Source organism: Paenibacillus sp. (assembly GCF_031177825.1).
In the GTDB taxonomy this organism is placed as follows: Bacteria; Bacillota; Bacilli; order Paenibacillales; family YIM-B00363; genus Paenibacillus_AE.
In genome coordinates this window covers 56,344-114,014 of record NZ_JAPSKE010000017.1, presented here as the reverse complement: position 1 = coordinate 114,014, position 57,671 = coordinate 56,344, and the positions used below count along the sequence as shown (strand labels likewise).

The window sequence follows — 57,671 nt, the reverse complement described above, 5'->3', positions numbered from 1 at the left end:
ACGATGCGACCGTCTTCTCCGCGATGCGCGCGGGCGCCCGCGGATACTTGCTTAAGGGGGCTCGGGGGCGGGAGATCGTCCGGGCGATCTATGCCGCGGCGGACGGCGAATCGATCTTCGGCGCGGCGCTGGCGAGCCGGATGATGTATTATTTCGAGTCGTTCCGTCCGCCCGAGGCGGAGTCCGATGCGTTCCCGCAGCTGACGGCCCGCGAGAAGGAGGTTCTCGCTCTCGTCGCGCAAGGCCGCGGCAACGCCGAGATCGGAGGTCTGCTCGGCCTCGCGCCGAAGACGGTGCGCAATCACGTCTCCAACGTCTTGAACAAGCTGCAGGTGGCCGACCGGTCGCGGGCGATCGTCGTCGCGCGCGAGTCGGGCCTCGGCGGCGCGGGCCGAACGTAGAGCGGCGAAGCCGGCGGGATGATATAATAGCGGAACTTAGCATCCGAAAGGGGAACGCCAGCCGTGCGCGGCTTCTTGACGCTGTCTTGGATCATAATTCTATTGATGACGATGGCCGGACCCGCGGGCGCGCCGTCTCCTCGGACGACGACGCCCGAGGCGGACGACGTCTATATCGTACGGGTCGCGCCGCGCGCGACCGACGCCGTATTGAACAATCCGTTCATGGGGCTCGTGCCCGGAGCGGCGTACGACGACTTCCCGGTGCCGCATAGCATGGTGTACAAGGTGCTTACGTGGCGCGAGTTGGAGCCGGAGAAGGGGGCGTTCGCCTTCGAGGCGATCGAGCGAGAGTACGGCATGGACGCCTACGCGGCGCGGGGGATCCGGTTCGTGCTGCGCGTCGTGCTCGATTACGGCACGGACGAACGGCATATGGACATTCCGGATTGGCTCTACGACGAGATCGACGGGGACGGGATCTGGTACGACGAAGACGTAGGGAAGGGCTTCAGTCCGAACTATGCGAACGCGACGCTGCAACGATATCACGCACGGCTCATTCAGGCGCTTGGGGACCGGTACGACGCCGATCCCAGAGTCGCTTTCATCGCCTTGGGCAGCCTCGGCCATTGGGGCGAGTGGCATACCTACAGCGACGACGCGGTGCGCATCCCGTTCCCGCCGATGGCGGAATCGGACAAGTACGTCACGCATTATCTCGAGGCGTTCCCGACCAAGAAGCTGCTGATGCGCAGACCTTATCCGATCGCCGAGCGGAACGGCATCGGCTTGTACAACGACGTGTTCGGAGGCGTCCGGCAGACGTACGATTTCATCGACTGGTTCGAAAACGGCTACGCCTCCGCGCTTGCCGACGCCTTCATTCCCGCGACCCCGGACTTCTGGAAGCGAGGGCCGAGCGGCGGCGAATTCGGCAACGCCGGCATCGACGGCATGTACTTCGATCCGTCGCGCTTCGCGCAGACGCTCGACATGGCGCGGCGCAGCCATCTCAGCTGGGTCGGGCCGAGCACCGACATCGAGGAGCTGGACGAGGCGGAGCGCCGCAATCTGGATCGATTCCTCAATACGCTCGGATATCGGTTCGCGGTGCGCACGGCATCGTACCCGGTGGAGTGGCGGCCCGGCAAGGACGTCGCCGTCGGTCTCGAGGTGCGGAACCTCGGCGTCGCGCCGTTCTATTACGACTGGCCGCTCGAGCTGGCGCTCGTGGACGCCGAAGGCCGCGTCGTCTTTCGCGACGAGGCGGACGAAGCGGATATTCGCGACTGGATGCCGGGAGAGACCGTCTTCGAGGCGCGGCTGCGGCCGCCCGCTTCCTTGCCCGAGGGCGTCTATACGCTGACGATCGCGATCGTGGACCCGGCGACCGGCGCGCCCGGCGTCGCCTGGGCGATGGAAGGGCGCCGGCCGGACGGCCGATATGCGCTCGGTCCGGTGGCGGTCGCCGCGGCGGACGAGTAACGAGAGAGGATCGAACGAAACCATGGTGTTATTGGGAAGTATCGTGAACGCGGCGGCGATCGTCGTCGGCGGATTGATCGGCGCCCTGCTGCCGAATTTGAACGAGCGGGTGCAGAGGACGGTCGTGCAAGGCATGGCGATCGCACTATGCGTTCTAGGGATATCGATGGCGATGAAGACGACGCATTACGTCTGGATGGTCGTCAGCCTCGTGGCCGGCGGCGTCATCGGCGAATGGCTGCAAATCGAACGCCGCTTCGAGCAGGTCGGCGCCTGGCTGGAGCGACGCATGCCGTCGGGGGCCGGCGCGTCGCCGGTCGGGAAGGCGTTCGTCACGGCGTCGCTCGTTTATTGCATCGGGGCGATGGCGATTCTCGGATCGATCGACAGCGGCGTTCGGCTCAACCACGACGTCCTGTACGCGAAGTCGATCATGGACGGCTTTCTCTCGATCGTGTTCGCGTCGGCGCTCGGTTTCGGGGTGTTGTTTTCGGCGGTGCCCGTCCTGTTGTATCAAGGCGGCATCGCGCTCGCGGCGATGGCGTTCGCGGGCTGGTTCGCGCCGGATGCGATCGAAGCGGTCACCGCGGAGGTGTCGGCCGTCGGCGGCGTGCTGATCGTCGGCATCGGCATCAACCTGCTCGAGCTAACGAAGATCCGCGTCGCCAATCTGCTGCCGGCGGTCGTTCTCATGGGGGTCGCCATGGCGTTGCTGCGGACGCTCGGCGGAGGCGCATAAATCGGCCGTCCTCCATCCATATTAACGTTGGAAAATGCGGAAGGAGGCGGAAGCATGACCAAGCATTCGGAGGAAGCGGAAGCGGAGGTTACCCCTAAGTTTCTGCTAGAAAATTTATTGTCGGCGGTCGACGAACAATCGATCGAATCCGTCGCCTACGTGGCCCGAACGAAGGACGGTCTCATTACGTCCGGGTGGACGGACATGCTGTACACGGAGGCGATCGGCCTGTTCGAGGTCGGCAAGCTGCAAGCCGTGAAGGAAATGTAATTTGAACGTGAAGAAGGCCGTCTCCCGGATCCCTCGGGGACGGCCTTCCTTCATGACGATCGAACCTGCGTCGCGAAGAGAAGCTCTACGGTTTCGGCGTCGATCCGCTCCATGGCGGCGGCCGCTTCGGGGAGGCTCATGACGACGGGGCCGAGGCGGTCGACGGCCGGTTGGTCGGCGTATCGGATCACTTCCGCCCATGTGCCGCTCGACGCGTCCCGAAAGACGTCGCGCCCCAGGAAGCCGTCCATCGCGGACAACGCCGCGCCGAACGCGTCCAGCGTGCGCCGATAGTCGGCGTCTTCGATCCCCGGCTTCAAGCGGTACGCGATGACCTCGTACACCGGGGCGTCGCCGGCGCCGGCCGTCTTGCCGCAGACGGCGAGTTCGGGCAGGCGGGACAGGCGAAGCATCGTCGCGTCGACGAGCCGACTCGCGAGCGGCTGCAGCGCTTCGACATGGCCGAACGCGTCCATCGCGGCCTCAGCCGCGTCGGGGGACGCCCAGCGGACGAGATCGATCCATCGATCGGACGACGCCGAGTACAGCAGCTCCCGCCCTTCGAAGCCGGCGCAGCCCGCGAGGAAGTCGTCGGCCGCGCGCAGCGCCTTGCGGAAGTCGGCGTCCGGCAGGTCGGGGGCGGGTCGGCAGATGCATAGCTCCAGCGTGGAAAAACGTAGGGAGGTAGTCATTCGAACATCGAGCTCCTTTTTCGAAATAGATGTAGTGGATTCAGACCTAAGCGTAAGGCATAATAGTGCCAACAACTGGCATGATTCTCGGTCATCTATAAAAAAGAGGAGGTCCCCCGCATGCACAAGGCGCAACGGCTGATCCAGCTCATGATGCTGGTCAACGAGAAGCGGCGCTTCACCATTCGGGAGCTGGCGGACGAGCTCGGCGTTTCTCGCCGCACGATCGTCCGCGATCTCGGGGAGCTCGGGGAGCTTGGCGTACCGCTGTACTCGGAGGTCGGGGCGGCCGGCGGCTACCGCGTTCTGCACGATAAGATGCTGCCGCCGATTCATTTCACCGAACACGAGGCGGTGGCGATCTTCTTCGCGAGCCAAGCGCTGGAGCGATACTCGGCGCTGCCGTTCGAGCTCGAGACGTCGTCGGCGCTGCGGAAATTTTATGCGAAGCTGCCCGGCGACGTGCGCGCCAAGATCGACCGCCTGAAGCGCCGGCTAACCTTCTGGGTGCCGCCTCGGCGCGTCGAGGCCCCTCATCTGCGGACGCTGCTCGCCGCGGCGCTCGAGCGGGCGGAGGCGGATATCGAATACGACGGCTCGCCCGGCCGTTCGACGCGCCGCATCCGGCCGACGGGCGTCTATGCGATGAACGGGCTTTGGTACGTGCAGGCGTACTGCTATCGAAACGAGGCCGACCGCGTGTTCCGCGCCGATCGGGTGCTGTCCGCAACGATCGTCCCGGACGTCGCCGGAGCCGACGACGAACCCGAGGGGCCGTTCCTGCCTTGGGCGCCCCCGGCGGCGGAAGATCCTGCGGCGCTGCCGCTCGAGATCGAGCTGACGCGGGAGGGCGCGCGCCGCGCCGCCGCGGATCCGTGGCTGGCCGAGGGGCTCGCGGCGCGTCCCGACGGGACGGGCACGGTGCGGGCGACGATGCCCGCATCGTACGTGCCGTGGGCGACGGCGTTCTTCCTCGGCTTCGGGACGGACGTCCGCATCGTACAGCCGCCTGAGCTGCGGCGTGCGGTGACGCATATGGCGGACGAAGTGCGCCGCATGTACGAATGATATTCGTCGCATCAAAAACCGTGCTTGAACGAGAAGGAAGGGGACCGCCGCCGATGAAAAAGGGCCATGCGAAGGCGGTCGGGGACGCGCTCGACACGAACCGCGGCATGCCGTTCCTCGGCCGGGCGAAGGTCTGAAGAACATGATTCGGTCGATCTCCCTATATCGAAAATGACACCGTGTCATATCTGCATGACAACCGCCTCTCCTACAATGAATGGAGTTCCTATTCCATTCGCGAGGAGAGGCGGTTTTTTACGATGAAAACCCAATACGACGTAATCGTCGTCGGCGCCCGCGTCGCCGGATCGGCGCTGGCGTACGAGCTCTCGAAAGCCGGCTTCGAGGTGCTGCTGCTCGACCGAAGCACGTTCCCGAGCGACATCTTGTCCACGCATAACTTCTTTAATAACTCGATCGGCCTGCTCCGGGAGATGGGCGTGCTCGACAAGCTGCTCGCCACCGGCACGCCGGTTTATCGGCGGGCGAAGCTGCAGATCGGCGGCGCGGTCGTCGACGGCGACTTCCCGGAGGCGAACGGCGAGACGTTCTGCATGTCTATCCGGCGGATGTACCTGGATCACATCTTATTCGAGCACGCCGCCGCCCAACCGGGCGTCCATACGATGCAAGGCTTCCGCGTGACGGAGCTGCTGAAGGACGGCGACGCCGTCCGCGGGGTCGTCGGCGTGCGCCGCGACGGCGGCGTCGAGCGGTTCGAGGCGCGGTTCGTCGTCGGCGCCGACGGCCGCCGTTCGGCCGTTCGCGACCTCGCGGGCAGCCGCTGCGACATTCGCGTGCCGACGGATTACGCTTCGTATGTCGGGTACTTCTCCGGTTTTACGCAATCGGGCGAGCGGCACGTAGAGATGTATAAGACGGACGATACGATGGTCATCGCCTTCCCGACGAGCGATTCGCTGTACGTCGTCGGCGTCATGTTCCCGTTGGCGCGCAAGGCTTGGATCGATCGGATGCGGGAGGCGCCGGAGGAGAGCTTCCGCGCCGCCGTCGACGTCGGGCTTCCCGCGACCGACTTCCCGTCGCGGCTGCGCGAAGCGGCGTTGGCGGAGCCGATCAAAGGGCTGCTCGGCTACGACAACGACTGGTATGCGGGGATGGGCGACGGGTGGGCGCTCGTCGGCGACGCCCTGATGTTCAAGGATCCGGCCGTCGGGCAAGGGCTGCACGACGCGTTGTACGGCGCGCGGGCGCTCGCCGCGACGCTGTCGAGCGTCGAGAAAGCCGAATGGGGCCCGCGCTGGGGCGAGATGGCGGCGCGCTACGAGGGGGCGATGAAATCGAAGCTGTCCGGGTTGTTCTATTTGGGATGCAAGTTTTCCCAGGCGTCGCCCGTCGCGCCGGAGGAAGAAGCGGTCCACGGTTTAATCGGCTCCGACCCGGAAGCGACGCGGACGTTCTTGGGAATATACAACTATACTTCCGGTCCCGAGGACGTCGAACGAGAGGTCGGGCGGCTGATGGCGACCCGGTCGATTTCTTGATTTTGGGGGCCGAATATGGTAATCTAATTCCATAACAGACTACCCAATAAACGTGATTCACATATCGCGATACGTCCTTCAATGCAATTCCGAACGGCGTTCCGGTATGTGATTTTTGTTTCTACGGAGACGAATCGCGTTCTTACAAGGAGGAGCCTATGTATTCGCGCAAACCGCAAGCCGTTGAGATCCCGGAGGAAATGACGGACGTCTGGACGTGCTCGAACGAGGGCTGCAATTGTTGGATGAGAGACAACTTCGCGTTCGACGCCGAGCCGGAATGCCCGTCGTGCCGCGTTCCTATGGCGCGCGGGACGAAGATGCTGCCCCAACTGTCGAATTACACGCTCGATAACAAATACGCGAAGAAAAGCGTCACGTGAATGTCGTTGCATGAAGCGACGCCCCGAGGGGCGTCTTTTTTTCTGCCAATCGCCGTCTGCGGGTTCGGAGCAACTCCGACGATACGGCTTCGAGCGGCGCGCTTTTCTTCTGGCGGGTTCGGCGATCCTCCGTTATAATGAACGATGCGTCGCGGAAGCGGCGCCGCGGTTCGAGACCATCCCGCGTAACCAAAACTAGGGAGGGACTTAGGCATGTTTAATTTGTTATGGGGCGCGGCGTTCGCCGTCGTCAACTTCGCGTTGTTCCTAGCCTGCTACCGGCTGTTCGGGCGAGGCGGACTGTACGCATGGGTCGGCGTCGCCACGGTGCTCGCCAACATTCAGGTCGTCAAGACGATCGAGCTGGCGGGACTTGTGATGACGCTCGGCAACACGATTTACGCGACGATCTTCCTCGCGACCGACCTGCTGAACGAGAAGCATGGAGAGAAGGCCGCCAAGAAGGCGGTATACGTGGGCTTCTTCGCCTTGATCGCGTCGACGGTCATGATGCAGATGGCGCTCGTCTTCGAGCCGACGGACACCGATGTCGCGCAGGACTCGCTCGAGACGATCTTCGGCTTGCTCCCGCGGCTCGCGCTCGGCAGCTTGACGGCCTACTTCGTCAGCCAATGGGTCGACGTCAAGATCTTTACATTGTTGAAAAAGGCGTTCCCGAAGCCCGGTCAGCTTTGGATTCGGAATAACGGAAGCACGGCGCTCAGTCAGCTGCTGGATACGTTCATTTTTTGCTCGATCGCCTTCCTCGGCGCGCCGGGGTTTCCGTTCGACGTGTGGGTGCAGGTCGCGTTGACGACGTACCTGATCAAGCTGGTCGTCTCGGTCGCTTCGACGCCGATTATCTATTGGGCGCGCGGCATGCGAACGGCGGACGATGAATACGCATCATAATCATACGATACGGTCACTTGCGATGCAGACGGCGGTACTCTCTAGGAGAGTGCCCCGTCTTTTTTTTAAACAACCTTTGGAAAAATTTCGCGTCCTGATACCCGACCCGTCCGGCGATGTCCTGCACCGGCCAGCGGGTGTCGGCCAGCCATTCGCAGGCGCGTTCGATGCGGCGGAGCTGCACGTAGTCGGTGAACGACCGCCCGGTCGCGCCTCGGAACAGCCGGTGGAAGTGGCGGACGCTGACGTTCAGCCGCTCCGCCAAGGCGACGGCCGTCAGCGGCTCCGCGAACGACGCGTCCGCGACGCGAATCGCCTCCAGGATCGGCTCGTCGTCCCGTTCCCGCAGAAGCGCCGGCCGCGTCGCATCCGGCTCGGAGTGCCGTTCGAGCTGCACCGCGAGCTCCGCGAAGAGCGCGTACAGCCGCGCGACGTGCCCGACGCGGCGCTGGACGAACTCGAGATGCATCGCGCGCAGCAGCTCGCCGAATACGCCGCTCCGGTCGCGGAGGTAGCGGGGGGCGTCTTCCGAATCGTCGATAGGCGGGGTCAGCTGCAGCAGGCGCGAAGCGCGAGCGAGCGTGCCGAAGCCGGGCATCGACGCGAGCTCGGCGGCGACTTGCTCCTGTTTGTAAATACAGTTGTATACGACGAGCGGCTGTTCGGGCCGAAGGCTCTTCGGGCGGAACACGTGCGAGACGCCGATCGGGAGCAGGAACAGGTCGCCCTTCGACACGGGCATTCGCTCTTCGTTCACGTAATGAAAGCCGGCCCCCTCGTCGATGTACGCGATCTCCATGAAATCGTGCGCGTGAAACTCCAGCTCGAACGATTCCGCGACGCGGTTCATGTAGAAGGGCAAAGCCGTCTTGAAAAAGAGCGTTCCCGGCGTAATCGTCACGGGCTTCGACATGGCGCATTCCTCCTGATTCAATGTCATTATAGACCCCCATTCATGGCGCGGACAACCCATAATCGTTCGGATGGAACCGCTTAAAATAGGATTCATACGAAGTAATGACTCAAGGAGGAGCGTACATGAGCGAGCAAGCGTGGAAGGCGGCGTGGATTTGGGGCGGCGGCGAGGAGAGTCCGCGGAACGAGTGGAGGTGCTTTCGCGCGTCGTTCGAAACGCCGGAGGAACTGGCCGCCGCGGCGGAGCTGCGCATCAGCGCGGATTCCCGGTACGTCGCGTACGTGAATGGCGAACGGGTCGGACGCGGTCCCGTCCGGTCTTGGCCGGAGGAGCAGTTCTACGACACCCATCGGATCGGCCATCTGCTGAAGCCCGGCGCGCGGAATACGATCGCGGTGTTGGTGCTTCACTTCGGCGTGACGAACTTTTATTACTTGCGGGGAAGAGGCGGACTGCTCGCCGAGGTGACGGCGAACGGAACGACGCTCGCGGCGACGGACGCCTCGTGGCGAACGGAGAAGCTTGCCGCGCAGCAGCCGACGTCCCCGCGGATGTCTTGCCAGCAAGGTTTCGCCGAGGTGTACGACGCGAGGATTTGGGACGCCGCATGGGCGGAGCCGGGCTTCGACGACGCCTCGTGGGGCGCCGCGCGCATCGTCGCTCCGGTCGGCTCTGGACCTTGGAAGTCGCTCGTCCCGCGAGACATCCCGTTCCTGACGGAAGAGAAGCTGTACCCGTCCCGGATCGAGTCGCTGCAGCGCGTGAAGGCGCCGGCGTGGACCGCGGCGATCGATTTGCGGAACGCGATGATGCCGAGCACGGCGGACCACGCCAACCCCGTCACGTTCGTCGGGTATCTCGCGACGACGCTCGTCCTGCAGCAGGCGGGCCGCGTGACGCTCGGCTTCCCGAGCGGGGCGCGCAAGGGGCGCGTCTGGATCGACGGGCGGCCCGTCGAGGGCTGGTCCGGCGAGCAGCCGGAGCGGTACGCCGACGTCGAATTGGACGCCGGAGAACACTTCGCGCTCCTCGACGTAACGTCGTCGGATCACGGGAACACGTTCCACATCGCGGCGAACGCGGACATCTCCTTCTCCTTCCGGTGCCCCGTGGAAGGAGGCGACACGCCGTTCGCGCTCGTCGGTCCGTTCGACGAGGCGGTGCATATCGACACCGAGCCGCAGCGCGCCGTCGATCTCGACGAGCCGGGCTACGTCCGGGCCGCCGGCGCGGCGTCGATGCGCGAGCTGGAGCCCGTCCGTGACCGGATTCGGCCGCTGCCTTCCGCGTACTACACCGAGCAAGACGTCTTCGGCTCGAACGTCTGGCGGCCGGTCGCGGAAGCGTACGCGATTCCGCAAGGGCTCGAGCGAGCCCTCCTTCCGACGCCGGAGCCGGCCGAGCTGCCGCGCTTCGCGGACGGAGACGTCGAGCTGCTCGTCGATTTCGGCAAGCAGCGCTCCGGCTTCCACGGCTTCGAGATCGAAGCGCCGGAGGGCGCCGTCATCGACTTCTACGGCATGGAGTACTTGAAGGCCGACTATCGGCAGCACACGTACGGACTCGACAATACGTTCCGGTATATCAGCCGCGGGGGACGGCAGCGGTACGAATCGCCGGTGCGCCGGGGCTGCCGGTATGCGGCGGTTACGGTGCGCGGCGCGGCCGGACCGGTGCGGCTGCATGAAGTATACGTCGTGCAGAGCGCGTACCCCGTCGTCGACGCCGGCGCGTTCCAGTGCTCCGATCCGCTGCTGAACGACATCTGGGACATCAGCCGCCATACGACGCGGCTATGCATGGAGGACACGTTCGTCGATTGCCCGGCGTACGAGCAGGTGTTTTGGGTCGGCGACAGCCGCAACGAAGCGCTCGTCAACTACTACGTCTTCGGCGCGCTCGACATCGTGAAGCGATGCCTGCGCCTCGTACCGGGCTCGAAGGACGCGTCCCCGCTGTACCTCGATCAAGTGCCGAGCGGTTGGAAGAGCGTCATCCCGAACTGGACGTTCTTCTGGGCGATCGCTTGCATGGAGTACGTCGAGCATTCGGGCGACCGGGCGTTCGCGGCGGAGATGTGGCCGCACGTTCGCTTCACGCTGGAGCATTACTTGAAGCAGATCAACGCCGAGGGCTTGCTGGAGATGCGGGGTTGGAATCTGCTCGACTGGGCGCCGATCGATCAGCCGAGAGAAGGCGTCGTGACGCATCAGAACTTGTTCCTCGTCCAGACGCTGCGCAAGGCGGCGTCGCTCGCCGCCGCGGCCGGACGTCCGGCCGGCGAAGCCGATCCGTTCGTGCGGGCGTCGGCATCGCTCGCGTCCGCCGTCAACGAGAAGCTCTGGGACGAGGAGCGAGGGGCGTATCTCGACTGCATCCATGCGGACGGCCGCCGCTCGAGCGTCTACAGCATGCAGACGCAAGTCGTCGCTCTGCTTTGCGGCGTCGCCGAGGGCGAGCGGAAGGAGCGGCTCGAGCAGTATTTAGTCGAGCCGCCGGTCAAGTTCGTGCAGATCGGCAGTCCGTTCATGTCGTTCTTCTATTATGAGGCGCTGGAGGCGACGGGGCGCGAAGCGCTCATGCTCGACGACATCCGCCGCAACTTCGGCCAGATGATCGACAACGGCGCGACCACCTGCTGGGAGATGTACCCGAATTTCGCGGAAAATCGCGCGAATCCGGACCAGCTGACGCGAAGCCACTGTCATGCGTGGTCCGCGGGCCCCGCTTACTTCCTAGGCCGGAGCGTGCTTGGGGTAAGGCGGGAAGAGCTAGGCTGGAAGAAGGTTCGCATCGAACCGACTCCATGCGGCTTGACGTGGGCGCGGGGCGCGGTGCCGCTGCCGAACGGGGGCGCCGTCGAGGTGCAGTGGCGGATCGACGGGAACGAGATGACGCTGCGCGTCTCGGCGCCGGAGGGAATCGAGCTCGACGTGCGGCTGCCGGAAGGCGTGACGGGAAGCGTGACGACGGTGACGACGAAGCCGCTTCCGGAATAAACCCGGATGCGAATCCTACCCTTGCCGCGACGCGGCAAGGGTGGATGCGTTGGAGGCGAAGAACGCGCGCAGGCGTTTCGATAGACGGCGTTCGGCGGCTGGAGGGCGGCGGCAATGTCGGATTTTTTGTGAACAGTGTTGACGAAACGGGGGGGTTGCGCTTACCTTGGGAGTATCATGAAATCGTTGCCAAGAAGGAGGGGGCGGAGCTGAAGTCGATTACGGTCAAAGAACTGGTGGATCGATTCTCTCTGGAGGTGCTGGCCGGCGGCGAGCAGCTGCACCGCACGATCACCAAAACCCGGGTTCACCGGCCCGGCTTGGAATTCGTCGGGTACTTCGATTATTTCCCGCAAGCCGAGGTGCAGCTGCTCGGGCGGCGCGAAATTACATACCTGCACCGATTGTCCGAAGACGAGCGGAATCATCATATCGGCAATATCGTCAAGTATCATCCGCCTTGCTTCATCGTCAGCCGAAACCAAGAGGGACTGAAATATTTAATCAAATATTGCGAGGAAGAGAACATTCCGCTTCTCCGGACGCCGCTCGCGACGACGAAGTTTTTGGATTTGGTCAACGGCTACTTGTCGAAGACGCTCGCCGAGGAGATCGCCATTCACGGCGTCTGCGTGAACGTCTCGGGCATCGGGGTGCTGCTGCGCGGCAAGTCCGGCGTTGGCAAGAGCGAAACCGCGCATACGCTCATTCGTCGCGGCCACCGGCTCGTCGCGGACGATCTGGTCGTGCTCAAGCGCATCAACCCGGAGACGCTGCTCGGCACGCATAACGGAAAGACGAAGGAATTCCTCGCGCTGCGCAGCATCGGCCTGATCAACGTCTCGCGGCTGTACGGCCGCAGCGCCTTCCAGGACGAAACCCGCATCGTGCTTGACATCGAGCTGAAGAAGTGGGAGCAGGACGCGCTGAACAACGAGCTGGAGCTGGAGCCGAAGTTCACGGAATATCTGGACGTGAAGATCCCGCATATCGAAATTCAGCTGCAGCCGGGACGCGACGTGGCGGGACTCGTAGAGGCGGCGGCCAACAGCTGGTACTTGCGCCAGCAAGGATACAGCGCCGCGGAGGAGTTCATGAAGCGGCTCGAGAACGGGTAAAGTGGGCCAAGAAGCCGCTTACAAAACATGGTTGCAATTCGTTCGCCGTTATGATACATTGAAAATGTCAAACATGAGACCTTAATACACATTCTGTAAGGGGATCATTTTTGCTGCACTCGTCCCTTTTCGGAATGTGTTTTTTTCTTTCTGATAAGGAATGGAGTATTAAGGGTAAACCAATTTTGGAGGTACGTTACATGCAAACAGGTACAGTTAAGTGGTTCAACGCAGAGAAGGGCTACGGTTTCATCGAAGTTGAAGGCGGAAACGACGTATTCGTTCACTTCAGCGCAATCGTCGGCGACGGCTACAAGTCTTTGGACGAAGGCCAACGCGTTGAGTTCAACGTCGTTCAAGGCAACCGCGGTCCGCAAGCTGAGAACGTTGTAAAATTGTAATTATCGAAGACCGCTCCTAACGAACGTTGGGGGCGGTTTTTTTTGTGCCCGGAATGCCATATGCAACTTGTCTGCCCTATTGTAAAATAAGAAAAACCCCCTTTCCGAGGGTTAGGCTTGGAGGCGAAGACTACATGACAGGAATACGAAGCATTTCGCTGACAAGTAAACTGACCGTCCCTGCGGGAGCGCATATTTTGTATTTCCACAGCGATCAGGAAAGTTACGTGAATAATGCGACATCGTTCATACGCAAAGGGATCGAGTTGGAGCAGGTCGTACTCTTCATCGAGACGGCCGAGAATTATGAACGAATCCGTTCGCGGCTTGCTCGGGAATGGAACGAACGGCTGCTGAACGCGTACGTGCATCATATCGATCGGGACGAATTTTATCGAACGTACGAGGACTTCGAGTATGATCGCGTGCTCGACAATCTGGGCGATATCGTAAACCCTCATTTCTTGCAAAACCAAGATGTTCGGTTATGGGGACATGTCGACTGGAAGGACGGCCGCGATATCGTGAGGAAGCTGCACGAATACGAATGCAAGGCCGACTTGGCGCTCGACGAGCTCGGGTATTTGACGGTGTGCGCGTACGACGCGATGAAGGTACCCGCCGCCATTCAGAACGAGCTGCTGAAATCCCACGAGTATTTGATGACCGACGAATCGCTCGTTCATTCGAGCTTGTACCGCCACAAGCGCAATGCCGGACTGATCTTCCCGACGTTGTCCATGCAGGCCGAGTTGGAGACCGAGATGGATCTGTATCGGCAGAAGCTCGACTTCGCCCACGTCGTGTCGCATGAGGTCCGCAATCCGCTGACGGTGATCAAGGCGTACGCGAGGCTGGTGGGGGATCGCGCGGCGGAGGCTCGCGACCGCGAGCGGCTGCAGGCGATCGTCGACTACGTCGATCTCATCGACAACGAAATTTCGCATATCATCAATACGGAAGAGATGTTGTCCACGGAGACGTTATGGCATCGGCGGCTCATCTCGCCCGCGGCGCTCATTCGGGAGACGATCGGCATGATGGAGATCAAGGCGCGCACGCAAAACATCGGCTTCGCCTCCGTCGTGGAGCTGACGGGGAACGAGACGATGCTGGCGAACGCGATCGGCTTCAAGCTGATCGTCTCCAACTTGGCGAGCAACGCGATCAAGTACAGCGACGAGGGCGGGAAGGTCGAATGCCGGGTTGGCCGCGACAAGGATCGCTTGGTGGTCTGCGTTCGCGACGAGGGCGTCGGGATGACGGAGGAGCAGGTGTCGAGACTGTTTCGCAAATACGAGAAGATGAACGACGAGCGCGGCGGACAAGGCATCGGCTTGTTCATGGTCAAGAAGCTCGCGGATCACTTCGAAGCGGAGATCGAGGTCGTCAGCGAACCGGGCGTCGGAACGTCCGTCACCGTGTCGTTCCCGCTGCGGAGCTATTAATTAAGAAGGCGAGCCGCCGATGGCTCGTCTTTTTTCGTTGTAGACGATTTTATCCCCCTATGATACAAATGTGAACCTGCCGGGCCCATGAGGACGGATTCTATAATGAAGGTGCAGCGCGAAGTTGCGATATGTTATGGGGAGGTCAGGAACGAATGACGAAGCAGCTGAAATCAGTAGGCGTTCTTGTGCTCGGCATTGCGATGGTGCTTGCGGGATGCGCGGGAGGGAACGGAACGACGCCGGCCGGGGAGACGCCGGCGGCGCCGGAACCGGCCCCGGAGCAATCGGCGGCGGAGACGCCGGCCGAAGAGCCGAAGGAAGAGACGGTCGAACCGTTCGCGGTGTCGCTCCGGCACATTCAGATCGGCGAAGCGCAGAAGTTCCGCAAGGCGATTCTCGACGACGTCGTCGCCGCGACCGAAGCGGAAATTCCGGGGCTGACGTTCGAGCTCGACGGCGTCGAGGACCAGGTCAATCGGTTCACGAAGCTGCCCGCGGAGATGGCGGCGGGCAATCCGCCGAAAATCTTCGACTTGTTCGGCGGGACGGGCGATGCGTTGAAGTACGCTGCAGCGGGACGGCTCCTCGATCTGACGCCGATTCTCGCGGAGCTCGGCATCGGGGATAAGTTCTTGAACCTGAGCCAATTTACGCTGGACGGCAAGGTGTACGGCCTGCCGATCGGCGGTAACACGGAAGGCTTCTACTATAACCAAGCGATGTTCGAGCAATACGGCATCGCGCCGCCGAAGACGTGGGAGGAGCTCGAGGCGGCCGCGGAGACGCTGAAGTCGAACGGCGTCACGCCGTTCGCGATGGGCTCGAAGGGCGCCTGGGTGCCGCTCATGATGGTCAACACGATGATCGGTCGATACGCGGGTCCGGAATCCATCAACGGCTTCCTGTCCGGTTCGGCGAAGTGGAACTCGCCGGAGGTCGTGGCGGCGTTCGCGAAATACAAGGAATGGGTGGATAAGGGATATTTCACGAAAGGCGAGCTCGGTCTCGAGTACGCGGACATGTTGAACCAGTTCGTCACGGGCAAGGCGGGCATGATGTTCGACGGCAGCTGGCGCTCTTCCGTATTCAAGGATCCGGAGCAAGCGTTCGATCTGACCGGCAAGGTCGGGTACTTCAATATGCCGGCCGTGCCGAACGGCGTCGGCGACCAAAGCTTCGTGAACGGCAACTACGGCAACGGCTACGGCTTCTCGGCGGATCTTACCGAGAACGAGCTGAAAGCGGTGAAGGCGTTCATCAAAAACCTATACAACGACGAAATGCAGCTGCGCGGCTTGCTCGAGGACGGCGTATTGCCTTCGATGAAGCTGTCCGACGATGCGCTGGCCAAGGTCGAGGACCCGATCGTGAAAGAAGTCATGAATCTCATGAAGACGGCCGGCGGCGCGTTCTCGCACTTCGACTCCGTCGTGCAATCCGACGTCTATAAAGAATCCGAAGCGCAGATCCAGAAGCTGATCGCGGGTCAAGCGTCGCCGGAGGACGTCGGCGAAGCGATGCAGAAGGTGCAGGATACGGCGAACGCCAGCCAGCAATAAATAACGAGGAACGGTAACGGAGGCGCCGCCCGAACGGAAGAGACGGGCGGCGCCTTCGCATCGAGAGAGGGGAATCGCGCCAATGAAGGACACGATGCGGCATCCGGGCGTTTATTCGCTGTTCGTCGTTCCGACGTTGTTTTTGTACGTGTTGTTTTTCGTCTATCCGATGATCACGTCGCTCGTCTACGGCTTCACGGATTGGAACGGGCTGAACGACCCGAGGTATATCGGCTTCGGCAATTTCGAGGAGGCGTTCGGCGACGACGACTTCATCAATGCGATCTATAACAATATCGTCTTCATCTTGTTCGCGGCGTTCGTGCAGGTGCCGTTGATCGTCTTTTTCGCGATATTGATCAGCGGGGTCAAGAGGTTCCAAGGCTTCTACAAGACGACGGTATTCGTGCCTTCGATCTTGTCGACCTCGGTCATCGGCATTTTGTGGGGCTTTATCTACCAACCCGAGGTCGGTCCGCTCAATCGGGCGCTCGGCTGGTTCGGCATCGAACCGATCTACTGGCTGGCCGATATGAAGTGGGCGATGTTCGCCGTGCTCGCGACGAACGCTTGGCAGTGGATGGGCTTCTTCATCGTGCTAGTGCTCGCGGCCATCCTCGCCATTCCGAAGGAGCTGAACGAAGCGGCCGACATCGACGGCGCCTCCGGATGGCATAAGGCGATTCACATTACGGTGCCGCTCATTCACCCGATCATCTCGGTCGTGATCATGCTGTCGATCGCCGGCGCCATGAAGGTCGTCGATATCGTGCTCGTCATGACGAACGGGGGGCCGGTCGGCTCGACGGAGGTCATGGCGTCCTACATGGTGACGAAGGCGATCAATTACGGGGAGTACGGGTACGGCACGGCGCTGTCGATCGTCATCTTCGTCTTCGCGCTGCTGCTCACCGCGATGTATCAGCTGCTGATCGTCAGACGACAGGGAAGGGTGGAATTGTAATGGCGATCGTATGGAAGCGTGCCCTTCCGCATGTCGTGTTGATGGGTTACGTGGTCGCGGTGTTGTTCCCGTTCGTCTTCGTCGTGTTCTCGTCGTTCAAGGACAATCTGCAGATCGCGGAGCATCCGTTCGGGCTGCCGACCCGCTGGATGTTCGAGAATTATGTCGAAGCGTGGGTGAAAGCGAAGATCAACGTGTACTTCTTCAACAGCTTATATTTATCGTTCGCCTCCTCCCTCTCGGGGGTGCTGCTGGCGGCGGCGACGGCGTTCGCGCTCGCAAGGATGAAGCTGGCGCGGACGAGTCGGTGGATATACCAATTCGTCTTGATCGGCATGCTCATTCCGGGCAATGTGCTGTTCATCGCGCAGTACATTCTCGTGAAAGATTTAGGTATCCTGAACACGCATTGGTCGCTATACTTGCCTTATACGGCCGGCGCGCTGCCGATCAGCGTGCTGCTGATCGCGGCGTTCATGCGGTCGATCCCGAGCGAGCTGGAGGAAGCGGCGATCGTGGACGGCCTCGGGACGATCCGGTTGTTTGCGCTGATCATTCTGCCGGTGACGGTGCCGGCGCTCGTGACGGTGTTCATCGTCAACTTCCTCGGCGTCTGGAACGAGTACCTGCTGGCGAACTTCTTCATCAGCAAAGATGCGCTGCGCACGCTGCCGACCGGCATGGTCGGGTTTCGAGACGCGTACCAGACCGATTACGCTTTGATCTGCACAGGCATCGTGTATAGCGTACTGCCGGTGCTGGCGTTATACGGATTCCTGCAGGAGAAAATTATCGAAGGCATCACGGCGGGCAGCGTGAAGGGCTGAAGCCGCCGGGAGAGAGGAGCGGGAGGGAGAACGTATGTCGCTGCGGGTGAAGCTGTTTACGGCGTTCTTCGCTTTCATTATCGTCCCGCTCGTCCTGCTCGGCATTCTGGCGTATTATTTCGTCGCCGATACGATCGAGAAGAAATATTCGCAGCAGGCGGAGATTACGCTTCGGGCGCTCGGCCAGAACATCGACTTCGTCTTCCGCGAGATGGATAAAGCGACGGACAGCACGATCGCGAGCACCGCGGTGCAGGACGTCTTGAGCAGCCCCGTCTATTCGTCCGAGGACGTGGACGCGATCAAGTACTTGGAGCTGAACGAGACGCAGCGGAACTTCCGGGAGCTGCTCGTGAACCATCCGTCCGTCAGCTACGCCTTCATGTACAACCTCGATAACGGCAGGATCGTGAGAATCTACTCCAAGGAGAGCTTCTCCGCGCTGCCGTTCGAGGAGTTTCGGCAGCAGCCGATCTACGAAGCGGTCGTCGAACGGGGCGGCTTGCCGAAGTGGGTCGGTCCTTACGAGCATCCGCAGCTAACTGGCTACGAGCCCGTGTTCACCCAAATCCGCGTCGTCAAGGATATCGGTACGCTGCGGAACGAGGGCATGCTGCTCGTTCAAATTAAAAATTCCGCCATCGAAGGCGTGTTCCGATATTTCAGCTTTAACGAAGACGTATATGATACCCGGTATTACCTGGTCAACGCCGACGGTCTCGTGTTGTACGACAGCTCGGGCGCGCGGAACGGGAGCACGCTGGCGGCGTTCGCCGACGGTCGACAAGGCGGCGGAAGCGCGTATCGAAGCGACCGTCTGGACTTCGAGGACGTCGATAGCGTCGTCTCCTCCATCCGGCTGAAGGACGAGGATTGGCGGCTGCTCTCGGTGACGCCCTGGAAATCGCTGTCGAGCGAAATTACGATGTACCTGCGCTGGATCGCGTGCATCATGGCGGTGTCGCTCGTGTCGGCGCTGCTGTTCCTCGCCGTCTTCATCAATCGCATCGCGAAGACGATCGTGCGGATCGTCCGGTTCATGCGCTTCGTGGAGCGCGGCGATCTGGCGCTGCGCGTCGACGAAGACGGAGACGATGAGCTGGCGTTGTTGTCCCGCGGGCTCAACAGCTTGATCGCCCGCGTGAACGAGCTGCTCGGGCGCGTCAAGCGAGAGCAGGAACGCAAGACGAAGGCCGAGATGAGGGTGCTGCAGGCGCAAATCAAACCGCATTTTTTGTTTAATACGCTCGAATCGATCAATGCGCTCGCGGTCCAGAACGAAGGCCGCAAGGTGAGCCAGATGGTGCTGCGGCTCGCGAATATGCTGCGCATCAGCTTCCAAGACAGCGAAGAAATTCCGATTCGGCGGGAGATCGAGCATCTGAAAAGTTATTTGGACATTCAGCGATACCGGTTCGCCGATCGGTTCGAATACGACATCGAAGCGCCGGAAGAGCTAATGGAGTACTTCATCCAGAAGCTGACGCTTCAGCCGCTCGTCGAGAACTGCATCCAGCATGCGTTCGACGGGTTGGACCGCGAGGGTCGGATCCGTGTGGCGATCGCCGCGGAGAACGACCGGATCGCGATTACGGTCGAGGACGACGGCGTCGGCATGACGAACGAGACGTTGGCGCGGTTCGCTTACATGGCGGCGGAAGAAGCGGAGGCGGCCGCCGCATCGACCGAAGATCGTGTCCTCAATCCGGAGCGGCGCGGCCTCGGCCTGCGCAGCGTCGCCGACCGGATCCGCATCCAATACGGGCGCAGGTACGGGTTGTTCATCTGCTCCGGCGTCGGGCAAGGCGCCGTCATCAAGTGTTATATTCCCAAATACGGGCCGGGCGAGGGGAGAGCATGAGACTCAAGGTCATGCTGGTGGACGACGAGCTGCCGATTTTGCAAAATTTGCGGATGGTACTGCCGTGGGACGAGATGCGGCTCGACATCGTCGCGACGGCGCGGAACGGGGCGGAAGCGCTCGAAGCGTTGAAGACGCACCGGCCCGACATCGCGCTCTGCGACATTCGCATGCCCGTCCTGGACGGAATGGCGTTCCTCGCGGAGGCGCGCGCGCTCCCCGAGGGGGCGGCCTGCGACGTGTTGATGCTGACCGGTTATCAGGAGTTCGAATACGCGCGCGCGGCGCTGAAGCACGGCGTGAAGGACTATATTCTGAAGCCGATCGATTACGAGCTGCTCGAGCGAACCGTCCGGAACGTCGCGAACGGCATTCGGGCCGAACGGGCCGAACACTCGAAGCGGGAAAAGCAATGGGACCGCGTGGCGCAGCTCGCGTACGAGAAAGTATTATACGACGTCTTGATGGGTTTCCCGCCGGAAGGCGCGCTTCGCGTCCTGGCGGACGAGGACGGGTGGGCGGAGCATACGGCGTATGTCGTCATGCTCGTCGACGTCGACCACTACTCCCGATTGTCGGTACAATGGGACGAGAAAGAACGGAAGCTGTGGAACTTCGCGGTCGGGAACGTGCTGCAGGAGGCGCTGCAGCCGTTCGCGATCAAATACGTCTCGCTGCATGCCCGCGAAGGCGAGTGGTGCGTGCTCGTCGAGCGCGGTCCCGACGCCTACGACGCGGCGGAGGCGATCCGCTGGATGGAGGCGGCGCAGTCGGCCGTCATGGCGAACGTCAAGCTGAGCGTCAGCGTCGGCGTCTTTCCCCGCCCGGTGGAAGTGGCGGAGGTCGCCGAGACGTATAAGCAGCTGCAGCGAAGCTTCCTGCAGCATGCGGGCACGAGCCGGCTGCTCGCCGTCTCGGAGACGCTGGCTGAGCGGCCCGAGACGGAAGGCGCTTGGTGGACGATGCTCGATTGTCTCGTCTCCGGCGTGCGCCAGCAGGACCGCGCCCGGATCGATCAGGCGCTCGGCCGTCTGCAGCGGGCGGCGTTGCCGGAATCGGTGCTGCATTACGTCGTCATTCATCTGCTGCGGGAGATGCGGGAGATGGACGTCATGTCGCAGACCGAGGAAGAGGCCGTCTGGAAGAAGCTGCAGCATACGGTGAGCTTGAAGGACGTTATGGAGTCGATCGTGCAGCTGGTCGATCACGCGATGGAGCGGGCGCTCAACAAGAAGTCGAGCGAGCTGCTCATGATGTCGGCGAAGGACTATATCGACCGGCGGTTGGCGTCCGATCTCGGCGTCGAGGAGGTCGCGGACCATCTCGGCATCAGCTGCAGCTACTTCAGCTTGCTGTTTAAAAACCATTTCGGCGAGACGTTCGTCGAATACGTTACCAAGCAGCGCATGGAGCTCGCCAAGTCGCTGCTGCTCATGACCGACAAGAGCGTCGCGAAGATCGGGGCGTTAAGCGGCTATGCCGAGCGGCGGTATTTCACGAAAGTGTTCCAGCGGCACACGGGCATGACGCCTTCCGAATTCCGCGAGTCGAAGTCCGGCCATGGGTGGCGGAACAACTTGTTTTGACGGCCGACGACCTCCACTAACATTAGGGATTCAATACATTGGGGCGCAACTCCGCAACAATTAGGTCATGCCAAGCCGCACAACACGAGTTTCGTCTCGGTAGGAGCCATGAATTGGGGTGCATCTCCGCAACAATTAGGTCTTGCCACCCCGAAAATTGAGGAACCCCTCCCCAATCGGCCGCGCAACACGAGTTTCGTCTCGGTAGGAGCAATGAATTGGGGCGCATCTCCGCAACAATTAGGTCTCGCCACCCCGAAAATAGAGGAACCCCTCCCCAATTGGCCGCACAACACGAGTGTTTTCGGCAGGTCGGGAGCGGGTTGCCCCATATAAGGGCGAACCTAGCGTCGGAGGACGCTTCATCCATGCGAATCCCGGCGTTATTGGGCGCTGCGGGTGAGCCAAGGAAAATCGAGGGGAAGGGAGCGCGGAGAGAGAGCAAGTCTTCTCCGGACGATCAGTCCTGCTCGAGGATGAGCGTCAGTCCGCAGGACGGGCATTCGCGGGTGTCCGGGCGCACCGGCGTTTCGCAGGCGGGGCATGCTTCGAGCGGAACGTCTTCCCAGACTTCGCTAGACGTCGGCGTCGGCGCGGCGGAAGCGGTAGGCTCGAGCATATAACGGTACCGTTCGATCGGCCGCCCGTCGTACTCGAGCACCTTCAGCTCCTCCGCCGGCAGCCAGTGCATCGCCCCGTCGGCGTCGCAAACCGCGGCGAGTCCCGGGGTCGAGGCGCCGACCAAGAGAAACTTCCGGCTCGTCGGCAAGTGAACGACAAGGATCGTCGTCATGGAAGCTTCCACCTCCTTTTCCCTATATTTTACTACGATTGCGTCCTTCGGTGGGAAATGTTTCATACGTATCGGTTTTCGGGTACACTGTTATGTATACTCTTAATCGAAGGAATCGAGGAATTTACGTGACGAATCGTTTTGAAGCGTTAGGCGTACGCAGCCTTATAGCGGAAGTATTGCAAAAGCAAGGCATCGTAACGCCGACCCCGGTACAGGAGCAGGCGATCCCCGCGCTGCTGTCGGGACACGACGCGATCGTGCAGGCGCAGACGGGAACGGGCAAGACGCTCGCTTTCGTGCTTCCGATCTTGGAAGTGATCGATCCGCGCCGGGCGTCGGTTCAAGCGCTGATCTTGACCCCGACGCGGGAGCTGGCGATCCAAATTACGGCGGAAGCGAAGAAGCTGGCGTCCGCGATGGGCGCGGGCGTATTGGCCGTCTACGGCGGTCAAGACGTCGCCGCGCAGGTGCACAAGCTCGGAGGCGACAGCCATATCGTCGTGGCGACGCCGGGCCGGCTGCTCGATCATCTGCGCCGGGAGACGCTGCATCTCGGGCACATCTCGATGTTGGTGCTCGACGAAGCGGATCAGATGCTGACGATGGGCTTCCTGAACGAGGTGGAAGACATTATTCGGCAGTGCGCCACGAAGCGGCAGATGATGCTGTTTTCGGCGACGATGCCGGGGCCGGTAAAGCAGCTGGCGGCGAATTACATGAAGAAGCCGGTCGATATCCGGATCAAGACGGCGCACGTGACGCTCGACGATATCCGGCAAATCGCGGTCGAGACGACGGACCGGGCGCGGCAAGCGACGTTGTTCCGGCTGATCGAGACGTACCGCCCGTACCTCGCGGTCGTCTTCTGCCGCACGAAGATTCGCGCGAAGAAGCTGAACGAAGCGCTCGTCGCGCACGGCTTCGAGTCCGACGAGCTGCATGGGGACCTGACGCAGGCGAAGCGGGAAGCGGTCATGAAACGATTCCGCGAAGCGAAGCTGCAGGTGCTCGTGGCGACGGACGTCGCCGCGCGGGGGCTGGACGTGGAGGGCGTGACGCACGTCTTCAACTATGACGTTCCGATCGACACGGAGACGTACATCCACCGCATCGGCCGCACGGGCCGGGCGGGGCAGTCCGGCGTCGCGGTCACGCTGCTCGCGGCGAAGGACCGGGGCTCGGTCGCTCGCATCGAGCAGTCGATCGGGCAGCGGCTGGAGCGACGCCGCATGGAGGAGTTCGGCGTCGGGGCGGAGGCGCTGCCGGGCTTCGATGTCGAGCCGGAGGACGATGAGGATGAGCGCCCGGATCGAGCCGAGAAGACGTACGGCTATACGGGCAGCCGCCCGGCGCGGACGGCGGGACGGCCGGCCGGCCGGACCGCAGGAGGGCGGCCGGGGGCGAGACCTGGCGCGGGCCGTCCCGGCGATCGGCGCGGCAAGACGATCGTGAAGGCGGGGCCGGGCACGCGGGCGAAGGCGCCGGCGTCGCTCCGCGAAGGCGCGGCCGCCGGCGAAGCGGCGGGAGCGGCCGGGGCGAGACGGCCGGGGGCCGGAGCCGCGGGCGGCAAGAAGCCGTTCAAGCGGGCCGAAGGCGGACCCGGCGGCGCGGGCGGCAAGAAGCCGTTCGGCAAGCCGAAGGGCAACCCGTTCGGTAAGCCGGATCGTCGCAGCGATTGGGGCCGCGGCGGCAAAGGACCCGGCGGAGGTCCAGCAGGCAAGAAGCGGGCGGCCGGGCGCGGCAGATAAGCGGGAGCGCGAGACGAGAAAACGCCGAGAGGCGTTTTCTTTTCTCTGCAATGACTTAACGGTCGGGGTGTTGAATATCGATGCATGAATTCAATGAGGCATTCATTCAAATCTTGATATTGCTGGCGGTGTCCGTCGCCGTCGTCGCCGCGGCGAAGAAGCTGAATCTGGCGTATTCGATCGCGCTCGTCGTCGTCGGCCTCGCGCTGGGCGTCGCCCAGGTGCCCTTCCTCGAGGATGCGGAAGCGTTCATCACGCAGTCCAATGTGTTTCAGGCGATCATTATTTCTCTATTTCTGCCGATTCTGCTCGGCGACGCGACGTTGAAGCTTCCGTTCAAACACTTGATGGATCAGCGGGGGCCCGTGCTCGCGCTCGCCTTCGGAGGAACGCTCTTGTCGTTCGCCTTGATCGGAGCGGGGGCATATTACGTTTTAGGCTTGCCGCTCGTCGTTGCGTTTACGTTCGCCGCGCTCATGAGCGCGACCGATCCGATCAGCGTCATCTCGATATTTAAATCCGTCGGGGTGCCGAAGCGCATCGTAACGATCATCGAGGGCGAGTCGTTGTTCAACGACGGCATCGCGGTCGTCTTGTTTCAGATCGCCTCGGTATATCTCCTATCTTATCTCGAGATGGGATGGGCGGGGCTCGGCAGCGGGCTGCTGTTGTTTCTAAAGTTCAGTTTGGGCGGGATCGCGATCGGCGCCGCGCTGGGGTACGTCTTTTCTCAATTGGTTCGCTTATACGACGATTACCCGCTCGAGATCGCGTTCTCCATCCTGCTGTTTTTCGGTTGCTTCTTTATCGCCGAACACTTCCATGTGTCCGGCGTCGTGGCGGTCGTCGTCGGGGGATTGATCTTCGGCAACTACGGCGCCCGCATCGGCATGTCCGAGACGACGAAGACGAACATCAATTCGTTCTGGGACGTGGTGACGTTGATCGCGAACTCGTTCATCTTCCTGATGGTCGGGCTGGAAATACGTCATATCGACTTCGGGGAGCGGTGGGGGACGATCGCCTTGGCGATCTTGCTCGTGCTCGCGGCGCGAACGGCCGCGCTCTATGCGAGCACGGCGTTCGTTCGGGGGCTGCCGGGCTCTTGGAAGGTACTGCTCAATTGGGGCGGACTCAAGGGAAGTCTCTCCATCGCGCTTGCGCTCAGCCTGCCGCCGACGTTCGAAGGGCGGGCGGACGTGCTGCTGTTTACGTTCAGCGTCGTTGTGTTCTCGCTCATCGTTCAAGGTTTGACGATCGTGCCGCTGATCCGCAAGCTGCGCATCGGCGAACCTTCGCCGGAGGCCTAAGAAAAGCCCGCGATTCCGAATCCGGAAATCGCGGCCTTCTTTCGTGCGTTAGCCGAATGCGATGCGGCTCGTCGTCCAGCGCTCGATCGCGTACTCGTCGGGCGTGACGACGAGGGCCGCGCCGCCGCGGGCGGCGAACGACGCGACATGCGCGAGCAGGCGGTCCGTCGCCGCATAGTCGAGTCCGGCGGTCGGCTCGTCCAGCACGACGAGGGCTGGCTCCATGAAGCTCGCTCGTCCGCGCGTCCCGCAGCGCCGCCTCGAGCCCGACCGCCGCGAGGGCCGCGTCGATGCGCGCGTCGAGCTCGTGCGCAGGCACGCACCGGTTTTCCGGACCGAAGGCGATCTCGTCCTCGACGATGTCCATCGCGAGCCCGGTCTCCGGGTCCTGCGTCACCGAACCGATGCGGCCGGCCGGTGTAATATGAATGCCAGATCCATAATGCCGCGGTCGCCGCCAAGCTGCCCGGCGACAAGGCGAGTCCGGAGCGAGGCAGTCGGGCGTGCGGCGGTATTCGATTCGAGCGAAGCCCGAGGCGCATGATATACTGGATTTATTTCACAAAGGGGCTGGGACGCATGCAAGAGCAAACGGAGCATTGGCGTTACCCGATCGGGACATACGAACGAAGAACGGTCGTCTCGACGGCCGAACGCGAGGCGTGGATCGGGGACATCGCCGCCCTGCCGGAGCGGCTGCGCGAGGCGGTGCGGGGACTGACGCCGGAGCGGCTCGATACGCCGTATCGCCCCGGCGGATGGACGGTACGGCAGGTCGTCCATCACGTCGCGGACAGCCACATGAACAGCTTCGTGCGGCTGAAGCTCGCGCTGACCGAGGACGCGCCGACGATCAAGCCGTATCGCGAAGACTTGTGGGCGGAGCTGGACGATGCCCGCGCGATGGACGTCGAACCGTCGTTGCAGCTGTTGACGGCGCTTCACGCCCGATGGACGACGCTGCTGCGGGGGTTCGGCGAAGACGCTTGGGCGCGGACATTCCGGCATCCCGAATCCGGCGCGACCGATCTGGCGAACCATGCAGGCTTGTACGCTTGGCACGGCAATCATCACGTCGCGCACATTACGAATTTGCGGCGCGCTCGGAATTGGTGAATGGGAGGTCATGCGGGGCGCGGGCGACCGCCTTTGACACCGAACTCCAACTTATGGAAAAATAATAGGCGGGAGGTGGACCGCATGAAGCCGGGCCGCATTCGCCATATGGCGATATTTACGTTGAAGCATGCCGAGGACGCCCCGGAAACGAAGCGATTCCTTGAGGACGGACGCGTCATCCTGAGCGCGATCCCGTCGGTGGAGAATTTCGAAGTGCTGCGTCAGGTCAGTCCGAAAACGTCGTTCCGCTTCGGCTTCTCGATGGAGTTCGCCGACCAAGCGGGGTACGATGCATACAATGCGCATCCCGCGCATACGGATTTCGTGGAGCGTCGATGGAAGGTCGAGGTCGAGTCGTTCCAGGAGATCGACTTCGTCGAGGCCGGAGCGGCCGAGTAACGAACGAGCAAAGAGAGAGCAACGAGAGAGCAACGAACGAGCAACGAACCTTGTATGGGAGGCGAATTCAGGATGGCATTCACTTTGCCGCTGGGGGCGCAGGCGCCCGACTTCTCGCTGCCGGCGACGGACGGGAAGACGTACGGTTTGAGCGACTTCGCGGATGCGAAGGTGCTCGTCGTCTTTTTCACCTGCAATCATTGTCCGTACGTGGTCGGCTCCGACGAGGTCACGCGGGCGACGGCGGAGAAGTTCGGGCCGCGGGGCGTTCGATTCGCGGGCATCAACTCGAACAGCGTCGGGACGAAGCCGCTCGATTCGTTCGAGCATATGGTCGAGCGCATGAACGAGCACCGGTTCCCGTGGACGTACTTGCGCGACGAGTCGCAGGACGTCGCGAAGGCGTACGGCGCGCTGCGCACGCCGCACTTCTATGTATTCGACGGCGAGCGGAAGCTCGTCTATACCGGTCGCGGGGTCGATCAGCCGCGCGACACGAGCAAGATGACGGTCAACGATCTCGAGAACGCGCTGACGGACCTGCTGGCCGGCCGCCCGGTCGCGACGCCGCTGACGAACCCGATCGGGTGCAACGTGAAGTGGGACGGGCAGGACGCGCATTGGATGCCGGTCGAGGCGTGCGATTTGGTGTGAATAGGGAAGAGGCCCTCCACGGGGGCCTCTTTTATTTTAGGCGGAAAAGCTCCGTCTCATTCGACTATGACGATGCGGAGCCGATTAGAGGGAGGTTTTCCCGTCCGGCCCACCGAAGATGCCTCGCTCGGGGCAATGAACCGGGGCCTTTCCTGTCCAGCCGATCAAAGAAGGCATGTTCCGAAACGATGGACGGCCGCCGTCGACTTCGCGCTCAGCGCCGCTTCGCGACCGTGAAGTTATCTTCGAGCAGCAGCCAGTTTTGCGGGAAAGAGAGACCCAGCTTCCAATAGCTGATCCCGCGCAGGCCGAGCTCCTTGATCAGATCGAACTTCGCCTGAATGGACCGCGCGTCCTCGAACCAGACTTCGTGCTCGCGGCCCTGGGCGTCCCAGTAATTGAAGTGCGGCGCCTGCGCGGTGTAGTCGTACTGAATCGAAGAATTCGTGCTGCGCGCCAGATCGATGGCGGCTTGCGGGCTGAGCGCTTTGGCGTATTCGCCGCCGGCGACGTACGGCAACGTCCAATCGTAACCGTACAGATTTTGCCCCATCATGATTTTGTTCCCCGGCATCTCCGTCAGCGCGTACTCTAACACGCGCCGCACCGGACCGATCGGCGACACGGCCATCGCCGGACCGCCGCTGTATCCCCACTCGTACGTCATGATGACGACGAAGTCGGCGTAACGTCCGTGCGCGGCGTAATCGTGCGCCTCGTACCAAGCCCCTTGCTGCGTCGCGCTCGTCTTCGGCGCGAGCGCCGTCGACATGAGGAAGCCCTCGGCATGAAGCCGCTCCGACGCGCGCGCCAGGAAGCGGTTATAGGCCTCGCGATCCTCCGGCCGCAGAAACTCCAAGTCGAAATGAATGTCCTGGAACCCGTTCGCGCGGGCCGTTCTTACGATGTTATCGAGCAGCGCCGTCTGTACCGTCCGGTCGTTCATGATGATTCGGCCAAGCTCCGCGCTGAACTGGTCGTTCTCGAGGTTCGTGACGACCATCATGAGGGTGACGCGCTGCGCCGCGGCGATGCCGCCGAAGTCGTCCAGCGGCGGGGCGACCAGCGAGCCGTCCCGCTGGATGCGGAAGCTGAACGGCGCGAGGTACGTCAGATGCGGCGCCGCTTCGCGGGCGGACGCGGTCAATGCCGGGGCGACCGTCTCGCCGCGCGGTTCGACGTAAGCGTTGGATTCGACGCTGCGCTTCGACCGCGGCGGAATGTAGAGGCGGAGCCCGACCGGCAGTGTCTGCGAAGGCGACAGCCGGTTCGCGGACGCGAGCGTCGCGATCGGCACGCCGTAGCGGCGAGACAAAGAATACAGGCTTTCGCCGGGCTGGAGCCAGTGATAAGAGCCGACGATCGGAATGACGACGGCTTGGCCGACGACCAGCGACCGGTCGACCTGCAGCTCGTTCGCGTCGGCTATGGTCTGAACCGGGATGCCGTACGCTTGAGACAAGCCGTACAGCGATTGTCCCGGTTGAATGACATGAATTTGCATAATGCGATGGATCCTCCCGTGACGTGACTTTCTTGCCATCCTATTCGGGAGCGGGGAGATAGGTGTTCGCGGAGAGAAGAAAAAAGGAGCCGCAAGGACCCCGCGCGCGCTCCTCGAACGATAGAGAGGCGAAAGCGCTTCAGGACGGCGTTATTTTCATGAATATGCTTGTTGCGAAAAACGCAGATCCGTGGGATTCTTCAGTAAGAACATAATTTCCGTACTTCGTGTACAGATAGAAGGAACCTCACGTGAAGCCTGCCTTCCTCACGCAATCGCAGCCTCGCTTCGGCCTGCGGCTCGACCCGGACGCATCGAACAATTTCCGCTGGGACTTCGGCGCGGCCGTCCTCTTCAGCGCGTTCAACGTCGTCTTCAACCAGTTTTACCTTCCTATGGCGATTCAACAGGGGGCGAGCAACGTCCAAGTCGGGCTGCTGTCGGCGGCGCCGGCGATCGGCTTGCTGCTGTCGCCGCTGTGGGCGGGCTGGATCGAACGGATGAATCCGAAGCCGTTCGTCATCTGGCCGAATCTGATCGGCCGCGCGCTCATTCTGCTCCCGGCGTTCTTCGGGGTGCCTTGGGTGTACGTCGCCACCGCGCTCGCGTTCCACCTGCTGATGGGCATTCAAGCGCCCGCTTACGCGGCCCTAATGACTCGCATCTACCCGGCGCAGCAACGCGGGCGACTCATGGGGTACGTTCGGGTGGCGATGGGCGTGATGATGATCCCGATCGCGTATTTCATCGGGCTGTGGACCGATATCGGAGGCCCTTCGGGTCCGCTCGTCTTGGCTTCGCTCACCGGCCTCGTCTCCATCTCGATGTTCTTCGGCGTTCGCACGTCGAATCCGGCGCCGACCCGTTCCCCCGCCGCGAAGCGCGCGTCGCTCAAGGAGCAGTGGACCGTCGTTAAGGAAAACCGGCCGCTGGCCGTATTTATGGTCGCGACGACGTTTTCCGGTTTCGGCAACATTCTCGTGCAGCCGCTGTACCAAATCACGCAGGTCGAACTGCTCCAACTGACGAACGTAGAGATCGGATACGCCCGGATGGCTTACTATGTATGCCTCATCGGCGCGCTGCTCGCCGTCGGCTGGGCCGTCGACCGGTACCCGCCCGAGCGTACGCTGACCTACGGCATCGCCGCGTTCGGCGTCGCTCCGCTCTTGTACGGCTTATTCGGCAATTACCCGGCGGTGCTCGTCGCGAGCGGCGTGCAAGGCATCGGCGACGCGATCTGGGACATCGGCATTCTGGCGTACGTGTTCCGCATCGCGCCCGGACGGGAGGCGGTCGTATTCGGACTTCATCTGCTCCTGTTCGGCATCCGCGGATCGATCGGACCGATTCTCAGCACGGCGCTCGTCGACGTCGTTCCGATCTCCGCGCTGCTGCTGTTCGCCGCCGTCTGCAGCTTTATCGGCACGGCCCTGTTTTGGAGCGATATCCGCAAACGGCTGAAGACCGAATGAAGGCCGCATAAAGGCCGCCTAAATTGGACGACCCCCGTTCCGAAGCGGAACGGGGGTCTGTTTATGTGTCGCGCAACCGCGTATGTCGATTCCGAAATTCAATACTTCACGAAAACAACGATAGCCCTGCCTCTCGATCGTCCTTGCGGTTCCTAGACCGCGCCAGTATGGATTCGTGTTCCTTCCAGCAGCCGTAGATTAAAAGGAAGTGAAAACGAGGATTGGGTTAGATCCACACAGAGGAATGTTCATAAGGGGTTACACTTAAACACTTACAATATTTAATATTACCACAAGTGAATGCAGGTATACAAGGAAAACTTTTTCAGCTTCCGAAAGTCGCCACGAGCCTCCGCGCTTCCTCGAGCTCTTTCTCCGCTGTCCCGCCGCGGCACATCCGCTCGAGCAGCGTTAGCAAGCCTTCAAGCACGACGCGCCGCGGCTTCGGCTTCGACGCTTCCTCCTTCATAACGTCGGCCGCTTGTCTGGCGGTCGTCGCGCCTTCGTCGGCGTCGTCTTCCGCGCCGATCCGCGCGAGCAGCGCGTCGATCGCACGGGAAAGCTGGCGGGAGGCGTCGGATCCTTCCCGGATGTCGAGGGTCGGCAGGATCGTCTTCATGAAGGCCGTCGTTAGCATCGGCGGCTCTTGCGAGCGGATGACGCCTCGGGCGGCGTCATCCACGCGAGCGACGATCGCCTCCGCGAGGCGCCGGACGGGCAACGCCGCGCCGTTGACGAGGATGAAGCTCATGTATTCCCGGACGAGCGACGTCAGCAGCGCGGACAGGTCGAACGCGTACGGTTCGATCCGCGGTCCGTAGACGACGATGATTTGGTCCCGGAACCAGACGAGGAACTTCCCGCGCATCGCGAGCAGCACCGACCGGACGTCGGCGTTCACGTCGATCTGTCCCCTCGTTAACAAGGCGATCATATTCGAGTGGGAGCCCGCGTCCTGGAAGTGATTCATGACCTGCTGCACGAGACCTTCCTTCGGCGCATGGACGTATCGGTTCGCCGCCTCGACGGCTTGATCGAACATTCGGTCGTAAAAGTCGGAGACGACCGACAGCAACAGCTCTTCCTTGGACTTGAAATAAAAATAAATGCCTCCCTTGGCGATGCCGGCCTCGTCGGCGATATCCTGAATCGTCGTCTGGTGGTACCCTCTCTGGGCGAACAAGGAGACGGCGCTATTCAAGATGAGCGTCTTCTTATCCATATCGCACCTCCTCGAGAAATAATTGACCAAGCAGTCAAATGAACATATAGTCAATCCGTGCGACCGATCTCTGGTTATGCGGTTTCCATATCTCCTATTGTATCATAAAATTTGACTTCCAGGTCAAAGAGAATCGAAGGGGAAGCGGCTGCGCCTCGAGCACTAGTTCGAAGCGCGCGGTTCCTTCCGATAGGTTTATGGTGTTAATATATACATAATTGGGAGGAGGACGAGCCGGATGCTGAAAGAGTTTAAAGAATTCGCCGTGAAGGGCAACGTCGTCGACTTGGCCGTCGGCGTCATTATCGGGGGAGCCTTCGGCAAGATCGTGACTTCGCTCGTGAACGACGTGGTCATGCCGCCGATCGCCCTGCTGCTCGGCGGCGCGCGATACAACGACTTGTTCTTCGCCTTGGACGGCGGCAAGTACGCGACGCTGGAGGAAGCCAAAGCCGTCGGCGCGCCGACGCTGAATTACGGGTTGTTCCTGAATACCGTCTTGGATTTCTTGATCGTCGCGTTCACGATCTTCATCGTCGTTCGTCAGATCAACAAGATGCGCAAACGGCGGGAGAAGGCCGCTCCGACCCCGGAGCCGAGCGAGAAGACATGTCCCGAATGCTTGTCCGTCGTGCCGATTCTGGCGAAGCGGTGCAAGCATTGCACGAGCGAATTGAGGGGATAGAAGCCTCTGCGGAAAATGAAAGAAGGCACGTCGGCGCGAGGCGCGCGGCGTGCCTTCTTGGCGTTCGTTCGGAGTTCGGATTGCGGAGCCCGATTAGAACGACATCAAGATGATTACAAGCAAAATGTACAATACGAGAATCGCCGCCGTCGAAGTTCCCCAGCCTGCAACTTCCGTCATGGAGTCACCTCCCCGCCTCAACGCTCTACCATAACATATGCGAACGACGCGTACGCTCTTGGGCGGACGTCCACGGCTCCCGCCCATTCCGTCGTCCATCCGAGGCTTCCTGACTTTTGTCACCCCGAACATCTGACAGGCGCTACTAAGCCCGAGGCTTCTCGATCGGTAAGATGGACATATCGAATTCGACGAAGAAGAGGGTGCGGGGAAGTGGCAAGGGATCGGATGGATGAGACGATATCGTTCCGAGGGCTGGAGAAGCGGTTCGGGGAGAAGCATGCGGTGAAGCCGCTCACGGCGGAATGGAAGCGCGGGGAAGTGACGGCGCTGCTCGGACCGAACGGCGCGGGGAAGTCGACGCTCGTGTCGATGATGCTCGGCCTGCGGCGGCCGACGGCGGGGTCGGTGCGCGCCTTCGGCATGGAGCCGGGATCGCGGCTGTTCCGCGAGCGGGTCGGCGCGCTGCTGCAGGAAGCGAAGCCCGCCGACGGGCTGCGCGTCGGGGAGACGCTGGAGCTGTTCCGCGCGTTGTATCCGCGGCCGCTGCCGCTCGCGCGGCTGCTGTCGATCGCTGGGCTGGAGCGGGAAGCGTCGCGAACGGCGACGTCGCTCTCCGGCGGCCAGCGCCGCCGCCTCGCCTTCGCGCTCAGCATGGCCGGCGACCCCGACCTGCTCGTCCTGGACGAGCCGACGGTCGGCATGGACATCGAATCGAGGGATCGGTTCTGGGATACGATTCGGGCGCTGTCCGCGTCGGGCAAGACGGTGCTGCTCACGACGCATCATCTGGAGGAGGCGGACGCCGTCGCCGACCGGGTCGTCGTCATCGCCGACGGACAGGTGCTGGCGGACGACGCGCCCGAGGCGCTCAAGGCGTCGGCGTCGCTGCGTTCGGTCGTGTTCGACGCCCCGAAGGGCGCGCAGGCCGCCGACTGGTCGTCGCTGCCGGGCGTGGAGCGCGTGGAACGGCAGGGCGATCGAGTGCGGTTGTACGCCTCGGATACGGACGCGGTGCTGCTGGCGCTCGTCCGGGGAGGCCGCGGGGAGCGGAATATCGAGGTGAGGGAGCCGAGCTTGGAAGAAGCGTTTCGCGCCTTGACGGCGAAAGGGGGAGAAGGGGCATGAGCATGCGGGAAGAACGAACGATGTTTCTGGCGGTATGGAAGGCGGAATGCTTGCGGCTGCTGCGCAGCCCCTTCTTCCTGTTGTTTTCGCTGGCGATGCCGATGGGCTTCTACTTTCTGTTCGCAGGTCTCAACGGCCCGGACGCGAGCATCGGCGGCACGACATGGGGAGCGTATTCGCTCATGTCCATGACGGCGTTCAGCTTGATCGGCACGGCGGTGAGCCAGTTCGGCATTCGACTCGCGTACGAGCGCCGGGACGGCTGGATGCGGCTGATGCGGATGACGCCGCTGCCGACGGGCGTCTACGTCGCGGGGAAGATCGCGTCGACGCTTCTCGTCAACCTCGCCGTCGTGGCGATCTTGTTTCCGGCGGCGGCGTTCGCGTACGATCTTACGCTGACGGCTTCGCAATGGGCGCTGTGCGCGGTGTGGCTCTGGCTCGGCAGCGCGCCGTTTTTGGCGCTTGGAGCGCTGCTAGGCGCGCTGAAGAACGCGGACGCGGCGATCGGCGTCGGCAACGCGCTGCTTATGGGCATGGCCATCTTCGGCGGACTGTGGATGCCGATGGAGTCGCTCCCGTCGTGGATGCAGACGGTCGGCGCGCTGCTTCCGGCGCATCATTACGCGTCCGGCGCGTGGAGCGTGCTGGCGGGCGGTGTTCCGGGCGCGAAGGAATGGCTCGTCCTGCTCGGATACGGCGCCGGATTTGTGGTATTATCGGCTTATGTTTATAGAAGACAGGAAGCGATGTAAGCGATGAAATCCGAGGAACGCAGCGCGCCCGGGGGGAAGTGGAACTATTTATTCCTACTGAATTTCGCTTTCCCGGTCGTCTTTCTGCTACAGGAGCCGCCGCGCGCGGCCGCGTTCGGCGGCGCCTTGACGGCCGTCGTCTTGGCGCTGTATCTCGGCGTGCTGCGGCGTAACGCGCGAGAATACGCGTACGCGCTAGGCATGCTGGGCGGCATCGCCGTGTTGGCGTTCGCGCTGAATCCGATGTATTTATACCTTGCGTTCTTGTGCGCGGATACGTTCGGCAGGGAGCCGCTCCGTCGGCTCGCCCCGCCGGCGGCCGCCTTCGGGGCCTTGGTCGTCGCCGTCGCCGGGACGGCCGGTTGGTTCGCGACGCCGACGCTACTCGTCGCGTTGCTGCCGCCGGCGTTCGGCGTCTGCGTGCTGCCGTTCCTCATTCGCGCCTCCTCGCGCTACCGCGACATGGCGATCCGCCTCGAGGCGGCGCAATCTCAGCTCGAGCGGCTCGCGTCGGATGCGGAACGGCGCCGGATCGCCGGGGAGCTGCACGACACGCTCGGCCATACGCTCACCTTTATCGCCCTAAAGGCCGAACTCGCCGCGAAGCTCGCGGCGAAGGACGCGCGCCGCGCCGCCGAGGAGATGGAGGAAGTGCGCGGCACGGCGCGGACCGCGCTGAAGCAGATGCGCGAGCTCGTCTCCGGCATGCGTTACGTCCGGCTCGCCGACGAAGTCGAGCATGCGAGGTCGCTGTTCGCCGCGGCCGGCGTCGAGCTGACGCTCGAAGGGGACTTCGCCGCTCCGCCCGCGCCTTCGCTGCACGAGACGATTCTGGCGATGGGGCTGCGGGAAGCGGCGACGAACGTCGTCCGACACAGCGCCGCTACCGCTTGCCGCATCGCGTTGGCCGCGGACGAAGGGCGCCTGAGGCTGACGATCGCCGACGACGGCGTCGGCTTCGGCGGCAAGGCCGCGGACGGTCTGCCGTCGGCGGGCGCCGGGACGGGCTGGGTCGCCATGAAGGAGCGGCTGCAGCTGATCGAAGGAACGGTCTTCGCCGAACGTTCCGCGACCGGCGGCGCCGCGGTTACGTTCGAGGTGCCGATCGTCGTTCGAGACGCCGGGAAGGAGGAAGCGGGGGCATGATTCGAGTCGTGTTGGCGGAAGACCAACGGATGCTTCGCGGCGCGTTGGCCGCTTTATTGAATATGGAGGACGATTTGTCGATCGTCGGGGAAGGCGAAGACGGCAAGAAGGCGCTCTCGCTCGTGCGCGAGCTTCGGCCGGACGTTTGCGTTCTGGACGTGGAGATGCCGCTGCTCAGCGGGCTCGAGGTCGCCGAAGCGATCCGGGACGAAGGGCTGCCGAGCCGCGTGCTCATGCTGACGACATTCGCCCGTCCGGGGTATTTGCAGCGCGCCCTCGCTGCGGGCGTCGCCGGTTACGTGCTGAAGGACGGCTCGAGCGAAGAGCTGGCGGACGCCATCCGGAAGGTGCATGGAGGCGGCCGGGCGCTCAGTCCCGAGCTGACGTTCGCCGCATGGGAGGCGCCGAATCCGCTTACTCCGCGGGAACGGGACATTCTGCTGCTCGCCGAACAAGGCTTGTCCTCGTCGGCGATCGCGAAGCGGCTGTTTCTGTCGCATGGGACGGTGCGCAACTACATGTCGGAGCTGATCGGCAAGCTGGGCGTCGACAATCGCGTCGAAGCGGCGGCGAAAGCGCGAAAACAGGGATGGATTTGAGAAAAGGGAAGAAAGGAAGAGAATGTTGCGGTTTTGTCATGAAAAATTCATGCAATTTTAAGCTTCATCGTGTATCATTATCTTCATAGCGTTGTGAATTGGGAGATGATGGAATGCGCACATTTATAGAAGTCCAAGAGAGGATCGTACCGGTGTATTCCGACGAGGTGCAGGGCACGAAGAAAATCAAGCTTCTCTCCCACGCCCTGAAAGCCAAGTCCGTGAACGGCCGCAAAGCGATCAAGCAATCGCTCGATTCCTTAATCAGCATCGAAATCGTCGATTCCGACGCGATCTTGCATACGTTCGACGAACAAGATTCGATCGCGTTATCGTTATATTGATTCGCTAACCGCATGATTCGCATCACATAAGGCTTCCCGTTGTCGAGACAGGGGAGTTTTTTTGCGTTCGTCGACATGTTCGGGGGAGAAGGGGAGAAGCCGTCGCCGGTCTAGGACCGGGACGGCTTTTTTGGCATTCCATTTCGCACGCGTCTATTAAAGACAGCATTCGACGATATTTGACGCGCGTCAACATAAATTGACGACTTTCGACCTAGGGATATATTCTTAATTTCAAGTTAGTGACCGTTTACTAACATTGGGTTCGGAGGTGGGGCAATGCTAGGTTCGCCTCGCAAAAAAAGCATAACGCTGAAGGCGATCGACATCGTACACGAGATGGGATTTCAAGGACTGACGACACGGGAAATCGCGAAGCGGGAGGGCATTTCGGAGGCGGCGATTTACCGCCACTTCAAAAATCGGGACGAGGTCGTCGCCGCCGTCGTCGCGTATTACGCGAAGTTCGACCACAGCTTCGTGAAGTCGATCGGCGACCTCGAGCTGAGCCCGTTCGAATCGATCGTTTCGCTCCTGGGGCGGATGGCGGCCTATTATGAAGAGTACCCGGCGATCTCCTCCATTATGAACGCGTTCGATTCGATGCAGTACGACGCTGCAATGGCGGAGACGACCGCCGGAATATATTCGTTTCGGAAGACGACGGTGGAAGGATTGCTGCGCCGAGCGCGGGAGGAAGGGGCGTTGCGACGGGACATAGATCCGGACCTGTTCAGCTCCATCCTCTGGAGCGCCTTCTTCTCTCAAGTGTACGAATGGAGAGGATGCGGGTGCGCCTTCTCCTTGCAAGAGCGAACCGCGGCGGCCATTGGGATGCTGCTGCGACTCGCAACAGAAAAGACGGGGTGAACCGAAACCGATGATGGAACAAGGCAAACGCGAGCCGATGTTCGAGATGTTCCTATACGAATCTAATCAATTAATCGAACAGCTCGAGCAGACGATTCTCGACGTCGAACGCTGCGGCGCGATGACGCTCGAGCAAATCAACCAAATTTTCCGCGTCATGCACACGATCAAAGGCTCCTCGGCCATGATGATGTATAACCATATTTCGGAGCTGACCCATTACGCGGAGGATCTGTTTCATTATTTGCGGGAGCATCCGTCTGCGATCGACGACCCGACGTCGCTGACCGATCTCGTCCTGTCGGTGTCCGACGCGATGAAGAGCGAGCTGCGGAAGATCGACCGCGGGGAAGAGACGAAGGACCACTTCTCGGAGCTCGTCGCCGACGTGAAGGCGTACATACACCATTTGAAAGAACAGGGAAGCGGCGGCAAGGTCGCGCCGTCGGATGCGCCTCGCGAAACCGGCGAGCGGCAACCGCAGGCGGAATCGGCTCGACCGGACCGCGCGGAGCCGGGGACGACGGTGTACGAAGCGGTTCTCCGGTTCGACGAGGATTGCGGCATGGAAAATATCCGCTGCTTCACGGTCGTTCACAACTTGAAGGACAACGCGGACATTTTCGGCTACGAGCCCGAGGACATCATGACGAACCACGAAGGCAGCTCCGAGCGGATTCGTCGGGACGGGTTCCGCATCGAGTTCTCATCCCCGCAGGGATACGACGAACTGATCGAGTTTTTCGCGGGCTCCAGCTATATCAGCAAAGTGGACCTGACGACGGTCGCCGCCGCGTCGGAGACGATCGAGGCTGAACCGCAACAGGGCGCGAAGCCGTCTGCGGAAATCAAGACGCCGGCGCCTACGCCCGCCATGCAAGCGGCGCAGGAGTCGATCCAGAGCTCGCAGAGTCACTTCCTCAGCGTCAACGTCGAGAAGATGGACAAGCTGATGGATTTGGTCGGCGAGCTCGTGATTTCCGAGGCGATGGTCACGGAACATCCGGAGCTGCAAGGGCTGCAGCTGGATCAGTTCCTGAAGGCGGCGAGACAGCTGAGGAAAATTACCGGAGAGCTGCAGGACGTCGTCATGTCGATCCGGATGGTGCCGCTGACGGCGACGTTCCAGAAAATGAACCGCATCGTGCGCGACATGTCGAAGAAGCTGAATAAGGATGTAGCCTTACATATTGCAGGACAGGAAACCGAGGTCGACAAGAGCATTATCGAGCATCTGTCCGATCCGCTCATGCATATGATCCGCAATTGCGTCGACCACGGCTTGGAGGCGGCGGAAGAGCGAGCGGCGGCGGGGAAGCCGGCGCAGGGCGCGGTGTGGCTCGAAGCGAGGAACGCCGGCGGCGAAGTGTGGATCACGATTCGCGACGACGGAAGAGGTCTTAATAAAGACAACATTTTGGCGAAGGCGAAAGCGAACGGCTTGCTGCATAAGGCCGAGGAGGAGTACAGCGAACGGGAAATCTACTCCATGATTTTCCTGCCGGGCTTCTCGACGAAGGAAGCGGTCACCGAATATTCCGGACGGGGCGTCGGGATGGACGTCGCGAACAAGAACATTCAGGCGCTCGGCGGCACGATTCACGTCGAGAGCGCTCTCGGCAAGGGAACCTCGGTCGTCGTGAAAATTCCGCTGACGCTCGCCATCATCGACGGCATGACGATCAAAGTCGGCGAATCCCGGTTTACGGTGCCGACCGGCTCGATCCGGGAATCGTTCCGGGTGAACGACGAAGAGATCATTCGCGATCCGGACGGCAACGAGATGCTGCTCATTCGCGGCAGATGCCATCAGGTGCTTCGCTTGTACGAACGTTATGCGCTGCACACCGACGTGAAGGCGCTCGACCGAGGCGTCATGCTCATGGTGGAGTATGAGGATGAAGCCGTCTGTATCTTCGCCGACGAGCTGCTCGGCAAGCAGCAGGTCGTAGTGAAGTCGCTGCCGCCGATCTTGAAGAAGATCAACGGCGTATCGGGGTGCACCTTGCTCGGCGACGGGAGCATCAGCTTGATTTTGGACATATCCGGATTGCTGCAGCCTGCAGCCTAGAGAGGAGACGACGACATGTCGGACATCATTTTGGATCAAGCGTCTATGGAAGAGGATACCCAAAAGGGGAAGTTTCTGACCTTCGTCTTGGGGACGGAAGAGTACGGCATCGAAATCAAGTACGTAACGGAAATCATCAACCTGCAGCCGATCACGGTCGTGCCGGAAGTGCCTGTCTATATGAAAGGGATCATCAACCTCCGAGGCACGATCATTCCCGTCATGGACGTGCGGCTCCGGTTCCAGAAGCCGGTGCGGGAATACAATGATCGGACTTGCATCATCGTGATTCACTTCGAAGACGTCACGATCGGCCTGATCGTGGACAGCGTCGCCGAGGTACTGAACATCGCGGACGGCGACATCGTCGACCCGCCGAACATGAACCAGACGAGCCAGCGGTACATCCGCGGCATCGGCAAGGTGAACGGCAGCGTGAAGCTGCTGCTGGATTGCTCGAAGCTGATCGGCGACGACGATCTGCAGCAGATCAAGTCGAACGGGTAATATTTCGAACGCAGGAGGTATTCGGATGAGGCGCTGGTTCTTGAACATGAAGCTTCGACATAAGTTGGTTTCCGCTTTCGTCGTCGTCGCCGTCATCGCCGGTGTGGTCGGCGTGTTCGCGATTGTAAATTTGAAGGATATCACGACGCGGGATAAAGAAATGTATGAAGTGAATACGAGACCGGTGGTTTTGCTCGGTCAGTGGTCCGGACTCTATCAAAACACTCGGGTGGCGGTACGAGATGTCCTCCTGTCGGACGATCCGGCGTACAAACAGGAACGGGCGGACAGGGTCGTGGAACTGTTCGAAGATATGGAACCGTTGTTGGCGGAATTCGAAGCGTCGATCCGCAGTGACGAGGTTCGTAACCATTATCGAACGCTCAACGGAGCGTTCGATCAGTATTACGAGGGTACGCTGGAAGCTGCTCGGTTAGGCTTGGCGGGACAAAGCGAACAAGGCTGGGATCAGTTATATCAGATGCTTGAGCTAACGTCGACGGTGACGCGTGCAACGGAAGATTTAATGGAGGTCAAATCGCGACAGGCCGACGAGAAGCTGTCTGTAAACCTCGATACCGGAAATCGGGCGACGTGGGTTATGCTCGTCTTGATCGTCGTCGCTATGGCGCTCGCGATCGCGCTGGGTCTCCTAATCGCCCGCATGATCGCCCGCCCGGTGCAGACGCTCGTCGAGGCGTCGCGGAAGGTAACCGACGGAGACCTGAACGTGACGATCGACATCCGAACGAAAGACGAGATCGGCATGCTCGCGCAGTCGTTCGCCGCGATGACGGACAGCATGAACGAGGTGCTTCATAATATCTCGAATGCGTCGGAGCAGGTCGCTTCGGGCTCCCGCCAAGTGTCGGAAGCGAGTCAGGGGCTGTCGCAGGGCTCGACCGAGCAGGCGTCATCCATTCAGCAACTGACGGCGTCGATGGAGCAGATCGCTTCGCAGACGAAACGAAACGCTGTAAGCGCGGAGCAGGCGAACGAGTTGGCGCTGTCGGCAAGCGAGGACGCATTGCAGGGCAATCGGCAAATGAAAGAGATGCTGTCCGCGATGGAGCAAATCAACGAGTCGTCGGGCAATATCTCGAAGATTATTAAGGTCATCGACGAAATCGCGTTCCAAACGAACATCCTCGCGTTGAACGCGGCGGTCGAGGCGGCGCGGGCCGGACAGCACGGCAAGGGCTTCGCGGTCGTCGCCGAAGAAGTGCGGAATCTCGCGGCGCGCAGCGCGGACGCGGCCAAGGAGACGACGGTGCTGATCGAAGGTTCGATCAAGAAGGTAGAAGTCGGTACGCGAATTGCGAACGACACGGCGGTCGCGCTCGAGAAGATCGTGGGCGGCGTCAGCCATGCGGCCCAGCTCGTCGGATCGATCGCGAGCGCCTCGAACGAACAAGCGTCAGGCATCGAGCAGGCGAACCAGGGCATCGCGCAGGTGTCGGCGGTGATCCAAGCGAACTCCGCGACGAGCGAGCAGTGCGCGGCGGCGAGCGAGGAGCTGTCCGGCCAGTCGGAGCAGCTGAAGGAGATGGTCGGCAAGTTCCGCTTGAAGCGCAACGCGTCTTCGGCGGGCTTCGGCGGGTTCGATGCTTATGCGGGCGTAGGCGCAACGGGGCGCGCGCGGGTTATGCCGGCGCTCGCTCGAGCGGAGGTCGCCGCATCCTTATCCGGGAAGCCGAAGATCCGCTGGGAAGACGACGATTTCGGGAAGTACGAATAACATTCGATCCACATCAAACTCAAGAGGAGCGTCCATCCCATGCAATGGTTCCGCAACCTACGAATCAGCAAAAAGTTACTTGCTTCATTCGGCGTTATCGCCGTCCTGGCGGGCGTCATCGGCGCGATCGGGTCCATCAGTTTGGCAAACTTATCCAACAGGTTGTCTGACACATATGAGTATAATACGAAGCCGACCGCGTATATAGGGAACTGGTTGGAGCAGTACGCCAGTATGAAGGTCGTTTTGCGCGATGCCCTCATTCTGGACGACCCCCAGGTACATATCAGCCGCAAAGAGCGGTTCGACGAACTGAAACGACAGATGGACGCCTCTTTGGCGGAATACGCCAAGGGGATCGCGAACGAAGAGGAGCGGGAGCTCTACAATAAGTTGTTCGACACTTTCAATACCTACTTCGTACACTTGGAAAACACGTTCCAGGCCGTGTTGGACGGGGACAAAGCCCGTGCGATTCAATTGTATCAGGAAGGCAACGATCTAAATATAACCGTCAACGAGATCGGCCGGGGCATTATGCAAATGAATATGGCTCTTGCCGAACAGGATGTGGCCGAAAACACGGCATCCTCGAGTAAACTCATAATGCTCATGGTATTCCTAAGCGTTCTAGGCGTTATCGTCGCCATGCTGCTCGGCGTCGCCATCTCCCGTATGATCAGCCGTCCGATTCAGACGCTCGTCGACGCGTCGCGGAAGGTGGCCGACGGGGATATGAACGTCGACATCGACATCCGGACGAAGGACGAAATCGGAATTCTGGCGCAGGCGTTCGGCGCGATGACGGACAGCATGAACGAGGTGCTGCATAACATCGCGAACGCGTCGGAGCAGGTCGCTTCGGGCTCCCGCCAGGTGTCGGAAGCGAGTCAGGAGCTGTCGCAGGGCTCGACGGAGCAGGCGTCCTCGATCCAGCAGCTGACGGCGTCCATGGAGCAGATCGCGTCGCAGACGAAGCAGAACGCGGCGAACGCGGAACAGGCGAATATGCTGGCGATGTCGGCTAGCGCGGACGCCGACCAGGGGAACAGCCAGATGAAAGAGATGCTGGCGGCGATGGAGCAAATCAACGAATCGTCGGGCAACATCTCGAAGATTATTAAGGTCATCGACGAAATCGCATTCCAGACGAACATCCTCGCGCTCAACGCGGCGGTCGAGGCGGCACGGGCGGGCCAGCACGGCAAGGGCTTCGCCGTCGTCGCCGAGGAAGTGCGGAACCTCGCGGCGCGCAGCGCGAACGCGGCGAAGGAGACGACGGTGCTGATCGAAGGCTCGATCAAGAAGGTCGAGGCCGGCACGAGAATCGCGAACGATACGGCGGCCGCGCTCGAGAAGATCGTGGGCGGCGTCGGCAAGGCGGCCGACCTCGTCGGGTCGATCGCGAACGCCTCGAACGAACAAGCCGCGGGCATTCTGCAAGCGAACCAGGGCATCGCGCAGGTGTCGGAGGTCATACAGGCGAACTCCGCGACGAGCGAGGAGTGCGCCGCGGCGAGCGAGGAGTTGTCCGGCCAGTCCGAACAGCTGAAGGAGATGGTCGGCAAGTTCCGGTTGAAGCGAAATACGTCTTCGATGGGCTTCGGCGGCTACGAAGCTTACGCGGGACTCGATTCGAATCGGGCCCGGCTCGCGCCGGCGTTCGCCCGGGCGGAGGTCGCCGCGGCATCCGCGCCTGCGACAGGCAAACCGAGAATTCGGTTGGACGACGACGATTTCGGCAAATACGAGTGAGGCGGACTGCCTTTTCAATTCGTCCGATTTCGAGCATGAGTCAAGGACGTGAATTCATCTTTAGGAGGTCATCCTCTTGAACCATTGGTTGTTGAATCTTAGGCTTCGCCTCAAGCTCGTCTTCGGGTACGCGATCGTTGCGTGCATCGCCGCCATGATCGGCATCTTCGCGATCGTGAATTTCCAATCGATCGATGACCGCGATACGGAGTTATACGAGGAAAATACGGTGCCGATCGCGGTTCTCGGCAGCTGGATGGAACTGTTCAACAGTATGCGCGTCGCCGCAAGAGACGTGCTGCTGTCGGATGATCCGAACTATCGGCAACAACGCGCGGATCGCATATCGGAACTGCACGGCGAGATGGAGCCGATGATGGATCGGTTGAAGGCGACGGTTGCGGCCGCCGAAGAGAGTCGGACGCTGTACGAGTCCCTCGAAGCGGCGTTCGCCGCCTTTCACTCCGGAAACCAAGAAGTTGTTCGTCTCGCGTTGGCCGGGGAGAACGTGAAAGCGATGGAGCTCCAATACGGGAAGCTGTCGGAACAGGCATCGCTGACTTCGGACGCGGCGTTAGGGTTCATGAGCGAATTGGAGCGCCAAGCCAAGCTCAAGGTAGAGGAAAATACGGTCGTGGCGAACCGAGCGTCTCTCGTCATGATCGCTCTCATCGTGATTGCCATGCTCCTCGCCGTGGGCCTAGGTTCCTGGATTTCGGGCTTCGTCGTGCGCCCGATCCAGACGCTCGTCGAGGCGTCGCGGAAGGTGGCCGACGGGGATCTGAACGTCGACATCGACATCCGGACGAAGGACGAGATCGGCACGCTGGCGCAGGCGTTCGGCGCGATGACGGACAGCATGAACGAAGTGCTGCATAACATCGCGAATGCATCGGAGCAAGTCGCTTCGGGCTCCCGTCAGGTGTCGGAAGCGAGTCAGGAGCTGTCGCAAGGTTCGACGGAGCAGGCGTCCTCGATTCAGCAGCTAACGGCGTCGATGGAGCAGATCGCGTCGCAGACGAAGCAAAACGCGGCGAACGCGGCACAAGCGAACCGGCTGGCGATATCGGCGAGCGAGGACGCGGAGCAGGGCAACGGTCAGATGAAAGAGATGCTGGCGGCGATGGAGCAAATCAACGAATCGTCGGGCAACATCTCCAAGATTATCAAGGTGATCGACGAGATCGCGTTCCAGACGAACATCCTCGCGCTGAACGCGGCGGTCGAGGCGGCGCGGGCGGGGCAGCACGGCAAGGGCTTCGCGGTCGTCGCGGAAGAGGTGCGGAACCTCGCGGCGCGCAGCGCGAACGCGGCGAAGGATACGACGTCGCTGATCGAAGGCTCGATCAAGAAGGTCGAGGCCGGCACGAGAATCGCGAACGATACGGCGGCCGCGCTCGAGAAGATCGTGGGCGGCGTCGGCAAAGCGGCCGACCTCGTCGGGTCGATCGCGAACGCCTCGAACGAGCAGGCCTCGGGCATTCTGCAAGCGAACCAGGGCATCGCGCAAGTATCGGAGGTCATTCAGGCGAACTCCGCGACGAGCGAGGAGTGCGCCGCGGCGAGCGAGGAGCTGTCCGGCCAGTCCGAGCAGCTGAAGGAAATGGTCGGCAAGTTCCGGTTGAAGCGGAATACGTCTTCGATGGGCTTCGGCGGCTACGAAGCTTACGCGGGACACGATTCGAATCGGACCCGGCTCGCGCCGGCGTTCGCCCGGGCGGAGGTCGCCGCGACATCCGCATCCGGCAAACCGAGAATCCGATTGGACGACGACGACTTCGGCAAATACGAGTAGGGGTCGATTATGACGACGCTAACGGAGCAGGAATACCGGCATCTTGCCGGATACATAAAGAAATATCTCGGCATTCACCTCGGGACCGAGAAGAAGACGCTCGTCCAGAGCCGTCTGCTTCCCGCCTTGGAGCAGCGACGGATGCACAGCTTCGGCCAATACGTCGAATACTTGGAGCGCGACGGCACGGGCGTCGCCCTCCGGGAATTGGCGGCGAGGCTGACGACGAATCACACGTACTTCAACCGGGAAGCGGAGCACTTCGTCTTCCTGAGAGATCAGGTGCTCCCGTACTTGGAACGGACGGTCGCCTCCCGCGACTTGCGGATTTGGAGCGCAGGCTGCTCCTACGGGCAGGAGCCGTACACGCTGGCGATGCTGCTGGCAGACTACTTCGGCGCGGACAAGGCGTCATGGGATACGAAGCTGCTGGCGACCGACATCTCGCCGAAGGCGATCGAGCATGCGAAGGGCGGCGTATACAAGCGGGAGGATGTGCTGCAGCTGCCGGAGCGGTGGCGGCGCGCGTACTTCCAACCCGTCGGGACCGACGGCTTCGCCGTCGTTCCCAAGTTGAAGAACGAAGTATTGTTCCGTACGCTCAATCTCATCCATCCGTTCCCGTTCCGGCGTCCGTTCCAAGTGATCTTCTGCCGGAACGTGATGATTTACTTCGACGCCAAGCTGCGCTCCGAGCTGCTGCATAAATTTTACGACGCGCTTGCGCCGGGAGGCTATTTGTTTATCGGTCACTCGGAGTCGATCCCGAGGGACGAGACGAAATTCGAATACGTCATGCCGGCGGTTTATCGAAAGTGAGGGGAACGCGTTGCCGAAAATCAAAGTGCTCGTCGTAGACGACTCCGCTTTGTTCCGACACGCGGTCGTCAGAGGGCTCGAGGAGCATCCGTCGATCGAGGTCGTCGCCGCCGCCGCGGACCCGTACGAGGCGCGCGACCGTATCTTGGAGCATGAGCCCGACGTCATGGTGCTCGACGTCGAGATGCCGAAGATGAACGGGATCGTATTTCTGAAGAAGCTGCTGCCCCAGTACCCGCTGCCGGTCGTCGTGATGAGCTCGCTGCCCGACCACGTCTTCGAAGCGATGGAATGCGGCGCGGTCGACTTCATCGCGAAGCCGGGCAGCCGAACCGGGGTCGAGGCGCCCGTCTTTCTGCGGGAGCTGCAGAGCAAGATTCGCGTCGCCGCCCGGGCGACGATCGCTCGGCCGTCCGCCGCGCCGGCGGCGCAGCAGCCGCCCGTTCGGGAGCAGCCGCGGGCGGCATCGACCGCCTGCGACGTCATCGCGATCGGCGCGTCCACGGGCGGTACGGAGGCGATTCTCTCCGTACTGAAGGGGCTGCCGCCCGAGAGTCCGGGCATCGTCATCGTGCAGCATATGCCGCCGGGCTTCACGAAGTCATATGCGGAACGTCTGAATCGGGTAACGGCGTTCGACGTGAAAGAAGCCGTCAGCGGAGACGTCGTGGCGCCGGGGAAGGCGCTGCTGGCGCCCGGCAATCAACAGATGAAGCTCGTGAAGCGCGGCTCGAGGCTTCATGTGGAAGTGTATGAGGGTCCGAAGGTAAGCGGGCATTGCCCGTCGGTCGACGTGCTGTTCGAATCGGTCGCGACGACCGTCGGCCCGAGGGGGATCGGCGTGCTGCTCACGGGCATGGGCAGCGACGGCGCCATGGGCTTGCTGCAGATGCGGGGCCGCGGCGCCCGAACCGCCGGTCAGGACGAGACGACCTCGGTCGTGTACGGCATGCCCAAGGTCGCTTTCGAGATCGGCGCGGTGGAGAAGCAGACGTCGCTGCAGCAAATCCCGGTCGCGGTGAAACATTGGGTGTGGAATTCGTAAGAGGAACCGGAGGCTTGAATCGGATGTACGCGGACAATTCCGTATTGCTTGCGTTGGACGACGAATGGAGCGCGCTTCTGCTGGAGGGCGATACCATATGCGGGGTCAGCGGCAAGGCATTGGTTCTGTTGGATGTAGAAGACCGCGCGCGCGTCGTCGGACAGCCGTTCGCCCGCTTGCTCTATCAGCGGATCACCGCCTCTCTAAAGGAGGATATCCGAGAAAGCATCGAGTCGACCGGCCGTTGGCACGGCGAGTTGAAAATGCGTAGGGGCGAGGACTGGTTTTGGGCGGAGTGCGCGATTCGCCGCCTGCCCTCCAAGAACGGCGAGCCTCGATCGCTGTGCTGCTTCCGCGACTCCACGAGGCAGAAGGAATTGGAGCATCAGGTGTTTATATCGGAGTGCTACGACACCTTGACCTCGCTGCCGAACCGGGCGTTCTTCGGCTATCGCCTGTCGATCGAGGTCGACAAAGCGTCGAGAATCCCGTCTAGAACGCTTCTGCTGCTGTTGATCGATATCGATCACTTCAAGCTGATCAACGATTCACTAGGACATGCGTTCGGAGACCGCGTGTTGAAGGAGATCGCGAAGCGCTTGGACGCATGCATCGACCATTCGATGCTGCTCGGGCGGATCGGCGGAGACGAGTTCGCGTTGGTTCTGAAATCGGAGTCGAAGCCCGCGCTGCTGCCGAAGGTGCGGAAGGTGATCGAAGCGGTCACGACGCCGATCAAGATCGACCAGCACGATCTGTCGTTCACCTGCAGCGCGGGCGCCAGCTGTTACCCCGACGACGCGAAAGAGGCGGACATCCTGCTCAAACACGCAGAACTCGCGATGGCCGCGGCGAAAGAGCAAGGGCGCAACCAGATGCTCTTCTTCGAAAAGCGGATGAACGCTTCGGCGATGCGGCGTCTGCTGCTGCCGAATTACTTGCGCCGCGCGGTCGAACGGCAGGAATTCGAGGTGTACTACCAGCCGAAGCAGCGGCTTTGCGACTTGGAGATTTACGGAATGGAGGCGCTCATCCGGTGGCGTTCGCCCGATCTCGGATGGGTGCCGCCGTCGGAGTTCATCACGATTGCGGAAGAGCTGGGACTGATTCACGAAATCGGGACATGGGTCCTTCGCACCGCTTGCGCGAAAGCGCGAGAATGGCAGCGAGAAGGCTGCCGGTCGATGAGCGTCAGCGTCAACTTATCGGGGAAGCAGTTCCAGCAGCAAGACCTTGACGCGACGATCGCCGCGGTACTGGCGGAGACGGGGCTGCCGCCGGAGCGGCTCGAGCTCGAGTTGACGGAGAGCAGCGTCATGCTGCATCCGGAGGAATCCGCGTTCGCGCTGCAGCGGCTGAAGAAGCTCGGCGTATCCGTCTCGGTCGACGATTTCGGGACGGGATTTTCCTCTCTGAACTATTTATCCGTCTTCCCGCTCGACACGCTGAAGATCGACAAATCGTTCGTGCAGGCGATGACGAACGACGCCAAGAACGCGGTGTTGGTCGAGGCGATCGTCGACCTGGGGCATAAGCTGGGGCTCGCGATCGTGGCGGAAGGCGTAGAGACGCCGGAACAGCGGGAGATGCTGTCGTCGTACGGCTGCGATTGCATTCAAGGATATATTCTTAGCCCTCCGGTGGATGCGGCGAGCTTTAAAGAACGCTACCTGAGGCAAGGATAACGGCGTCCGAGACGCGACGAAGAAGGAACCGGCGCAAGCCTCCCGACGGGGGCGGCGCCTTTCTTCGTTTTCTCCATATTGACAATGATACAACTTGTAACATATTATAGGTTCAAGTTGATAGTTACCGCATGCTCGGGAGGGGACGAATCATGGAGATGTATTGTTTTCGTTGCAGATCGATTGTGCCGGTTCGACAAATGCAGACGGTGATGAAGACGGCGTTCTACAAGTCTTACCCCGCCGGAATTTGCTGCGGCTGCCATTCCCAGGAATGCGATGCGGATCTGAAGCCTACTGGTTTTTCTTCCACTTTTGGTACTCCAGGAAGTCCTTGAATTGCTGTTTGTCTACGCCGGAAGCCATCGCCTCTTGCACGAGCTGCGTCCATTCCGCGTCCAAGGGCTCATCCTCCTGCTCCCCGAACAGCAAAGAATTGATCGGGACCTTCAGCGTAGCGGCCATCTTCTCGATAAATTGAATCGACGGATTGCTTTGAATGTCCCGCTCTACGTTGCTCAGATATGACTTCGCCACGCCTGCCGCCTCCGCGAGTTCGGAGAGCGAGAGGCGTTTTTGTGTTCTTATGGCTTTAATGCGATTCCCGATGCTGTCCATGGTTTGTCGTCCTTTTCGTTTGAATTGTTCTTTATACTATAACGATAATTATAACATAGTTCCTTAAAACGAACAAAATGAATATCGACTCATGTTGCAAACTTTTTTTCGAAGAGCGGAAGAAAGAAGAAGGGGGATAAGTTCGTCTATTTTTCATTTTTTTCCAATGATTCGACAAAATTCCGCCTAAAAAATTTTTTTCAGGCTACAAACTTTGACAAAATACAAATTGTATCAGGGGTATAATGCTGATATTGGGCGGATAGGAACACTGCACTATTTGCTACTATTGGGGTTTATTCTAGGAGGCTGGGTTTTCCGTGGAAGAAGCAATGAAACGCTTGGACGCAGAGTGGTTGGAACTGATCTTGATGGCGAAGCGCATGGGTCTGACCATCGAGGAGATCCGCGAATTTCTTACGAGAGAAACCGTCCAGCGTAAAGCGCAATAAAGAAAACCCTCGCCAAATACGCACTCCGCATTCCGAATCCGTCATGCATCTCTTTTCGCGTTATACGTTACTTTCGTTGGGGGTCTTGCTCGAAGCGGCGCATCTGTTTCAATTCGGCATTCTTTACGCGGCTCTCGTCGTCGCGGCGTTGACCTTCGGCCCGCTGACGAAGCGAGGGGAGGCGTTCGCGTCCTCCTCTCCGCGCTCTATGCGTCGCTGGACGAAGCGCATCAATATTTCGTGCCCTTCCGTTCGGCGACGCTGACCGATCTGGCGAAGGATGTCGTCGCATCGCGGTCGTCTGGTGGGCGATTCGAAGATCGTACCGATCCGAACGGTCCAGACTCGGACATGCGGTTAGGAAATGCTCCGCTGTATTTTCAAAAATGTAGGCTCGTCGTGTTGACATGTTCACTATAGAGAACTAAACTGTAATTAATGGTTCGTTAAAGTGAACTGTTGAGACGGCTAACGACAGTGGAGGGAAAATGATATGAGATCGGACGAAATAGACGTAAAGGTCTATTTTACTATGGTCAAAAGACGCTTATGGCTCATCGTCGTCTGCGTCGCGTCCTTCACGACGCTTGCGGCTTGGTACAGCTACCAAAACTATGTCCCCATGTACGAGGCGCATACGAAGCTGATCGTGAACGACGCGAGCGAGGCGGACCCGTTCGGTCGGCAGCAGATGAACATCGGCGGCGGCGCGAACAGCGGATTGATCGACACTTATAAGGAAGTGATTCGCACCCCGATCATTATGGACAAGGTCGTTCAGCGCTACCCGAATTTGGGCGTGAGCTCCGAGCACTTGATGTCCGCGGTTCGAGTCGCCGCCCTGAACAACACCCAGGTCATGATTTTCTCCATCGTAGATTACTCTCACGAGCGCGCGGTCTTGATCGTAAACGCGATCACCGACGTGTTTCAAGCCGAAATCCCGCGCATCTCCCCGGTGAACAGCGTAGTCGTCTTAACGGAAGCGAAGATGGAAGCCGACCCGGAGCCGATCAACGAGAAACAAAACACGTACATCGTCCTCGGCTTCATGGCTTCGTTGATCCTGTCGGTCGGCGGCGTCATCCTGCTCGACAGCCTCGACGACACCTTGCGGACGGAGGATGACATCCGGGAGGCGCTCGGCATTCCGACGTTGTCCTCCATTCCGAAGCTGGAGAAGCGCCGCCGCTCGAAAACCAAGAACATCGGGGAGGGGCCGTATGCCGCGGTTAAATTCTAAGTCGACGGTTTCGCTGCACGGCGATGTTTCGTCCCCCTTTTCCGAAGCGTACCGCACTTTGAAAATCAACATCGACTTCGCCGCCGTCGGCCTGACGGTATCCATCGCGACGATCGCCGTCACTTCGGCCGCACCGGGCGAGGGCAAGACGACGACGGCGCTGCAATTGGCCGCGGCTTACGCGAGGGGCGGGAAGAACGCCCTGCTCGTCGACGGCGACATCCGAAAGCCTAGTCTGCATTCCTTGACGGGCCGCGGCGGAGGAATCGGCCTGACGGACTACCTAGCCGATCCGAATACCGTATTGTTCGATATCGTTCACGATTCCCCATTGGAGCGGATGTCCGTGATGACCGCGGGTACGCCGGTACCGAATCCGTCCGACCTGCTCGCATCCGATCGGCTCGATTCGCTCTTGCAGGAGCTTAAGCGAAGATACGACGTCATCGTCATCGATACGCCTCCGGTGCTCGGCGCGATCGACGCGAAGATCGTCGCGTCGAAGTGCGACGGCGTCTTATTCGTCGTCGAGGGCGGCAAGGTGAAGCGGGACGCCGCGAAGAAGGCTCTGGACGAGCTGAATCAAGCGAAAGCCAGGATTCTAGGAGCGACGCTGACGAAGGTGCATCGGAAGGACGCTCAGAAATATCCTTACTACTCTTAATTCTAATGAAGGAAGAAGGGTACCTCGTGAGATCTGGAAGGAAGCAACGGAGGTTCATCGGGCGCAGCGCGCGCCAAGTCGGGATCGGGGTCCTCAGCCTGTCGATGCTGACCGGCTGCTCGCTGCTGGACGCTTTCCGATCGGAAGAACCGGCGGCGGAAGCGCCCGCGCTGAAGACGGTGAGGGTCGAGACGGTGGCCGTGCGGCGCATCGAAGAGCCCGTCTTCGTCGTCGGAGACGTCCTCACCTCGCTCCGGATGGACGTCGTCGTCGACATCGGGGGCAAGGTGGAGCAAGTGTATAAGCGGTTGGGCGAGACGGTGAAGGAAGGCGAGCCGCTGGCGAAGCTGAGCTCGGCGGACGCGGAGCAGGCCAGATCGGAAGCGGCCGCCGCGCTGGATCGGGCGCGCGCGGCCGTCGCCGCGGGGAAGCAGGCCCTGGCCGACGGCCGGAAGGAGTTGTCCGTCGAGATCAAGAAGATGGAGCTCGAGCACGAGAGGCTCGTTCGCGCGAGGAATAAGACGAAGAACGATTATGACGGCGGAACGGCGACGAAGTCGGCGCTGGACGAAGCCGAGCTCCAAGTGGAAGCGTCCCGAATCGACCTGGAGCTGGCGAGGCAGAGGCTCCGGTCGATGACATCGGCGGATGCGATCTCCTCGCTGGAGGCCGAAGCGAACGACGCGGAGCAGGAGCTGCTTCGCGTCGAGGAGGCGCTTCGGCATCTGGAAGTCGTCTCGCCGATCACCGGGATCATTACGGCCCAGACGTTGATCGAGGGGACGTTCGTCAAGGCCGGCGAGGTCGTCGGTACGATCGACCGGGTCGATCCGCTCCGCATCTCGGCGCGATTGAACGAGGAAGCGGCCAATCTGGTCCGGGGCAAGACCGATCTCCAATACGCTTTGCCGGGCGGGGAGGCGACGAGTCGCGCGAATATCCATTATCTCACGAGCATCATGGATCCGGAGACGAAAACGTATGAGATCAGTTTAGAGGCGCCGGGCGTCGGGTCGGGACTGAAGCCCGGCATGAAGGTGTCGGTGCAGCTGACGGAGGACGCCGATCAGACCGCTCTGGGCATCCCGCAATATAGCGTCATAGAGGACGGAACGACGCAATACGTGTTCGTGCTGCAGGGGGACGTCGTAGAGAAGCGGGAGGTGCGGCTCGGCCGCTCGAACGCGAACTATTACGAAGTGTTGTCCGGCGTACGGGAAGGGGAGAAGCTCGTCGTGATGGGTCAAGCGGGGCTGCAAGATCGGGAACAAGTGTTTAGCGTCGAGGCGGAGACGGCTTCGGAGCCGGGGGCGGTGCAGCCATGAAGAAGCATTGGCAATGGAAGCGGCTGGCGGCCTGCTCCGTCCTCGTGCCCGTCTTGCTGTGGAGCGCGCTACCGATGACGGCGGGCGCGGATACGGCGGCAGCGGTTTCTCCGGCCGCGGCCTCGCTTACGCCTTATGCGATCACGAGCGAGCTGAGGGCAGGCGTCAAGAGCGTCTTGAACGAACGCACGCAAGAAGGGACTCGGATCGGCGTCGTGGTGCGGTTGTTCAACCGGAGCGCTAGCGTCGTCGTCGTGCCCGACTATCAAGTCAGGGTATCGACGACGGAGGGGATCTCCTACGCGTTGGAGCCCAGCGCGGCGAACGCGATCGCGGTGCAGCCGCGGGAGACGATCGAGTTAAGCTATATGATTACCGTGAAGCGGCATGACGCGTTCTCGCTCGAGAAGCTCGTCTGGCTGAGCGTAGACGAGTTCGTGTACCCGAAGCAAGAGACGGTCGTCGCTTCCGTCGGCATCGCCTCCATGGAATGGAGAGGGAATGCGACGACGTTCTCCGATAAGTCGAAGACGCTTGCTTGGGGCGAGTCGTTCGCGTTGTCGGAAGCCGGCGAGCTCGCGGCGGCCGGCGATTCGCTCCGGTATACGCCGGTGCAGCTCCTCGATCAGGAGACGCCGCAAGGCGCCGTTACGCTGGCGAGACTGCTCGTCGCGAACCCAGGAAGCGCGAAGCAATGGATCCCCGACTTCGCCTTGGTGGGGAAAGCGGACAATCGATTTTACACAGGAACGAGGAAGGAAGCGGGAGCGCTCTCGTTGGAGCCGGGGGAGACGCGGTATATTCATTACGCGCTGCCGGCGGACCACCGAAAGCCGTGGGGCGGCTTGACGGTGGCGACTCCCGAGTCCTTCGTTCGGTCGGACGGCACAGTCGTACCGTACATGGTCGGGCGGCTGCAAATTCAGACGCCGGCGAGCGCCGCGGCCGCGTCTCTCCGGATCCAACCGTATAAGCTTAAGAATAAGATCGCCCTCGACGCATCGAATCCGCTCGCGAATCCCGACATCGAGCTCGCGGTGGTGGAGCTGCAGCGGTTCGTGCAAGACGGCGACGGCTACCAGACGGCCGTTGCCAAAATCCAAATGACGAATCGAGGAAGCCGCGCCGTCTTGATGCCGCACTTCGGACTCGAGTGGGAGACCTCGAACGGCGACCGGTACGAGGGGATTCGTCAGAGCACCGTCTGGCGGTCGCTCTTGCCCAAGATCGGCATGGTGCTGAACTACGCCTTCACGATCCCCGCCTCCGAGCAAGGGGAGAAGGTCGAGCTGCATGTGCTCGGCGGAACCGTCGACGGCCAGGCGTCGGAGCTGTCCCAAGTGCCGATCGCGGCGTTGTCCGCGGGCTTGTCGGCGTCGCCGGAAGCGTCGGTCATCGACATGTACCCGTTCACGATGACCGTCGAGCGTTGGAAGATTCGGTCGGAGATCCAAGGAGGCGCGAATTTCACGTACACCTATGAGCTTGAGTTGGACGTCGCCCTCTCGCGGGCCGCGGACGCCGCCGTCGACAAAACGTCGACGCGGATGAGAGCGGAGCTCGTGGACGAATCCGGACGGGTGCTCGATTCGCGGACGCTGCCGTTCGCCGGGCAAGGGCGCATCGTGGACGGGAAACAGACGATCCGGTTCGAAGGCGCGGAGACCGAGCAGCGAATGAACTCGCTTGCGGTGAATCTCTACGAGGTGTTCGACACGGCCGAGGGAGAAGTAGCGCGTTTGGCGAAGACGTTGAAGTAAGGGGCAGGGGCTTAGGGCCGGCGAAGACGCGGACGCGCGTCGTCGCCGGCTCTTTCCGCGTGGAAGGGGACGATTCGGTGTTCTTCGGCGGCTACCTTCTGCTCAAGGATCGCAAGTACTGCATCGTCGCCGATAGCCGGTGCAGCGGGGAATCGTAGTCGGACCACTGGTATTGGGCGAGACGCATGTACTGCCGCAAATCTTTCTCGTCTTTGTGTCGGATCGCGCGGTAGTTCCACCATAACCGCTCCGCGCTCCGGCTCTGGAAGGGAAGGGGGAGAACCCGGTGCAAATGGGGAAATTGGTTGTACACGATGGACAAGGTGCTGGTCAACCGCCGGTGCGTTCGATGCACGAGGGCGTCCCCGAATAAGCGGTCGGTATCCAGGCGTCCGCCCGCCCGATGGATCATCTGCGCGATATCGAGAAAATATTTAGGCGAGTCCAGCGCGTGCTTCCAGCCATGCAAACAAATCATGTAGAACGCGTGATAGTCGGAGAGCTCTTTAATGTGCTTGTAAGACTCGCGCGGGACCGCTTCCTCCCAAAGCTCGTCGACGTCGAAGGAGGAGGTTCGCTCGGTCAACAAGCTCCAATGCAGTTCGACGGGCAAGGGGACCGTCGAGCCGGGAAGCGGCTTCGCCTGCGCGCTGTGGAAGTGCTGCTCGATCCGCCGCCCCTCGATCGTAAAGCCCAGCGATCGCAGGCAACTCCGCGCTCGTTCCACATCCGCGGCCCGGATCAGGACATCGATATCCGAGGTCGGCCTTGCGCCGACGCGGGAGAAATACTTCTCCGCGAATCGGGTGCCCTTCAACGGAATCGCATCGATGCCTTCCGCCTCGAATCGATCGAGCAGCCGGTCGGTTTCCAGATGAATGTACAGATTGCGATGAAGCGATTCCCGGTACAGTTCCTTCAGGCGAGCGCGGAAGAAGGGCGGCGTCCGGTCCAGGCGATCGCCTTCCTCCAAGAGGGTATAGACCTGCGGCGCAATCGCGAAATATTCGATATCCTCCAATGCGCTTAGGTAGGCTTTGAAATCGGACGGAAGCGGAACGCGTTCGTCGTACAGCGCTTGAAGCAGCGTCATGATCATCGATAATGGCTCCTTATGCCGTTGGTTTGCCTTCGGGTCAATTCGCGATACGTTCCCCGTTTGCGCATGAGCTCCTCGTGCGTCCCCGACTCGGCGATGCGGCCTTGGTCCAAGACGACGATGAAGTCGGCGTTCCGCACCGTCGACAGGCGGTGCGCGATCACGAGCGTCGTGCGGTCTTGCATCAGGCGTTGCAACGCTTCCTGCACCTGATGCTCGGTCTCGCCGTCCAAGGCGGAGGTCGCCTCGTCGAGCAGCAAGATCGGCGCGTCCTTCAGAATCGCTCGAGCGATGGCGAGCCGCTGCTTCTGTCCGCCCGACAGCTTCATGCCGCGCTCCCCGATTTCCGTGTCGTATCCGTTCGGAAGCGAGACGATGAAGTCGTGGATGTTCGCGCTTCTCGCCGCGTCGATCATCGCCGCCTCCGTAACGCCGGGCCGCGCGAGCGACAAATTGTCCCGTACGGTGCCCGAAAATAAGAAGGAATCCTGAGGCACGTGAGCCATATAGCCGCGGAGCCGGGAAGGCGTCAGCTCTCCGGCGGACAACCCGTCCACAAGGATGTCCCCCGCCTCAAGTTTGTAGAAGCCCAATAGCAACTGGAATAACGTCGTCTTCCCCGCGCCGCTGGCGCCTACGATCGCGACGGTCTTCCCCGCGGGGACGTCGAGCGAGAACCGATCGATGACCCGGGTCGACCCGTCGTAACTGAACGTTACTTCTTTAAAGGCGATCGATTTCGCGCCCGGCGGCGGGCATTCGTAGTCGGGCAGTTCCCGGGTATCGAGCGGCTGCTCGAGCACGCGAAGGAGCCGCTCCGCGGACGTAAGCGAGCTTTGCAGCCCGGCCCAGAGCCCCGCCATGCCCATGAGCGGATAAATCAGATGATTCGTCAAATTGACGAAGGACAGGAGGGAGCCGATGCTGATGACGCGATTCGAGACGAAGTAGGCGCCGACGCACAGGCTCAGCAAGAACGCGGCCGCCCCGGCCGCTTCCCCGCCGGCGCGGAACCAGCCGCGCAGCCGCGTATCCTTCGTCTCGAGCTCGAACAGCCGTTGATTTTCCGCCGTATAGGTCCGGTACAACTTCTTCTCCAAGCTGAAGGAGCGCACGACGAAGGTGCCGAGGAACGTCTCGTTCAGCAGACTGTTCAAATTTTCGCACAGCACGTGCATGACGCGGTTGTTGCGTCGAAGCAGCACCCCGAACAGCGCGCCGGAAGCCAGCGCGGCCGGGATGACGGCCAGGCTTAGGACGGATAAAAACCAATGAATCTGAAGCATATAGACGAATACGGCGATAAAGACGAGCGGAAGCTTCACTAGATGGATCAGGCTGCTGCCGATCATGCCGCCGATGCCGTGGATGTCCCCCGTGAAATGAGTCATCACCGCACCGGAGCGAAGGTTGCCGATATGCGACGCCGGAAGCAGCATGACGTGCTGGAGCAGATGCTCCTTCAAATCCTTCTTCACGTTCGCCGTCGCCCGGAAATCCAGCATGTTGTTCCAATAGCCGGAGGCGATGCTGAGCGAGATTAGAAGCACCCCCGCCGGAACGAGACGGCCGAGCTTGTCGAAGCTGCCCTCGACGGCGGCGTCGGTAATCGTCCCCATAAACCAGGCGTAAGCCAGCGTAAGCGCGATGTCCACGAACATAAAGAAGAACAGGCCTGCATACGCCTTTCGGTGCTTCCATAAGAATGGGAAAAGCATCCGGTACGGCTTCTTAAATTCCTGGAAGGAGAAAGCCTTCAACGAACGGGCGATCATGAGAACGCTCCGGTCGTCGTCCGAGGCGGAACCCGAAGCTTTCTAGCGAACCGGTGCAGCGCGCGGCTCAGGACCGGAAGCGACAGCACAAGAAAGCTCCACGCTCGGAAAGCGAAGCCGACGGCCTCGATGCTGCGGCCGCGTCTCCGAACCGACGCCAGCTTCCCGAGGATTCGTTCCTTCCGGACCGGCGGATCGCAGGAGAGGTTCGCATCCCCCTTGAACAGGTAGAGCCGTTCTCCGTTC

Annotated in this window: 54 protein-coding genes (2 of these 54 only partly in view); 44 read left to right on the top strand and 10 right to left on the bottom strand. The window is 61.3% G+C overall.

Annotation, left to right across the window (positions count from 1 at the left end):
- The 4 genes from RIN49_RS18945 to RIN49_RS18930 form a co-directional block, all read left to right on the top strand.
- Positions 1-401: the 3' portion of a response regulator gene (locus RIN49_RS18945; RefSeq protein ID WP_309121720.1), read on the top strand. Its footprint begins 298 nt before the window's first position; 401 of the gene's 699 nt are visible here — the last part of the coding sequence; the start codon falls outside the window, past its left edge; its stop codon occupies positions 399-401.
- A gap of 63 nt (positions 402-464) precedes the next feature.
- Positions 465-1,889: a DUF4832 domain-containing protein gene (locus RIN49_RS18940; RefSeq protein WP_309121719.1), complete on the top strand. Its 1,425-nt coding sequence runs from the start codon at positions 465-467 to the stop codon at positions 1,887-1,889.
- Between the two features lie 22 nt (positions 1,890-1,911).
- Positions 1,912-2,628, top strand: coding sequence for a DUF554 domain-containing protein (locus RIN49_RS18935; RefSeq protein WP_309121718.1), 717 nt, complete (start codon positions 1,912-1,914; stop codon positions 2,626-2,628).
- A 54-nt stretch (positions 2,629-2,682) separates the two neighbouring features.
- Entirely contained in the window at positions 2,683-2,898 is a 216-nt protein-coding gene (locus RIN49_RS18930; RefSeq protein WP_309121717.1) for a hypothetical protein, read from the top strand.
- A 50-nt stretch (positions 2,899-2,948) separates the two neighbouring features.
- Here the strand turns inward: RIN49_RS18930 and RIN49_RS18925 are convergent, their stop codons facing one another.
- Complete coding sequence (locus RIN49_RS18925; RefSeq protein WP_309121716.1) at positions 2,949-3,590, bottom strand: hypothetical protein; 642 nt, start codon at positions 3,588-3,590, stop codon at positions 2,949-2,951.
- Positions 3,591-3,710: 120 nt separating this feature from the next.
- Between RIN49_RS18925 and RIN49_RS18920 the strand changes: the two genes are divergently transcribed.
- From RIN49_RS18920 to RIN49_RS18905, 4 genes are all read left to right on the top strand, one after another.
- Positions 3,711-4,658, top strand: a complete 948-nt coding sequence (locus RIN49_RS18920) for a helix-turn-helix transcriptional regulator (protein ID WP_309121715.1) — start codon at positions 3,711-3,713, stop codon at positions 4,656-4,658.
- Between the two features lie 260 nt (positions 4,659-4,918).
- The gene (locus RIN49_RS18915) at positions 4,919-6,163 is read left to right on the top strand and encodes an NAD(P)/FAD-dependent oxidoreductase (protein ID WP_309121714.1); all 1,245 of its coding nucleotides are present in this window, start codon (positions 4,919-4,921) and stop codon (positions 6,161-6,163) included.
- 158 nt (positions 6,164-6,321) lie between these two features.
- Positions 6,322-6,546: a cold-shock protein gene (locus tag RIN49_RS18910; protein ID WP_138197940.1), complete on the top strand. Its 225-nt coding sequence runs from the start codon at positions 6,322-6,324 to the stop codon at positions 6,544-6,546.
- Between the two features lie 213 nt (positions 6,547-6,759).
- Entirely contained in the window at positions 6,760-7,458 is a 699-nt protein-coding gene (locus RIN49_RS18905; protein ID WP_309121713.1) for a queuosine precursor transporter, read from the top strand.
- A gap of 13 nt (positions 7,459-7,471) precedes the next feature.
- Here the strand turns inward: RIN49_RS18905 and RIN49_RS18900 are convergent, their stop codons facing one another.
- Positions 7,472-8,371 carry a helix-turn-helix domain-containing protein gene (locus RIN49_RS18900; RefSeq protein WP_309121712.1) on the bottom strand — a complete coding sequence of 300 codons (900 nt, stop codon included), beginning with the start codon at positions 8,369-8,371 and terminating at the stop codon, positions 7,472-7,474.
- 125 nt (positions 8,372-8,496) lie between these two features.
- Here RIN49_RS18900 and RIN49_RS18895 point away from each other — a divergent pair, with 125 nt between their 5' ends.
- The 9 genes from RIN49_RS18895 (at position 8,497) to RIN49_RS18855 (ending at position 21,140) form a co-directional block, all read left to right on the top strand.
- Complete coding sequence (locus RIN49_RS18895) at positions 8,497-11,373, top strand: family 78 glycoside hydrolase catalytic domain (protein WP_309121711.1); 2,877 nt, start codon at positions 8,497-8,499, stop codon at positions 11,371-11,373.
- A 209-nt stretch (positions 11,374-11,582) separates the two neighbouring features.
- Complete coding sequence (hprK, locus tag RIN49_RS18890) at positions 11,583-12,491, top strand: HPr(Ser) kinase/phosphatase (protein ID WP_309121730.1); 909 nt, start codon at positions 11,583-11,585, stop codon at positions 12,489-12,491.
- 200 nt (positions 12,492-12,691) lie between these two features.
- Positions 12,692-12,892, top strand: coding sequence for a cold-shock protein (locus RIN49_RS18885; protein WP_138197935.1), 201 nt, complete (start codon positions 12,692-12,694; stop codon positions 12,890-12,892).
- Between the two features lie 134 nt (positions 12,893-13,026).
- Positions 13,027-14,340 carry an ATP-binding protein gene (locus RIN49_RS18880; RefSeq protein WP_309121710.1) on the top strand — a complete coding sequence of 438 codons (1,314 nt, stop codon included), beginning with the start codon at positions 13,027-13,029 and terminating at the stop codon, positions 14,338-14,340.
- 155 nt (positions 14,341-14,495) lie between these two features.
- Positions 14,496-15,902, top strand: a complete 1,407-nt coding sequence (locus RIN49_RS18875; protein WP_309121709.1) for an extracellular solute-binding protein — start codon at positions 14,496-14,498, stop codon at positions 15,900-15,902.
- 82 nt (positions 15,903-15,984) lie between these two features.
- Positions 15,985-16,866 (top strand): carbohydrate ABC transporter permease, encoded by an 882-nt coding sequence (locus tag RIN49_RS18870; RefSeq protein ID WP_309121708.1) that lies wholly within the window; start codon positions 15,985-15,987, stop codon positions 16,864-16,866.
- Positions 16,866-17,693, top strand: coding sequence for a carbohydrate ABC transporter permease (locus RIN49_RS18865; protein ID WP_309121707.1), 828 nt, complete (start codon positions 16,866-16,868; stop codon positions 17,691-17,693). Before RIN49_RS18870 ends, RIN49_RS18865 begins: the two co-directional genes overlap by 1 nt.
- Positions 17,694-17,727: 34 nt before the next feature.
- Positions 17,728-19,554, top strand: coding sequence for a cache domain-containing sensor histidine kinase (locus RIN49_RS18860; RefSeq protein WP_309121706.1), 1,827 nt, complete (start codon positions 17,728-17,730; stop codon positions 19,552-19,554).
- Positions 19,551-21,140 carry a response regulator transcription factor gene (locus RIN49_RS18855; protein ID WP_309121705.1) on the top strand — a complete coding sequence of 530 codons (1,590 nt, stop codon included), beginning with the start codon at positions 19,551-19,553 and terminating at the stop codon, positions 21,138-21,140. Before RIN49_RS18860 ends, RIN49_RS18855 begins: the two co-directional genes overlap by 4 nt.
- A gap of 460 nt (positions 21,141-21,600) precedes the next feature.
- On the opposite strand, the gene RIN49_RS18850 is transcribed toward RIN49_RS18855, so the two are convergent.
- Complete coding sequence (locus tag RIN49_RS18850; RefSeq protein ID WP_309121704.1) at positions 21,601-21,933, bottom strand: zinc ribbon domain-containing protein; 333 nt, start codon at positions 21,931-21,933, stop codon at positions 21,601-21,603.
- 128 nt (positions 21,934-22,061) lie between these two features.
- Between RIN49_RS18850 and RIN49_RS18845 the strand changes: the two genes are divergently transcribed.
- The gene (locus RIN49_RS18845) at positions 22,062-23,684 is read left to right on the top strand and encodes a DEAD/DEAH box helicase (RefSeq protein WP_309121703.1); all 1,623 of its coding nucleotides are present in this window, start codon (positions 22,062-22,064) and stop codon (positions 23,682-23,684) included.
- Between the two features lie 80 nt (positions 23,685-23,764).
- Complete coding sequence (locus tag RIN49_RS18840; protein WP_309121702.1) at positions 23,765-24,994, top strand: cation:proton antiporter; 1,230 nt, start codon at positions 23,765-23,767, stop codon at positions 24,992-24,994.
- Between the two features lie 48 nt (positions 24,995-25,042).
- Here the strand turns inward: RIN49_RS18840 and RIN49_RS18835 are convergent, their stop codons facing one another.
- Positions 25,043-25,219: a hypothetical protein gene (locus tag RIN49_RS18835; protein WP_309121701.1), complete on the bottom strand. Its 177-nt coding sequence runs from the start codon at positions 25,217-25,219 to the stop codon at positions 25,043-25,045.
- A gap of 354 nt (positions 25,220-25,573) precedes the next feature.
- On the opposite strand from RIN49_RS18835, the gene RIN49_RS18830 reads away from it, so the two are divergent.
- The 3 genes from RIN49_RS18830 to RIN49_RS18820 all read left to right on the top strand — a co-directional run bounded on the left by RIN49_RS18830 (position 25,574) and on the right by RIN49_RS18820 (position 27,166).
- Positions 25,574-26,110, top strand: coding sequence for a YfiT family bacillithiol transferase (locus RIN49_RS18830; RefSeq protein ID WP_309121700.1), 537 nt, complete (start codon positions 25,574-25,576; stop codon positions 26,108-26,110).
- 84 nt (positions 26,111-26,194) lie between these two features.
- Positions 26,195-26,512, top strand: coding sequence for a Dabb family protein (locus tag RIN49_RS18825; protein ID WP_309121699.1), 318 nt, complete (start codon positions 26,195-26,197; stop codon positions 26,510-26,512).
- 72 nt (positions 26,513-26,584) lie between these two features.
- Positions 26,585-27,166, top strand: coding sequence for a thioredoxin family protein (locus RIN49_RS18820; RefSeq protein ID WP_309121698.1), 582 nt, complete (start codon positions 26,585-26,587; stop codon positions 27,164-27,166).
- A 214-nt stretch (positions 27,167-27,380) separates the two neighbouring features.
- On the opposite strand, the gene RIN49_RS18815 is transcribed toward RIN49_RS18820, so the two are convergent.
- Entirely contained in the window at positions 27,381-28,670 is a 1,290-nt protein-coding gene (locus RIN49_RS18815; RefSeq protein WP_309121697.1) for a LysM peptidoglycan-binding domain-containing protein, read from the bottom strand.
- Positions 28,671-28,921: 251 nt separating this feature from the next.
- Between RIN49_RS18815 and RIN49_RS18810 the strand changes: the two genes are divergently transcribed.
- A complete protein-coding gene (locus RIN49_RS18810) occupies positions 28,922-30,145 on the top strand; it encodes an MFS transporter (protein ID WP_309121696.1) in 1,224 nt (407 codons plus the stop codon).
- Positions 30,146-30,470: 325 nt separating this feature from the next.
- Here the strand turns inward: RIN49_RS18810 and RIN49_RS18805 are convergent, their stop codons facing one another.
- Complete coding sequence (locus RIN49_RS18805) at positions 30,471-31,367, bottom strand: TetR/AcrR family transcriptional regulator (RefSeq protein WP_309121695.1); 897 nt, start codon at positions 31,365-31,367, stop codon at positions 30,471-30,473.
- A gap of 238 nt (positions 31,368-31,605) precedes the next feature.
- Between RIN49_RS18805 and mscL the strand changes: the two genes are divergently transcribed.
- The 15 genes from mscL to RIN49_RS18730 all read left to right on the top strand — a co-directional run bounded on the left by mscL (position 31,606) and on the right by RIN49_RS18730 (position 48,489).
- Positions 31,606-32,052, top strand: coding sequence for a large-conductance mechanosensitive channel protein MscL (gene mscL, locus RIN49_RS18800; RefSeq protein ID WP_309121694.1), 447 nt, complete (start codon positions 31,606-31,608; stop codon positions 32,050-32,052).
- A 393-nt stretch (positions 32,053-32,445) separates the two neighbouring features.
- Positions 32,446-33,360, top strand: a complete 915-nt coding sequence (locus RIN49_RS18795; RefSeq protein WP_309121693.1) for an ABC transporter ATP-binding protein — start codon at positions 32,446-32,448, stop codon at positions 33,358-33,360.
- Complete coding sequence (locus RIN49_RS18790) at positions 33,357-34,115, top strand: ABC transporter permease (protein ID WP_309121692.1); 759 nt, start codon at positions 33,357-33,359, stop codon at positions 34,113-34,115. Before RIN49_RS18795 ends, RIN49_RS18790 begins: the two co-directional genes overlap by 4 nt.
- 3 nt (positions 34,116-34,118) lie before the next feature.
- The gene (locus tag RIN49_RS18785; RefSeq protein WP_309121691.1) at positions 34,119-35,261 is read left to right on the top strand and encodes a sensor histidine kinase; all 1,143 of its coding nucleotides are present in this window, start codon (positions 34,119-34,121) and stop codon (positions 35,259-35,261) included.
- Positions 35,258-35,860, top strand: a complete 603-nt coding sequence (locus tag RIN49_RS18780; RefSeq protein ID WP_309121690.1) for a response regulator — start codon at positions 35,258-35,260, stop codon at positions 35,858-35,860. Before RIN49_RS18785 ends, RIN49_RS18780 begins: the two co-directional genes overlap by 4 nt.
- A gap of 113 nt (positions 35,861-35,973) precedes the next feature.
- Positions 35,974-36,204 carry a hypothetical protein gene (locus RIN49_RS18775; RefSeq protein WP_138197910.1) on the top strand — a complete coding sequence of 77 codons (231 nt, stop codon included), beginning with the start codon at positions 35,974-35,976 and terminating at the stop codon, positions 36,202-36,204.
- 279 nt (positions 36,205-36,483) lie between these two features.
- Positions 36,484-37,074, top strand: a complete 591-nt coding sequence (locus tag RIN49_RS18770) for a TetR/AcrR family transcriptional regulator (protein ID WP_309121689.1) — start codon at positions 36,484-36,486, stop codon at positions 37,072-37,074.
- Between the two features lie 10 nt (positions 37,075-37,084).
- Positions 37,085-39,145, top strand: coding sequence for a chemotaxis protein CheW (locus RIN49_RS18765; RefSeq protein ID WP_309121688.1), 2,061 nt, complete (start codon positions 37,085-37,087; stop codon positions 39,143-39,145).
- A gap of 15 nt (positions 39,146-39,160) precedes the next feature.
- On the top strand, positions 39,161-39,652 hold the full coding sequence (locus tag RIN49_RS18760; RefSeq protein WP_309121687.1) for a chemotaxis protein CheW: 492 nt from the start codon (positions 39,161-39,163) through the stop codon (positions 39,650-39,652).
- A gap of 25 nt (positions 39,653-39,677) precedes the next feature.
- A complete protein-coding gene (locus RIN49_RS18755) occupies positions 39,678-41,390 on the top strand; it encodes a methyl-accepting chemotaxis protein (RefSeq protein ID WP_309121686.1) in 1,713 nt (570 codons plus the stop codon).
- A 39-nt stretch (positions 41,391-41,429) separates the two neighbouring features.
- Positions 41,430-43,145 (top strand): methyl-accepting chemotaxis protein, encoded by a 1,716-nt coding sequence (locus tag RIN49_RS18750; RefSeq protein ID WP_309121685.1) that lies wholly within the window; start codon positions 41,430-41,432, stop codon positions 43,143-43,145.
- Positions 43,146-43,221: 76 nt separating this feature from the next.
- Positions 43,222-44,940, top strand: coding sequence for a methyl-accepting chemotaxis protein (locus RIN49_RS18745; RefSeq protein ID WP_309121684.1), 1,719 nt, complete (start codon positions 43,222-43,224; stop codon positions 44,938-44,940).
- A gap of 9 nt (positions 44,941-44,949) precedes the next feature.
- Entirely contained in the window at positions 44,950-45,759 is an 810-nt protein-coding gene (locus RIN49_RS18740) for a CheR family methyltransferase (protein WP_309121683.1), read from the top strand.
- Between the two features lie 10 nt (positions 45,760-45,769).
- Positions 45,770-46,804, top strand: a complete 1,035-nt coding sequence (locus RIN49_RS18735) for a protein-glutamate methylesterase/protein-glutamine glutaminase (RefSeq protein WP_309121682.1) — start codon at positions 45,770-45,772, stop codon at positions 46,802-46,804.
- Between the two features lie 23 nt (positions 46,805-46,827).
- Entirely contained in the window at positions 46,828-48,489 is a 1,662-nt protein-coding gene (locus tag RIN49_RS18730) for a putative bifunctional diguanylate cyclase/phosphodiesterase (RefSeq protein ID WP_309121729.1), read from the top strand.
- 294 nt (positions 48,490-48,783) lie between these two features.
- Here the strand turns inward: RIN49_RS18730 and RIN49_RS18725 are convergent, their stop codons facing one another.
- Positions 48,784-49,107: a helix-turn-helix domain-containing protein gene (locus RIN49_RS18725; RefSeq protein ID WP_138197096.1), complete on the bottom strand. Its 324-nt coding sequence runs from the start codon at positions 49,105-49,107 to the stop codon at positions 48,784-48,786.
- Between the two features lie 320 nt (positions 49,108-49,427).
- Here RIN49_RS18725 and RIN49_RS18720 point away from each other — a divergent pair, with 320 nt between their 5' ends.
- From RIN49_RS18720 to RIN49_RS18700, 6 genes are all read left to right on the top strand, one after another.
- Positions 49,428-49,559, top strand: a complete 132-nt coding sequence (locus RIN49_RS18720; RefSeq protein ID WP_309121681.1) for an anti-repressor SinI family protein — start codon at positions 49,428-49,430, stop codon at positions 49,557-49,559.
- Between the two features lie 36 nt (positions 49,560-49,595).
- Positions 49,596-49,979 (top strand): VanZ family protein, encoded by a 384-nt coding sequence (locus RIN49_RS28855; protein WP_375295265.1) that lies wholly within the window; start codon positions 49,596-49,598, stop codon positions 49,977-49,979.
- A gap of 73 nt (positions 49,980-50,052) precedes the next feature.
- Positions 50,053-50,802, top strand: coding sequence for a YveK family protein (locus RIN49_RS18715; protein WP_309121680.1), 750 nt, complete (start codon positions 50,053-50,055; stop codon positions 50,800-50,802).
- Positions 50,783-51,466, top strand: a complete 684-nt coding sequence (locus RIN49_RS18710; protein WP_309121679.1) for a CpsD/CapB family tyrosine-protein kinase — start codon at positions 50,783-50,785, stop codon at positions 51,464-51,466. Before RIN49_RS18715 ends, RIN49_RS18710 begins: the two co-directional genes overlap by 20 nt.
- Positions 51,467-51,492: 26 nt before the next feature.
- Positions 51,493-52,791 (top strand): efflux RND transporter periplasmic adaptor subunit, encoded by a 1,299-nt coding sequence (locus RIN49_RS18705; RefSeq protein ID WP_309121678.1) that lies wholly within the window; start codon positions 51,493-51,495, stop codon positions 52,789-52,791.
- Positions 52,788-54,551, top strand: a complete 1,764-nt coding sequence (locus RIN49_RS18700) for a hypothetical protein (protein ID WP_309121677.1) — start codon at positions 52,788-52,790, stop codon at positions 54,549-54,551. The genes RIN49_RS18705 and RIN49_RS18700 overlap by 4 nt, the downstream gene beginning before the upstream one ends.
- A gap of 91 nt (positions 54,552-54,642) precedes the next feature.
- Here the strand turns inward: RIN49_RS18700 and RIN49_RS18695 are convergent, their stop codons facing one another.
- The 3 genes in view from RIN49_RS18695 to RIN49_RS18685 are tightly spaced (each overlapping or abutting the next) and all read right to left on the bottom strand, a layout consistent with a single transcriptional unit that may run on beyond the window.
- Positions 54,643-55,650, bottom strand: a complete 1,008-nt coding sequence (locus RIN49_RS18695; protein WP_309121676.1) for a nucleotidyltransferase family protein — start codon at positions 55,648-55,650, stop codon at positions 54,643-54,645.
- Positions 55,647-57,425, bottom strand: a complete 1,779-nt coding sequence (locus RIN49_RS18690; RefSeq protein WP_309121675.1) for an ABC transporter ATP-binding protein — start codon at positions 57,423-57,425, stop codon at positions 55,647-55,649. Before RIN49_RS18690 ends, RIN49_RS18695 begins: the two co-directional genes overlap by 4 nt.
- Positions 57,422-57,671: the 3' portion of a signal peptidase I gene (locus RIN49_RS18685; protein ID WP_309121674.1), read on the bottom strand. Its footprint extends 227 nt past the window's final position; only the last 250 of its 477 coding nucleotides appear in the window; its start codon lies beyond the right edge, outside the window; the stop codon is at positions 57,422-57,424. The genes RIN49_RS18690 and RIN49_RS18685 overlap by 4 nt, the downstream gene beginning before the upstream one ends.

Excerpts from the sequence above, each read along its gene's own strand:
- RIN49_RS18935 (WP_309121718.1), top strand. The coding sequence starts at position 1,912 with ATGGTGTTATTGGGAAGTATCGTGAACGCGGCGGCGATCGTCGTCGGC.
- RIN49_RS18930 (WP_309121717.1), top strand. The coding sequence starts at position 2,683 with ATGACCAAGCATTCGGAGGAAGCGGAAGCGGAGGTTACCCCTAAGTTT.
- RIN49_RS18925 (WP_309121716.1), bottom strand. The coding sequence starts at position 3,590 with ATGACTACCTCCCTACGTTTTTCCACGCTGGAGCTATGCATCTGCCGA.
- RIN49_RS18920 (WP_309121715.1), top strand. The coding sequence starts at position 3,711 with ATGCACAAGGCGCAACGGCTGATCCAGCTCATGATGCTGGTCAACGAG.
- RIN49_RS18915 (WP_309121714.1), top strand. The coding sequence starts at position 4,919 with ATGAAAACCCAATACGACGTAATCGTCGTCGGCGCCCGCGTCGCCGGA.
- RIN49_RS18910 (WP_138197940.1), top strand. The coding sequence starts at position 6,322 with ATGTATTCGCGCAAACCGCAAGCCGTTGAGATCCCGGAGGAAATGACG.
- RIN49_RS18905 (WP_309121713.1), top strand. The coding sequence starts at position 6,760 with ATGTTTAATTTGTTATGGGGCGCGGCGTTCGCCGTCGTCAACTTCGCG.
- RIN49_RS18900 (WP_309121712.1), bottom strand. The coding sequence starts at position 8,371 with ATGTCGAAGCCCGTGACGATTACGCCGGGAACGCTCTTTTTCAAGACG.
- RIN49_RS18895 (WP_309121711.1), top strand. The coding sequence starts at position 8,497 with ATGAGCGAGCAAGCGTGGAAGGCGGCGTGGATTTGGGGCGGCGGCGAG.
- RIN49_RS18885 (WP_138197935.1), top strand. The coding sequence starts at position 12,692 with ATGCAAACAGGTACAGTTAAGTGGTTCAACGCAGAGAAGGGCTACGGT.
- RIN49_RS18880 (WP_309121710.1), top strand. The coding sequence starts at position 13,027 with ATGACAGGAATACGAAGCATTTCGCTGACAAGTAAACTGACCGTCCCT.
- RIN49_RS18875 (WP_309121709.1), top strand. The coding sequence starts at position 14,496 with ATGACGAAGCAGCTGAAATCAGTAGGCGTTCTTGTGCTCGGCATTGCG.
- RIN49_RS18870 (WP_309121708.1), top strand. The coding sequence starts at position 15,985 with ATGAAGGACACGATGCGGCATCCGGGCGTTTATTCGCTGTTCGTCGTT.
- RIN49_RS18865 (WP_309121707.1), top strand. The coding sequence starts at position 16,866 with ATGGCGATCGTATGGAAGCGTGCCCTTCCGCATGTCGTGTTGATGGGT.
- RIN49_RS18860 (WP_309121706.1), top strand. The coding sequence starts at position 17,728 with ATGTCGCTGCGGGTGAAGCTGTTTACGGCGTTCTTCGCTTTCATTATC.
- RIN49_RS18855 (WP_309121705.1), top strand. The coding sequence starts at position 19,551 with ATGAGACTCAAGGTCATGCTGGTGGACGACGAGCTGCCGATTTTGCAA.
- RIN49_RS18850 (WP_309121704.1), bottom strand. The coding sequence starts at position 21,933 with ATGACGACGATCCTTGTCGTTCACTTGCCGACGAGCCGGAAGTTTCTC.
- RIN49_RS18840 (WP_309121702.1), top strand. The coding sequence starts at position 23,765 with ATGCATGAATTCAATGAGGCATTCATTCAAATCTTGATATTGCTGGCG.
- RIN49_RS18835 (WP_309121701.1), bottom strand. The coding sequence starts at position 25,219 with ATGGAGCCAGCCCTCGTCGTGCTGGACGAGCCGACCGCCGGACTCGAC.
- RIN49_RS18830 (WP_309121700.1), top strand. The coding sequence starts at position 25,574 with ATGCAAGAGCAAACGGAGCATTGGCGTTACCCGATCGGGACATACGAA.
- RIN49_RS18825 (WP_309121699.1), top strand. The coding sequence starts at position 26,195 with ATGAAGCCGGGCCGCATTCGCCATATGGCGATATTTACGTTGAAGCAT.
- RIN49_RS18820 (WP_309121698.1), top strand. The coding sequence starts at position 26,585 with ATGGCATTCACTTTGCCGCTGGGGGCGCAGGCGCCCGACTTCTCGCTG.
- RIN49_RS18815 (WP_309121697.1), bottom strand. The coding sequence starts at position 28,670 with ATGCAAATTCATGTCATTCAACCGGGACAATCGCTGTACGGCTTGTCT.
- RIN49_RS18805 (WP_309121695.1), bottom strand. The coding sequence starts at position 31,367 with ATGGATAAGAAGACGCTCATCTTGAATAGCGCCGTCTCCTTGTTCGCC.
- mscL (WP_309121694.1), top strand. The coding sequence starts at position 31,606 with ATGCTGAAAGAGTTTAAAGAATTCGCCGTGAAGGGCAACGTCGTCGAC.
- RIN49_RS18790 (WP_309121692.1), top strand. The coding sequence starts at position 33,357 with ATGAGCATGCGGGAAGAACGAACGATGTTTCTGGCGGTATGGAAGGCG.
- RIN49_RS18785 (WP_309121691.1), top strand. The coding sequence starts at position 34,119 with ATGAAATCCGAGGAACGCAGCGCGCCCGGGGGGAAGTGGAACTATTTA.
- RIN49_RS18780 (WP_309121690.1), top strand. The coding sequence starts at position 35,258 with ATGATTCGAGTCGTGTTGGCGGAAGACCAACGGATGCTTCGCGGCGCG.
- RIN49_RS18775 (WP_138197910.1), top strand. The coding sequence starts at position 35,974 with ATGCGCACATTTATAGAAGTCCAAGAGAGGATCGTACCGGTGTATTCC.
- RIN49_RS18770 (WP_309121689.1), top strand. The coding sequence starts at position 36,484 with ATGCTAGGTTCGCCTCGCAAAAAAAGCATAACGCTGAAGGCGATCGAC.
- RIN49_RS18765 (WP_309121688.1), top strand. The coding sequence starts at position 37,085 with ATGATGGAACAAGGCAAACGCGAGCCGATGTTCGAGATGTTCCTATAC.
- RIN49_RS18760 (WP_309121687.1), top strand. The coding sequence starts at position 39,161 with ATGTCGGACATCATTTTGGATCAAGCGTCTATGGAAGAGGATACCCAA.
- RIN49_RS18755 (WP_309121686.1), top strand. The coding sequence starts at position 39,678 with ATGAGGCGCTGGTTCTTGAACATGAAGCTTCGACATAAGTTGGTTTCC.
- RIN49_RS18750 (WP_309121685.1), top strand. The coding sequence starts at position 41,430 with ATGCAATGGTTCCGCAACCTACGAATCAGCAAAAAGTTACTTGCTTCA.
- RIN49_RS18740 (WP_309121683.1), top strand. The coding sequence starts at position 44,950 with ATGACGACGCTAACGGAGCAGGAATACCGGCATCTTGCCGGATACATA.
- RIN49_RS18730 (WP_309121729.1), top strand. The coding sequence starts at position 46,828 with ATGTACGCGGACAATTCCGTATTGCTTGCGTTGGACGACGAATGGAGC.
- RIN49_RS18725 (WP_138197096.1), bottom strand. The coding sequence starts at position 49,107 with ATGGACAGCATCGGGAATCGCATTAAAGCCATAAGAACACAAAAACGC.
- RIN49_RS18715 (WP_309121680.1), top strand. The coding sequence starts at position 50,053 with ATGAGATCGGACGAAATAGACGTAAAGGTCTATTTTACTATGGTCAAA.
- RIN49_RS18710 (WP_309121679.1), top strand. The coding sequence starts at position 50,783 with ATGCCGCGGTTAAATTCTAAGTCGACGGTTTCGCTGCACGGCGATGTT.
- RIN49_RS18700 (WP_309121677.1), top strand. The coding sequence starts at position 52,788 with ATGAAGAAGCATTGGCAATGGAAGCGGCTGGCGGCCTGCTCCGTCCTC.
- RIN49_RS18695 (WP_309121676.1), bottom strand. The coding sequence starts at position 55,650 with ATGATCATGACGCTGCTTCAAGCGCTGTACGACGAACGCGTTCCGCTT.
- RIN49_RS18690 (WP_309121675.1), bottom strand. The coding sequence starts at position 57,425 with ATGATCGCCCGTTCGTTGAAGGCTTTCTCCTTCCAGGAATTTAAGAAG.